Consider the following 54,538-nt stretch of genomic DNA (forward strand, 5'->3'; position numbering starts at 1 on the left):
TCGTGGGCGGCCTGCAGCACATTCTCGACCTCGCGCAACACGCTCAGCACCGTCGGGTTGAGCCGGCCGCGCACCGCCTCGAGCAACGAGGCGAACCGCGCGTCGTCCCACGCGGGGCCGCCCGCCTCGGCGACGAGCTTGTCCACGGCACAGTCCACACAGTCCTCCAGCAGTGCGGCGACGCTGCCGTGCGGGTTGCGGGTGAGGACGAGCTTGGCGGTGTTGCTCAGATTGCGGTTGAGGTACTTCACCGGCGACGGGACGTTGAGCCGCACGAGCCTGCGCGTGCCCTCCCACATCGCCTTGCGTTGCTGGCCGGGCGTGTCGAGCATCCGGACGGCCACGCTGTCGCCCTCGTCCACCAGCGCCGGGTACGCCTTGACGTCGTGGCCGCGCCGTGTCGCCTGGAACACCTTCGGTAGCTCGCCGAACGACGGTGTCCGCAGGCCGGTGCGCTCGACGTCGTCGGCGGCCGCGGAGATGGTCTCGCGGAGCCGGTCGCCCAGCCGCTCGCGCAAGGGCTCGAGGTCCTTGCTCTCGGCGAGTGTGCGGCGCTTCTCGTCGACGACCCGGAACGTCATGCGCAAGTGGTCCGGAACGGACTCCAGCCGCCACGCATCGGGCGGCACGGCCACCCCGCGAAGCCGTTCCAGCTCGCGGGCGAGCACGTCCAGCAGCGGACCGTCGGCCGGGCCCGCCGCGGACAGCACCGCGCGGGCCGTGTCGGGTGCGGGCACGAAGTTGCGCCGCAGCGCCTTGGGCAGGGACTTGATGAGCGCGGTCACGAGTTCCTCGCGCAGCCCCGGTACCTGCCAGTCGAAGCCGTCCTGACTCACCTGGTTCAGCACGGGCAGTGGAATGTGGACGGTGACGCCGTCGGCATCGGTGCCCGGCTCGAACTGGTACGTCAGCGCCAACCGCAGCTCGCCCTGCTGCCACGTGTCCGGGTAGTCGGCCTCGCTGACCTGCTCCGCGGAGGCGTTGATGAGCATCGCCTTCTCGAAGGTGAGCAGGTCCGGCTGCTTCTGCCGTGTCTTCTTCCACCACGTGTCGAAGTGCCGTGCCGAGACGACGTCGGCCGGGATCCGCTCGTCGTAGAAGGCGAACAGCGTCTCGTCGTCGACAAGGATGTCGCGTCGCCGGGCTCGGTTCTCGAGGTCCTCGACCTCCTCCAGCAGCGCCCGGTTCTCGTGGAAGAAGCTGTGCCGCGTGTCCCAGTCGCCCTCGACCAGCGCGTGCCGGATGAACAGCTCCCGCGACATCTCCGGGTCGATGCGGCCGTAGTTCACCTTGCGCCCGGCCACCAGCGGCACGCCGTAGAGGGTGACGCGCTCGTTCGCCATCACCGCGCCTTGCTTGCGTTCCCAGTGCGGCTCGGAGTACGTGCGCTTGACGAGATGCTGCGCGAGCGGCTCCACCCACTCCGGCTCGACCCGGGCGTTGACGCGCGCCCACAGCCGGGAGGTCTCCACCAGCTCGGCCGAGGCGATCCACCGTGGCTGCTTCTTGAACAGCGCCGAGCCGGGGAACACCGAGAACCGCGTGCCGCGGGCGCCCAGGTAGTCACCCTTCGCGGGATCCTTGAGGCCCACGTGCGAGAGCAGCCCGGCGAGCAGGCTCGTGTGGATGCGCTGCGGGTCGCCGGGGACGTCGTTCAGCGTGATGCCGAGCGGCTTGGCGAGCTGGCGCAGCTGGCTGTAGATGTCCTGCCACTCGCGCACGCGCAGGTAGTTGAGGTACTCGGCGCGGCAGAGCTTGCGGAACTGGTTGCCGGACAACGACTTCTGCTGCTCACGCAGGTAGTTCCACAGGTTCAGGTAGGCCAGGAAGTCCGAGTTCGGATCGCGGAACCGCGCGTGCAACTGACCGGCCGCCTCCTGTTTGTCCGCGGGCCGCTCTCGCGGGTCCTGAATGGACAGAGCGGCGGCGATGATCATCACCTCGCGGACGCAGCCGTTGCGGGCGCCCTCGATGATCATCCGGCCGAGCCTGGGGTCCACGGGAAGCTGGGCGAGCTGCCTGCCGATGTCGGTGAGCTTGCCGGGCGTGCGCTCGAGCGCTCCGAGTTCGTGCAGCAGCTGGACGCCGGCCGTGATCTGCCTGCGGTCGGGCGGCTCCACGAACGGGAACGCGCCGATGTCTCCCAGCCCCAGCGACGTCATCTGCAGGATCACCGACGCCAGGTTGGTGCGCAGGATCTCCGGGTCGGTGAACTCGGGCCGCGACTCGAAGTCCGCTTCGGAGTACAGCCGGATGCAGATGCCGTCGGAGGTGCGGCCACACCGGCCCTTGCGCTGGTTGGCCGAGGCCTGCGAGATCGGCTCGATCGGCAGCCGCTGCACCTTGGTGCGGTGGCTGTACCGCGAGATGCGGGCCGTGCCGGGGTCGATGACGTACTTGATGCCGGGCACGGTGAGCGAGGTCTCGGCGACGTTGGTCGCGAGCACGATGCGCCTGCCCCGGTGACGCTGGAACACCCGGTGCTGGTCGGCGGCCGACAGCCGCGCGTACAGCGGCAGGATCTCGGTGTTCGGCAGCTCGAGCGCGGCGAGGGCGTCGTTGGCGTCCCGGATCTCGCGCTCGCCGGAGAGGAACACCAGGATGTCGCCCGGCCCCTCGGCGATGAGCTCGCGCACGGCATCGGTGATCGCCTGCACCTGGTCGCGGTCGTCGTCCGCGTCCGGGTCGTCGGGGTCGACGATCGGCCGGTACCGCACCTCCACCGGATAGGTCCGGCCCGAGACCTCGACGATCGGCGCGTCGTCGAAGTGCCGGGAGAAGCGCTCCGGGTCGATGGTGGCCGAGGTGATGATGACCTTGAGGTCGGGCCTGCGCGGCAGCAACTGCTTGAGGTAGCCGAGCAGGAAGTCGATGTTGAGGCTGCGCTCGTGGGCCTCGTCGATGATGAGCGTGTCGTACTGGCGCAGCATCCGGTCGTGCTGGATCTCGGCGAGCAGAATGCCGTCCGTCATCAGCTTGACGAGCGTGTCGTCGCCAGAGGTGTCGGTGAAGCGCACCTTGTAGCCGACGGTGGAACCGAGTTCGGTGCCCAGCTCGCTCGCGATGCGCTCGGCGACGGTCCGCGCGGCGATCCGGCGGGGCTGGGTATGCCCGATCTGCCCGCGCACACCCAGGCCGAGCTCGAGGCAGATCTTCGGCAGCTGGGTGGTCTTGCCCGAGCCGGTCTCGCCCGCGACGATCACGACCTGGTGCTCGCGGATCACCTCGGCGAGGTCGTCCTTGTACTGGCTGACCGGCAGCTCCGGCGGGTACTCGACCGTCGGCACCGCCTCGCGGCGGCGCCGCACCCGCCGCTCGGCGGCCTCGATGTCGGCGGCGATCTTGGCCGCGACGGCCTGCTTGTCGCGGACCTTGCGCGCGCCGTCGATGCGGCGGCGCAACCGGTGCGCGTCACGCAGGGTGAGTTCGGGCAGCCGGGAGCGCAGCTCGTCGAGGGGGGAACGTGTGGACATACCGGCTCCCAGCTTAGCTGGCCGCCGGAGGGAAGCCGCCGAGTTACGGCGTCCGCCGGAGCACGGCGGGAGTGAGCTCGGCGGGCGTGCGGTGCCCGGAGAGCCCCATGGTGAGGTCGAGATCGGCGAGCACGCTGCGCAGCACGTGCCGCACGCCGTCCTCGCCGCCGTGCGCGAGCCCGTAGACGTACGGCCGGCCCAGCAGTACCGCGCGAGCGCCGAGCGCGAGGGCCTTGACGATGTCGGCGCCGGTGCGGATGCCGGAGTCGAACAGCACCTCGATGCGGTCGCCGACCGCGCCGGCGATCTCGGGCAGCGCGTCCAGCGCCGCGAGCGCCCCGTCCACCTGCCTGCCACCGTGGTTGGACACCACGATGCCGTCCATGCCCGCGTCCACCGCACGGCGCGCGTCGTCGACGTGCTGGATGCCCTTGAGCACGATCGGCCCGTCCCAGCGTTCGCGCAGGAACGGCAGCGCGTCCCAACCGCGGTCGGTGCCCGTGATCATGGAGATCCAGCGCAGGACCGCCATCGGCGTGTCCTCCTCCGGCGGCTTCTCCAGTCGCGAGCGGAACACCGGGTCGCTGAACGGCACCGCCATCCCGTCGCCGTGCAGGAACGGCAGGTAGCCGCTGTCGAGGTCGCACGGCCGCCAGGCGAGGCTCCACGTGTCGAGGGTCACGACGAGCACCGAGTACCCGGCCTGCCGGGCGCGGTGCAGGATGCTGGCGCACACCTCCGGGTCGTTCGGCCAGTACAGCTGGAACCAGCGCGGGCCGTCACCCACCGCGTCGGCGACGTCCTCGATGCTCGTCGACGACGCCGTCGAGAGCACCGTGGGCAGCCCGAGCGCGGACGCCGCCCGCGCGCTCGCCCGCTCGCCGTCGGAGTGCACGATCGACTGCACACCCACCGGGGCGAGCAGCACGGGGGCGGACATCGGCGTACCCAGCACGGTGGTGGACAGGTCGCGCTCGGTGGCGTCGGTGAGCATGCGCGGCACGATCTTCCAGTGGTCGAACGCCGCGCGGTTGGCACGCGCCGTCGCACCGGAGCCCGCCGCACCCGCGACGTAGTGGAACGCCTCCGGGCCGAGCAGCGTCCGGGCCGCGTCCTCCAGCCGGGTGGCATCGGTCGTCAACGCGGGCCGTGTACCGCCGTAGCCCTGCAGGTAGATCTCGTTCTGGTAGTACCCGAACTTCTCGGCCACGTTCGCACTCCCCGGTCCTCACCGCACACCGTCGTGTCGGCGGCATCCTAGGTGACCTCGGCGACGTTGACCTTCGAGCCGGTCGAACGCCCAGAATCGCCGCATGGACAGCAGCCGGATGGACAGCATCAGCGCCTTCGCGCGCCGCGTCGGGCTGACCCCGAGTGCCCTGCGCTTCTACGACGACTGTGCGATCCTGCGGCCGGCCCGGGTGGACCCGCAGACCGGCTATCGCTACTACAGCGAGAGCCAGGTGGAGCGCGCCCGGCTGCTGCGGGAGTTGCGTACGGCGGGGATGCCGCTCGCCGAGGTCACGGTGGTGCTCGACGGCTCGCCGTCCGACGCCCGGGCGGCGCTGCGGGCACACGCGGCCCGGATCCGGCACGAGGCCGACACCGCACACGCGGTGATCGGTGAGCTGCTGCGCACCCTCCCTGGTGCGGGACCCGCCCGCGTGCGGGTCGGCGGGCCGGAGCTGGCTGCCGCGATCCGGCAGGTGGCGCCTGCAGCCGCCACGGACGGGGAGCACGAGGCCCTGCGCTGTGTGCTCCTCGAGTGCGCCGACACCGAGGTCCGGCTCGTCGCGACGGATCGGTACCGGCTGTCGGTGCGTGAGCTCACGCCGCTCGCCGTCGACGGCGACCCCGGCGCGGCGTTGGTGCCCGTGGAGGCCCTGACCGGCGTCGCGGCCTGGGCAACCCGCGCCACCGACGTGACACTGACCGTGGACGGGACATCCGCGCGACTCGAGGCGAGCTCCGGCAGCCGGGACCTTCCGCTGGTCGACGCCGTGTTCCCCGCCTACCGGGAGGTGCTGGCCGCGCTCGGCCCGCCCGCACACCGGGTGGTCGTGGCGCGCTCCGTGCTGCTGGACGCGCTCGCCGCCACCGAATGTCCCGCGTTCGTGGAGCTCTCCGGCGAGACGGCGGCGCTCGACGGCACGCCGCTGCCGGCGGTGTGCTCGGGCCGGCTGAGCGTGGCGTTCGATCCGGCGACCCTCGGTGCCGCGGTCGAGGCCGGCGTGGGGCCCGAGGTCCTGCTGGAGCTGACCGCCGCCGACCGGCCGGTCGTCGTCCGGTCGGCCGACCAGGGCAGTTTCACCACCGTGGTCATGCCGGTCGCCGGGTGAACCGCCCGGACCGCCGGCGCTCACTCCGCGGGACTCTGGCTCGACAGCAGCACGAGGAACGCGATGATGCCGAGCAGGAACCACCACGCGTCCGACAGGGCGATGGCCCCGACGATGCCGAGCGCGATCGCGGAGAAGGCAAGGGCTCGCGAATGCTCCATCGGGACTCCTTGGGCCGCCTCGTGGGCGCGGCCTCGCGGGCGCGTCACCACCAGTGTCCCCCACTTTCCGGTCCGCCGTCCGCGCTCGGCCACGATCCCCTGCCGATGACGCATCCGCCGCGCGGAATCGGTCGCTCGCGTCGGTCGGCGGCGCCGGGCAGAGCTCCGTTAGGCTGCGGCGTGACGGGTCGGCGCGACGTGAGAACGGGAGGCGGCACGACGGTGAGGAGACTCCTGCCGGGACTCTTCGTGGTGCTCGTCCTGCTCGGCGCGTGCGGCAGCCCGGCACCCGCCGAGCCGCCCGCCGGGCCGGTGACGGCGACCGCGGAGATCATGCTCTACCCGTTCACGGAGACGGGTGAGCCCGCGCCCGGCATCACCGTGGTCGACGAAGCGGAAGCCACCTGCTCGGCCTCCACCCTCGACCTGGGCAACCCCGCGGCGCGCCGGTGCGTCACCACGGCCGGGCTGATCCTGCACGACCCCTGTTTCGTGCGGGCCGCTCCGGCACCCGACGTGGCGCTGTGCGTGCAGAACCCCGCCACCGGACAGGCCGTGCGCATGACCATCGCCCAGGACCTGGGCCCCCGGCCGCAACCGGAACTGGTGCACGCGCCGTGGTTCCTCGAACTCGAGGACGGCCGGTGGTGCGTGCCCACGGCCGGGATCGGCCCCGAACTCGACGGCGAGAAGCCCAGCTTCGCCTGCGGCGGCCAGGACTTCCTCTACGGCGTCCCCGACAACCGCGCCCCGGTGTGGACGATCGCGCACCGCGACGACGGCGCCGAGACCACCCAGCCGGTGCGGATCCGCACCGCGTGGTACTGACGCCGCGCGCCAGTACCACGCGGCGGCCGGCTACAGCCCCAGCTCGCCGAGTCGCACGCTGATGCGCGGATCGGTCGACACGACCGGTGCCTCCGCCCGCACCCACGGATCCCCGCCGAAGTAGTGCTGGAAGATCTTCTCCGCCGTGCGGGTGGCCAGTGCCTGCGTCGTCAGCGTCGGGTTCGGCCCGCCGAGCGAGTTGGCCAGCGCGGAGTTGTCCGCGATGAACAGACCCTTCACCGCGCGGGTCTCGCCGTTGGCGTCGAGCACCGAGTCGTGCTCGGACTCCCCCATCCGCATCGACGACTGGACGTGCAGGATCAGCGGGGCCCAGTCGATCCGGTAGACCGACTTCGCACCCGCGCCCCGGAGCACCTCTGCCGCCTTGCGGGCCATGAACTCCCGGTTGCGCCGCGTGCGGGCGGAGCGCTGCCGGTGCCGGAACGTGACCTTGGGGATCGGGCCGTTCTCGTCCGCGGGCAAGGCCGACGGGACCACCCGGTTGTCCGGCTCCACATCGTCGTCGGTGATGACCAGGATCGACAGCGTGTGGTCGAGCCCGCCGGAGAGGAACTCCTTCATCTGCGGCCCCATCAGCCGGCCGGCGGGTCCGTCCCAGGGACCGGTCATGCCGCGCCCGTTGGTGTACTCCCCGCGGATGCCGCTGTCGGACAACGTCGTGGCGAAGGCGTTGAGCGCGGGCGGGACGCCGACGTTCTCCATGCCGCCGTAGGGCGGGAAGTCGAGCCGCGCCGACGAGCCGACACCCTTCGGGTTGCCGGTGTAGCGGTCGAAGGAGCCGATCACCCAGTCGAAGAAGTGGTCGGTGTAGCCGCGGCCGACCCAGCCGTTGGGGTTGGGCAGGCCGCTGTTGAACCACAACCGCGGGTTCTCCGTGCAGCCGCCCGCCATCACGACGACCCGGGCGTCCTCGCGGTGCACCTCGCCGGAGGCGTTGTCCCGCCACGTCACCCCGGTCGCCCGTAGCACTCCGGCTCGGGACTCCGTGTGCACGCGGGTGACGAAGGCGTCCGTGACGAGCTCGACCGGCCGGCCGCCCGGTGCCCACACCTCCGCCGTCAGCGCCATGGGAACGTAGCTGTTGTCCGTCGAGCGCTTGGCGTACTGGTTGCGCGGCGCGCCGACCGGCCGCATACAGCCCTGGAAGCAGTAGCCGCAGAACGTGCAGCCGGTGGCCTGCGGGTAGGCAAGCAGGTTGGTGTCGGTGGTGCGTCCGGCGTTGCCGCCCGGCTGCAGGATCGCGTTCTCCTGCGGGCGGTAGGAGGGCCCGTGCGTGGTCTTGGTCGTCTGCACCGGCAGGCCGAGCGTCTCGCAACCGCGGAAGAACGTCTCCTCCTTGGTTCCCATGGCCGCGGTCATGACCGGCGCCGTGGCCTCGACCCACTCGTAGTAGGGCACCAGTTCGGCGTAGGAGAACGGGAACCGGTGCTTGACGTCGTACTCGTTGCGGTCCGGCTTGTCGTAGTCGTTGAACACGCCCGGGAACGCGCGCGGATAGTTGCCGTAGAAGTGCTGCGTGGTGCCGCCGACACCGGAGAGCTGCCAGACGAACGAGTTCTGGCTCCACTCGCGGAACCAGGCGGGTTTGGAGCGGTCGGCCTGGCCCCACCGGAGGTACCCGGTGAGCGGGTTGTTGGCGTCGTTCTCGAAACTCGACCACTGCTCACGCGGCTTGTCGTGCCGTGGCCCGGCCTCGAGCATGAGGACGTCCAGGCCTTTCGCGGCGAGTTCCTTGGCGACGACAGGACCGCCGCCACCGGCACCGATGATGATGACGTCGCGCATCAGTCGTGCACCTCCGTGCGTCCCTGGTAGTAGCCGATGAACTCGTCCCAGCCCTCGACGGGCCCGTCCGGCTGGTAGCCGGTGAGCTGCCAGCCGACCGGCTGCCCGGTGAGCTGTCCGGTCTCCGGGTCGTACACGGCGTACTCGGTGTAGGAGCCGAAGGTGGCGAACTCGATGAGCGCGCCGCCGACGAACTTGAGCAGGCCCGAGACCGACGCCTTCAGCGGCTCCGGCAGGTGCACGTCGAGCAGCGCGACGAGGTCGGAGTCCGCGCCCTCGAGCAGCGCGAACGCGCGGGCCTTCTCGGCGTAGGTGAGCCGGGCGAACGGCGAGAGGAACGGACCGTTCACGGCAGCGGGATTGACCTGGGTGGCAAGCAGGTTCAGCAACGCCGCGATGGGCAGCGACAACGGCAGCGCGGCGTCGTTGCGCAGGAGGGCCGACAGCGCCTTGTCCAGCGTCGCCACCTCGGTGGGCAGCAGGTCGAGGCCGGGCAGCGAGACGCCGCTGTCGGCGAGGCCGGTGGCGAGTGCCGTGGCGACCGGCCTCGCCAGCTCGTCCGGGAAGGGGACGAAGTTGTCGAGCGCGTCGATGAGGAAGTCGGTGGTCCTGGCCTCCAGGGCACCGGGGGTGTCGCTCGGCGTGCCCTGCGCGGCCGAGTAGGGGTCCGGACCAGGCAGGGTGAACACCGACAGTCCGTTGAGGGTGTCGCGGGCGAGTTCGGCGAGGACGGGCCGGAGCAGGCCGACGAGCCCCGACAGGGGATCGCCCGGGGCGGCGGCCGCGGCAGGCGGGGCGAGTACGTCGCGGGTCAGCAGCCCGCCCGCACCCACGGCGCCGAGCAGCCCCAGCCGGGCCAGGAACGCCCGCCTGCCCAGGGTGACGGTGGAGTTCGACATTGAACCTCCGCACGTGGTGGGAGCCTTTTCGACTATGGCCTCTCGTGTTTAGCAGCCGAACGGCGTAATCGCATTGGTCTGTTTGCCCAACATGGACGGTTCAGCGCTGTGCCGGCGTCCCAGTGCGGTCGGCGTCGTAGGCGAGCAGAGCCAGCGACAACGCCAGCCCGGCCTTGTAGTCGTACAGCGAGCGGCCGAGCAGGCTTTCCAGCCGTCGCAAGCGGTTCAACACGGTGTTGCGGTGGCAGTACAGCCTCGTGGCGGTGGCCGCGGCGGACCGGTTGGTCTCGAGCCACGCCGCCAGGGTCGGCAGCAGCACGTCGCGTTCGGCCTCGGGCAGCCGCAGCAGCGGGCCGAGCACGCCGTCGAGCAGGCGGCCCGCCAGTTCCGGCGACCGGGCGACGAGCGCCTCCGGGAGCCGCTCGTCGAGTACGGCGAATCCGCTGCCGCCTGCGGGGAGAGTCCGCAGCGCCAGCAGGGCGAGATCGTGCCCGGTGCCGACCTCGGAGAGACCGGGCACGGCGGGGCTCACGCCCACCCGCGCGCGAGCGCCCGCCCGCAGCACGTCCAGCACGGCCCGCAGCGGGCGGTGCTCCAGCGCGACCAGCCCGACCGTGGTCTGGTCCCTCGGCTGCCACACCGAGCGGACGCCGTAGCCGGCGAGGACGTCCTGCGGCATGGCGAGTCCGGGCGTTCCGTCGGCGGCGAGTTCGGCGACGAACACCACGTAGTCGCCGTCGGCGGGTACCCCGAGCTCATCGGCGGCCTGCCGGGCGAACCCCGTCTCGCGGCCGCGGCCCCGCAGGAGGTCGCCGACGAGCGCGTGCCTGCGGTGGTCGTCGAGCCGGTGCAGCTGGAGCTCGGTCGTGCGGTACGCCTCGGCGACGTGTGAGGAGGCGTCGTCGACGACGGTCCACACGGCGGTGGCGACGTCGAGCAGCAGGTCCCGGTCGAGGGAGTCGTCCTCCTTGGCCGCGCGGACCACACCGCGCCACAGCAGCCTGCCGCCGAGGCGGAACGACCGGAGCACCGAGTCCAGCGGCACCCGCTGCTCGGCGCGGCGGGACCCGGTGGTCCTGGCGGCGTCGTACGGGTCGTCGCCGCGCGGCACCGTGTCCCCGAGGATCTGCAGTACCCGCTCGATGTTGTCCCGGCACGAGCGCCGGAGGTCGGCGAGCGAGACCAGCGCGGCCTCGTGGTAGCCGGGGTTCTCGGCGAGGATGTCGGCCACGAGCTCGTCGGCGAGCGGGTCCAGTCGCGTGATGAGGACACGCGCCAGGTCCTCGGCGAGATCGGCCAACCCTGTCTCCTCGTCCACGTCCCGTCGGACTCCCGACGATAAGCCACCGGCCTCGCCCGGCCGAGCCGGTGGGAATAGTGAGCATGGCTACGCACTTGACGTGTGGGGACAACTCACCTCGGCAGGAGACGACGTGACTGCACAGACCGGCACCGGCCGCAACGCGACGCACCCGGCCGCGGGCTCGCCCAGCGGGTTACGGCGCCTGCGGTTCGCGGTGATCCTCGGCGGGCTCACCGCGTTCGGCCCGCTGTCCATCGACATGTACCTGCCCGCGCTGCCCGCGATGACCGACGATCTCGGCGCCGGCAACGCGCTGGTGCAGGTGACTCTCGCCGCGTTCGTGGTCGGGCTCGGCGTTGGCCAGCTCGTGGCGAGCCCGCTCTCCGACGCGTTCGGCAGGCGCCGGCCGCTGCTCGTCGGCGTGACGATCTACACCCTGGCCAGCGTGCTGTGCGCGGTGAGCCCGACGATCGAGATGCTCATTGCGGCCAGGACGGTGCAGGCGCTCGGCGCGGCCACCGGGGTCGTGATCGCCCGCGCGGCCGTGCGGGACCTCTTCTCCGGGGTCGCGATGGCACGGTTCTTCTCGGCGCTGATGCTCGTCTCCGGGCTCGCCCCGATCCTCGCGCCCGTGATCGGCGGGCAGCTGCTCACCCTCACCTCCTGGCGGGGCATCTTCCTCACGCTGACCGTGCTCGGCGGCCTGGTGCTGCTCGTCACGGCGGCCGCCCTGCCGGAGACCCTGCCCGCCGCGTCACGCCGCCCGGCACGGGCGGGGCACATCGTGCGCACCTATGGCGAGCTGCTGCGCCACCGCTTCTTCCTCGGCTGCGCCCTCACGGTCGGCCTCGGCTTCGCCATGATGTTCACCTACATCTCGGGCTCGTCGTTCGTGTTCCAGGACGTCTACGGCCTCAGCCCGCAGGGCTACAGCCTCGTGTTCGGCGCGGGTGCCGTCTGCCTGGTGCTGGCGACGCAGGTCAACGCGCGGATCGTCGGCCGGTTCTCCCAGCGCGGCCTGCTGCTGACGGCCCTGATCGCCTCCGCCGCCGGCGCCGTCGTAGCCACCGCGGCCACCGCGCTCGGACTGGGTCTGGCGGCCGTGCTGCCCGCGCTCTACGTCGCGCTCGCCGGGTACGGCATGGTGATGCCGAACGCCACCGCGCTCGCTCTCTCCGATCACCCCGACAAGGCCGGCTCGGCGTCGGCGCTGCTCGGGGTGTTGCAGTTCGCGATCGGCGGGGCCGCCTCTCCGGTGGTGGGCCTGTTCGGGGAGAGCTCGGCGGTGCCGATGGCGGCGATGATGGCCACCTTCGCGCTGCTCGCGCTGGTGAGCTTCATGACGGTCGCCCGGCGGGGCAGGCTCGCGGCCGGCTGAGCGGCTGCGCGCCCGAACGCACACTAGACCATGTGTGTGACCACCTGCGATTGCCGCAAACCGGTCGGCGACGTGTCGGATAGGGTGACCGCCGAGTTACCGAAAGCAGTGGGCGAACCGTTACCGACGCGCGGGCCGGCGCTGCCGGGCGGGGGGTGTACAGAAGGTGGCTGAACCAGCCAAGCCGGGCGGATGGCTCAGCGACGTGACGTTCTGGATCGATGGAACGGCATCGACGGCGGGAGCAGCCGGTAGCGGCTTCAGCTTGAGCCGGGAAGAGGCTGAAGTCGCGCTGCGGGAGAATCTATGACGACCTGCTCGCGATACGCGCCCGCGCCGAGGACCTATCGCAGATCCGCCAACCGGCAGACGATCCCGTGACGGTCAAGCACAACAGTGTCCTCCGCACAACGTTCCAAGCGGGCTCCGTCAGCGTCGACGCCGAAGTGCACTATGTCGGCGAACTTGTGACGCGCCTGGAAAAAGCCCTGGGCTACTACCAAGAGAGCGACGAGCAAGCCGAGGCCGACATGGGCGCCGCCGGCGACGCGCCGGCTGACAGCAAGGGATACGGAGAGGGATGAAGCGCGTGTGTGGTGCGCTGGCCATTGCCGGCGCATTCCTGGTGTCCGGTTGTTCGGAATCGTCGCCCGGTGAGGCAGCGCCGACACCGCAGACCGCAACAACGCAGCCGCCGACCAGCGCAGCGAGGCAGGTCGCGCTGCCGCACTCTGGGGCACCGTCCGTTTCGAATCCACTGCCGGAGTCAGTGTTGGCAGGCGATCCGTGCAACGCACTCACCCGTGCCCAGGTCGAAGACGCGTTGGGCTCTGACGCGCCCGCCGGAGAGCCGGGTACCGGCGCAACGGGGCGGAGCTGCCGGTGGCAAGACACGGAGAGCGGCGCGGGTTTCACCGTGTTTTACGGCAACGTTGTTCGCCAGGGATTGAGTTCGTACTACCAGAACACGCAGCCGCAAGCGTCGAGGTGGGAGCCGCTGTCCCCGATCGAGGGGCATCCGGCAGTGGCATTCCAGATGGCGACCGATGACCTTACGTGTCAAGTAGTGGTCGGGCTTTCCGACAAGCTCACGGCGGCCGTGAACTTCGCCGTCGGCCGGTCGGCCGTCGGAAAAGTCGATCCATGCGAAGCCGCGCGCCTCACAGCGCAGGCCATGCTGACGAACTTCGTACAGAGCGCCGGCAACTGACACCTATCTCGTCCGCGCGGCTGCGCAACCCCGCCCGCGACGTCCTGCCTCGTCAGGCGAGCGAGGCCAGGTCGGCGCCGCGCAGTTGCGCGGCCGAGACGGTCACCTGCCCGTCGACGAGCGCCTGCAGCGCCTCGCCGTAGTCCCATTCGTTGACGTTCATCGCCGCCCGCACGCGCCCGTCCCGCAGCCAGAACGCGACGAACACGCGACCGGCCAGGTCACCACGCACGACGAGCTCGTCGACGGCCGGGTCGGCGAGGCCGCGGTACTCACACCCGAGGTCGTACTGGTCGCTTAATGACCGAAATTGGGCGTAGTGTGCTCATGTGACCATTGATGTGACGAGAGAGGCGCCGACAGACGTCATCGCCGGCGCCTACCTGCGCGTTTCTCAAGACCCGTCCCGCGGCGGGCGCTCGATCGGCGGCCAGTGGTCGGACGCGCAGCGCGTGGCTCGCGGCCTCGGCTGGTCGCTTGAGTACCGCTACGAGGACACGGGCTCCGCCTCGATCTTCGGCCGCCGGCGCGGGGTCGAGCGCGGTGACTGGACGGCACTCCTCGAGGACGTCCGCAGGGGTCGCATCGGTGGCGTCATCCTCGCCGAGCTGAGTCGGGGCACGCGCGATCTCGGCGTCTATGCGGAGCTCGCCGAAGCGGCCAGCGAGAAGGGCGTCCTGATCGCCGCAGGCGGTCGGGTCTTCGACCTCCGCGACTCCTCGGATTTCATGATGGCCGCGATCGAGATCGTGTTCGCCGACGGTGAGGCCCGCCGTATATCAAAGCGGGTCCAGCGTGGCGTGCGTGCGTCCGTCCTCGAGGGGCGACCGCCGCAGGGTCGTACACCCTTCGGCTACACGCGACCGCCGCGCCCCGTCGGCGAGCGGGTGAAGCAGGAGCCTCACCCGCGACACCGCCACGTGTGGAACGCGACCGCGCGCTACGTACTCCTCGGCGGCTCGATCGCGAACGCCGCGCGCTACTGGCAGCGTGTCGCGCCCGTCCGCGACAACGGCCGACCAGCCCGCTGGAATGCCAGCCAAGTGCGGAAGGCCCTTCTTAATCCGGCGGTCCTCGGCCTCCGCGTCTACAACGGCGAGGTTCAGGGTCCCGGTACGTGGCCGCCGATCACGACGCCCGACCTCTATTACCGCGTCTACGACCTCCTCACGTCGCCCGGTCGCCGCGCCGTCGAGTCGGCGGAGCCGACGACGCTCCTCTCAGGTACGGCCCGATGCGGTACGTGTGGCGTCGGCCTGTACCGGAGGAACGACGGGGGCCGCGCCTACTACCGATGCCAGGCCGGTCACGCCATGCGTCAGATGGAGTGGCTCGACGGCCTCGCGAGCGACCTCGCGGTCCTCTGCCTGGCCGCCACGATCCGGGACGCGGTCGAGGGCACCCTCGGCGACGAGGAGCGCGTCGCCGACGCCGATCTCGAAGCGGCACACGCGGCCGTCGAGGAGGCCCGGACGGCACTGAAAGAGCTCCTCGAGGCTCTCCCGTCCATGCGGCTGAAGCCCGCGGACGCGGCGGCGATGGTCGCCGGCTACCGCGCGGCCGTCGAGTCGGCCGAGAAGCACGTCGGCGAGCTCGCCAGCCAACAGCGCCGATCGCACGACGTGACGACGGCCCGTCTCCGTCGCGCTGTGTCGGCCTTCGGGGACGTGTCCGCGTTCGTCGGCGCGTCCATGACGTCGACCTTCGAGGAGGTCGCCTCGGAGCTGTGGGACGCCGCGGATCTCCGCACGCGGCGCAAGTGGTGTCGCGAAGTGCTCCTCGTCGAGACGGTCAAGGCCACGCGGCCGAAGAGCCTCGACGGCATCCGGCTCGAACCTCGACAGGGTTGGGAGTGGCTCGGCGACTTCCAGCCCTGGTGGCGGCAGTCGGACTGGCCTACCCCGGCGTGATGGCCTCTGACCTGCGCAGATTCCGCCGAGCTGAACAGGGTGAACAGCTAGTGCGGTTATCCCCTAAGAGACCGGAGAGGGTCGAAGTGCCTCTTTTAGGGTGGAATCGCCCTAGCTGTTCACCCTGTTCAGGTTTTCGACGTTTTCGCAGGTCGCGGAGCACTTCGGGGTGTCGGCGGCGGGGCGTCGTGGCCACTCGGCGAGCGCGACTGACCGTCGGAACGCTCCTCGAGGTGGTCGGGCGGGCTCCGGGTGCGGCGATATGCGCTCCGCGTCGATGGCCCCTTGTGCCACGGGGCGGCCCGCTCACGGGCGATCAGCCCTGGCGCGGGCAGAGACACCTGATACCGCGTGTCGGGCGTTCTCAGGGACAATCTCCACGTAGGTACACCCGCTGCTGCGTGTGGCGACACCTCCGCCTCCCAAACGCAGAAACGCCCCGCTCGAGGACCGGGAGCAGGGCCTCGAACGGGGCTGATGTGTGGGCTACGGGGAAAGGCGAACCTCGCGGTCATCGTGAGTGCGTGACCAGTGTCCGCGGGCCTCGATCACGCCCTCCCGGGTCATCCTCGCAATGACCTTGCCGACCACGGTGTCCGAGAGCGTCCACGCGGCCAAGTAGCCAGCGGCAAGCGCTTCGCCGCGGTGTCGCCAGGCACCATCGGCGAGGAGCTCGAGCACGGCGCGGCGGACGGCGGATTCCTCGGGGTTCACGTCAAGGCCTCTCGATCGTTGCGGGCGGCGTTCGTCTCGAAGGTGTCGAGCCAGTCGGCCTCGCGGCGCAGCGCGGCGGCGCTGGCGTCGGCCAGGCCGTCGAAGCGGTCTGCGAGCGCCCGGAGTTCGTCGGGGTCCCCAGGCGCGACCGGGCGACGCGGCTCCGGCCACACGCGAACGAGGCCGGGTGTCGGCGGCTCCGGCCACGGCATCGCGAGGAACACGTCGTCGAAGTCGACGTCGTCGACGTCCATTCAGCGACGTCCCGTTCCGGAGCGGCGGCGCTGGCGTGACGTGGCCCGGACGGCGTCTCGCCGCCAGCGGGTGTCGATGGTGGCGAGGTGAGCCTCTACGACGGCCTCGAGCTCGTCGCGGTAGAAGTACCTCACGCCCGCGATGTTGCCGACGGGGTGCACGGACCCGGCGCGCTCGGCTGCCGCGATGAGCGCCTCGACGGGCACGACATGGCCGCGGCGGGTCGACGGGATGTCGGCGACGGTTGCGAGTTCACGGGTTGACAAGCGCGTTCCTCTCAGTGTTTCGGTGAGGCTGGACTACACGAGGCCGAGGCGGCGGAGCTCGGCAACGTGCGGCGTCCGGGTACCGGGAATGAAGACCTCGGCGTCCGCGGCGAAGCCACGGGCGGCGGCCTGCCGGCGATTCCCCGGTGAGCCGTGCTGTGGTCCGGCGAGCCGGTCGCGGGCCGGCGGCGTCCAGCCGCGGGCAACCATGTACGCGACGAACTCGGCCTTCGGTGCGGTCCAGATCGGGGCGTCGGGGTCGCGAAGCTCGGCGGGCACGGGGACGCCGTTGATGTGTTCGCCCGTCGGGGCGCGACTAGCGCGGCGGGCGGCCCTCCGCGCGCTCATTCGGCGATCCGCCAGCCGAGCGCGTGCATCGCCTTCGGTGTCAGGCCGAGCGACTCGGCCGCGTAGCGTGCTTCTTGAGCCTGCCAGGCGCTCGCGGAGCCGTCGAAAATCGCCGTTTCGTACGCGATGAGCGCCGCTACCGTGCCGCGCGCGGAGTCGTCCCACTGCGTCGCCTGCGGCGACTTCCACAGCTCGCGCCAGCGTGCCCGCTCGTCGCGCGACCACTTGCGCCCGGGCGGCATCCGCGGAATCGGCAGGTCGCAGCCTTCGGCGGGCAACAACTTGATGTCACGACCGCCAGCGCCGCGGCGGCCGTTGTAGCGGCTGTGCGGCGCCGCGGGGTCACGCTTCGCGGGCATCGCGGTACCTCCGTTGAGGTTCATTGGTTGACCGATCCCCCGTAGGCCTCCCCGGCGGTCGCGGCCGGCGGGCGGGTAGGGGTGTACCCCCGGGGGTCACGGACAGTGACGGCGGCGAAGGCCGGCCGGTCCTCCTGCGCTGCGCTCCCGTCTCCGGCTCGACAGGCCTCGAGGTGGGCGGCGCGAGCGAGAGGAGCGACTCAAGGTCGCAGCCGTCGAAGCCTTGAGGACACTTCCGCCTTCGTCGGCGTCGGAGTCGCGGCCGGACTCGACGGTGTGAACGACGACGGCGACACGGACGCGGGCAGCGAGCGGGCCGGGCCGGGTGTGCGCCTCGACGCGGTCCGGCGTCGCAACGGAGTCGCGTCGTGTTCGCTTCGTTCGATGTGCTCGAAGGCCACGGCGGCGCGCTGGCCGGCGGCGCACGCTGGCGCGGGGCGTCGCGGTCGAGGTGAGGTCACGGTCGAGCGGAGACGAACCGCGGCCCGCCCTGGCCAGCGAGGCGAGGACGGGCCGCGGGGGCGGGTCAGCCGGCCGCCGGGGCGGCACCCTGGAACACGACCACGGCCTCCGGCCGGAGCACGGCGTGCCCGGAGACGTGCAGGCCGCGGACGACGTCGGCGAAGGCGTTGTGCGCCCGCACGGCCTCCGTCTCGTTGATCTGGCTGACGAACGCGGCGGCCGAGGAGTGCAGGCCGATCGCGGCCTGGCGACCGGGGGACAGGATCGCGGTCTCGACCACGGTGAAGCCGGCGAGCTGGCCGATGGTCGCCTGCCGGAGTCCGGCCGCGTCGCCGGCCGCGTCGACGCTCGTCAGCTTCGAGTCGGCGCCGAGCAGCATCCGCGAGAACTCCGGGTTCACGATCAGGAACCGCTCGCCGAGCGGCGCCTTCGCCTGCGACAGCGCCTGCCGGAGGTCCATTACGACGTCGAAGGCGGCGTCGCCGTCGGCCGCGTCGGTGCCCGAGCCGTCGAGCGCGGTGCCGCCAGTCAGCAGCATCTCGGCGAGGCGGGTCTCGTACTTCTCAACGAGCGCGCCGGAAGCGGCCCGCATCACGGGTTCGAAGGAACCGGCGGCCTGCGCGCGGTCGACGTCGTCGATCTTGACGGCGAAGGCGTCCTCGTGATCGACCGGGACGTCGACCGTGGTCACGGTCGCCTCCTCGGCGTTGATCGTGCGGCCCGCGGCGGCGTAATCGACGACAGACGGGGTCGCCGCGAAGGGCACGCGGACGACGTTGCCGCGGACGGCCTCGCCCTCAAACTCACGCGTCAGGGTCGAAGCGATGACCTCGCGCTCCTGAAACGCGGTTTGAAGAAAGGCGGACCAAATCTGCGGGATGAAAGCGGTTACTGCCATGTCGAGCAATCTCCTTACGTGTCAACGAAATCGGGAGGGACCGGTGAGCAATGTGGACGGACGCGTTGCGCGCCGCTCCCCGTCCGTTGCGGACACGAGGTATGCCGGTCATGGGGGTGGGGTGGGTGCCGACCGCGGGGGCGCGCACGCATTGCGCGAGCGCGTCCGGGCGGAGGCGCGCGAGGGCCGAGCTAGTGCTCGGCCGTGGCCGCCGCGACGAGCGCGGCGAGGTGGTCGTCGAGCACACGCTCGACGAGCTCGGCGCCCTCGAGGTGCGCGACGCCCTCGACCTCGGCCGCCTTCGCAAGGTCGGCCGTCGAGGAAAGCAGGGCAACCGCCCACGACAGGACTGCCGTGAACGTCTCGTACGGCGACGACTCCGGGTCGTCATGATCGCTGGCCATCACGGCGAAGTACCGCTCGGCGTCGTTCGCGAGCACGGCGTCGAGCAGGCCGCGAGCACGGATCAGGGCTGTTGGCGACGGGGCAGGAAGCATGGGGCGGCTCCTCGGCGGGACGGTCGGCGGGACGGGGTTTAATCGCGCGAGTCCCGAGCCGTCCCACACGGGACCCGCGCGAAGTTGCCCCTCGAGCGCTCAACCGCCCGGCGGGAGCGGCTCGAGGGTCGAGCGCGACGTCTGCGCACGCCGCGCCCATCGCGGACCCGGCGGAGAGGAAGACGCCGGAGTCCACGAAGATTCGGAGGTTCGGCGGGGCGGAGCACCCATCGAAGCCCCGGCCGGCGGAGACCGGAACCTCGATGGGTGGCTCAACCGCCCGCAGCGGTTCACGCCCGAAGGCGCGCTCGACCGCGTCGGTGAACCGACCCGACGCGGGAGTCATCGCGCGACGCGCGCGGGAGTCGGTGGCCGCCGTCCGATCGCGGGAAGCCATCCGCAGACGGCGGCCGGGCGCCCGGGTGCCCAAGCCCGGGCTAGGCGTCAGATGGGCGCACGCCGCCGTGGACAGGGAAACCGTCGACGCCGTGATCGAGCCGGGCTAGGTGGCCCGGCGGTGCCGCTCGAGCTCGGCCTCGAGCTCGGCCACGCGGAGGCGTAGCGCCTCGAGCTCGGCGGCGTCCCGGGCGCGTCGGCGCGCGTGGGCGCGGGTCGAGGCGGCGTTGCGGCACTTGCGGCACACGCGGGCGCCGTTCGGCCGGCGGTAGACGTTGGTCGGCGACAGCGGGTGCCCACAGGTGGGGAAAACAGTCTCGTACACGTCGCCTCCCGGCGATGTTTGTGACAGGGACATCGACCCCTTATCCAGGTAGTAAGACGTCCTGTAACCGTCGCGTGCGTGTTCCGCCTGGTGGCCAGAAAAGCCGTGGCGGAGATCACGCCCAACGCGCACGCGCAAGGACCGCGCGTGCCTCGTCGCCCTCGACGGCGGTCTCCCAGAGCTGGTCGGCGATGCGGCCGTAGAGTGCGACGTCGTCGGCGATCGTGGTCGACGCGTCCTGATGGAGCGTCTCGACGAGGACGTAGTCGTCGAGGATGCAGAACCCATGCAGGAACGGGACGGGGAGCGGGACGTCTAGCGGGATGATGCGCAACCGCACCGCGGGAAGGCCGTCGAGCGCGCGGAGCCGGTCGAGCTGAGCGGCCATGATCGCGCGGTCGCCGACGGGCTGACGTAGAGCGAACTCGGTCGTCAGCAGCTCGATTGCCTTGCTCGAGTCATAGAGCACGCTCTGTCGTTGGAGCCGAGCGCGGACGGCCTCGTCGGTGTCGGGTGGAGTCCGGCGGATGCGGGCCAGCGAGGCGAACAGGGCGCGCGCGTAGTCGGCGGTCTGGACGAGGCCGGGGACGAGCGCAAGGTCAACGCTCCGGATTCGGTGCGCGCGGTGCTCGAGTGCGCTCATGTCTTCCTGAAGCGCGCGGTGTCCGGCGGCTGCCTGGCGGGACCAGCGCGCGGCCTCAGCGCGGATCGAGCGGAGCTCGTCGCGGAGGCGCTCGGCGTCCGCGGGCGGCGCGTCGGTCGCGGCGCACCACGTGATGAGGTCGTCGTCGGAGACTGCTTGCTTGCCCGTGAGGATGCGGGAGACCTTGCTCGGCTGCCAGCCCGCCGCCGCGGCGAGTCGACGGCCGGACATGCCGGCGCGGCGCATGAGGACGGCGAGCTCGTCGGCGAGCGCAAGGCGACGTTGGTCGAGGTCGGTCACCGGGTGACGTACTCCTGATGTGGGATCGCGTGCGGCCAGATCGAATCACGCCACGCGCGGTGTCGGTCGACTACCTCGACGTCGCGGCACACGCGCACGCCACCGAGGAGGCCCTCGTCGGTGAAGACCAGCACGGCGACGCACGCGTCGTCGATGAGGTAGTAGTCGTAGCGCGGCATGTCAAGCGCACGGGCCGTCGCCTCCGTCACCCACCGAATGTCCTCGCCGGCTTGCTCGACGTTCATATACGTCATGTCGAGCTGGCAACGCAGGTACTCCGTCGGCGGGTCAGTCACCATGCGCGCGCGCTGAAACGGGATGCCGCGGGCGCGGAGCCCTCGCACATAGTCGATCCACCCACGGTCCGCCTCGGGGTCCCGGCCGAGCCCGGCCCGCCAACGGCGCATGAGCTCGCCGTCGATCGCCGAGTAGTCGCCCTGCGCCTCCCACCGCCACGAGGACACCGCGACGGCGTCGAGCAACTCCGGCAACTTCTCGGGACCGTGCTCGGCCCAACTCACCCGCGCGCCTCCGGGAAGTACTGCACCAGCGCAGCGGGGATTTCCACCACGGTCTCGTGATCGGGCAGACCGCGGGCGCGCAAGGCCTCGAGGGCTTCCGGGTCGGTCACCTTCTCGCCTTGTACGACGTAGGTCCCACGGTCGGTGACGTAGACGTTCGGGCACGAGCCCTTGTCGGAGGTCGTGCCGAGGAAAGTCAGCTTCAAGGTTCCTTCTCCTGCCGTCGGTCGAGCCGTAACGGTCGCATCGTGTCGGCAATCCTCGCAACGGCCTACCGGCATTCGTGTGACGTTCACACGCACCGTCCTACCGCCGTTCGAGTGAACAAACCTAGTGTTGCTTGAACGTTGCGATAGTTGCTCGGATGATGAGTGTCACAGTCGACCGAGGGGAAGCGGGCATGTATTGGCTAGTCCTCCCGGACGGGACGTGGCTCCTCGTGGGGGCCGATGGGTGGCCGATCGAGGACGAGGAGTGATCGCCCGGGACCGCGAGCTCCTCGTCCGGCTGAGCCAGACGAACCGTCGCCTCGGCGAGGCGGTCGTCGAATTGATGTCGAGGCAGGACGGGGGCGAGCTGCCAGCCGAGGGGCTCCGGGCGCTCGCCGACGTGCTCGGCGGTCTTTCGGCAGACCTGTACGCCCGCGCGAGCGAGCTCGATGGGCACGTCCTCGCAAGTCCTCAGCACCTCGTTATCAACCCGGATCAACCGCACGACTAGCTAGCGCTCCGTTACGCGCGGAGCAACGCGAGAGACCCCCGGCGATCGGCCGGGGGTCTCTCCTATTTGGGGTGAGGCGCTCGACTACCGCAAGCAGCCGAGGGCAGACGGCCACGGACGGGGCGAGCTGCCCCGCGGGACACGGGTCGGCCGGCCGAACGGGACCTCGACCGTCGCAACGGTCGGCGCGAGCACGGCAGCCGCCTTCATGTCCGCCTCGGCGCGGGCGCGAATCGCGCGGGCGCGGGCGAGGATGCGGACCGCGGCGGCGGCGTGAAGGCCGAGGCGCACCGCGGCGAGCTCGACCGGCTCGACGGAGTCGACGCGGGCGAGGACGGCCGCCTCGGTGGGGGTGAGGGTGGTGCGTGCGCTGAGCATGGAGCCTCCATCTGCCGTAAATGAGACATTCTGAGGCAATCGTACGCCATTAGCCGTGAACGACGGAAGCGAGACTTCTCGGTAGAAACGGAGGCGTTCAAACGCGAGGGTGGACACGTGACCTCATCCGACCGCCTCGTACCGACCGCCGACGCCGCGAAGGCAATCGGCGTCGACCGGCGCACCCTCTCCCGCTGGGTTGTCGACGGTGTCGTCGAGCCCGACCTCGTCACGCCCGGCGGGCACTACCGCTGGAACATCGAACGCTTGAAGCGAGCGCTAGAGCGTCCGCGCCGCTAGCTAACGCGGTCACCCGAGGCTGTTCAGGTCCTCGCCCTTCAAGGCGTCCTCATTGAGCGTCGCTTGCGCGTCGACTATCCGATCGAGCGCCTCGCCGTAGTCCCACACGTTCACGTTCATGGCCGCTCGGACGCGGCCGTTGCGGAGCCAGAACGCGACGAACTCGAGGGCGTCGAGGTCGCCGCGGACGACGAGCTTGTCCGCGACCGGATCGGCGAGGCCCCGGTACTCGCATCCGATCGCCCTATCACCGTCATATTGGTCGGTGAAGAAGTACGGGGAGCGCAGGAACGGTTCGTCGGCCCCGAGCAGGTTCCCGGCGACGTGGGCTCCCTGATCCTTCGCGTTGGCCCAGTGCTCGACGCGCACCCGGTGGCCGTAGCGCGGATGGAAGTGCGACGCGATGTCGCCGACGGCGTAGATGTCCGGCACCGAGGTGCGCAGCATGGCGTCCACGACGATCCCGCCGTCGTCGGCCGGGTCCAGGCTCGCGGTATGGGCCAGGTCCACGCGCGGTTCGACCCCGACGGCGACCACCACGACGTCGGCGGGCAACTCGGTACCGTCCTCGAGCCGGACGGCGCGCACCCGGTCGGTGCCGGTGATCTCGGCGACGCGCGTGCCGAGCCGCCACCGCACACCGTGCTCGGTGTGCAGGTCACGGAACACCGCCGCGACCTCGTCGCCGAGCACGCCCTGCAACGGCAGGCGCACCAGATCGACGACGGTCACGTCGGCGCCGTGCTTGCGCGCGGCGGCGGCCACCTCGGTGCCGATCCAGCCCGCGCCGACGATCACCACCCGCTCGGCGTCGCGCAGCGCCGTCCGCAGAGCGAGCGCGTCATCAAGCGTCCGCAGGGTGTGCACGCCCGGCAGCTTTCCGCCCGGCACGTGCAGTTGCCGGGGCCGGGACCCGGTCGCGAGCAGCAGCCGGTCGTAGCGGTGGGATCCGGCGTGATCGTCGTGCACCCTCCGCGCTCCGGGTTCGAGGCGGGTGACGGTGCGGCCGCCGTACAGCTGGATGTCGTGGTCGGCGTAGAACCCCGCGTCGCGGACCCAGGCCGGTTCGTCCCGGTCGCCCAGCAGCAGGGCCTTCGACAGCGCGGGCAGCTCGTAGGGCGGATGCCGGTCGGAGCCGAGCATGACGACCTCGCCCGCGTATCCCCGCTCCCGCAGAGTGGCCGCCGCGGTGGCTCCCGCCAGACCGGCACCGACGATCACGATCCGTTGTGGTTCGGGCATGGCCCCTCCCAGCGAAGGCCTGTGACCTGCATCTCGACGGTACACGCACGAGGGCGCCCGCGAACCCCGTCATGTCGGGCCTGTCCGCGCGTCCCACCACCGCGCACGGAGCTACACGGAGCGACGAGAGGTGGTCGGCGTGACGGTGCGAGACGAGTGGGCGGTGCCCTGCCGGGATCTGGCGGGCCGGAAGCGGCGGCTGACGGTGTTCGCCGGTGAGGAGCACGTGGTGGTCGTCGCACCGCCGGGTGAGGCGGCGGTCCTCTCGCCGCTGGACGTCGGCAGGTTGCGCGCGGCGCTGCGCGACGCGGTGGTGCATCTCGCCCGCCCTCGCGACGCGGACGAGGTGGGCTGACCACGTTCCTGCCCTAGGCTCACGGCATGGATCAGCAGACCTGGGATGCCGTCGACCAGTACCTGAGCAGTCACCTCGTCGCGCCGGACGAGGCGCTCGACGCGACCCTGCGGGCCAGTGACGCGGCGGGCCTGCCCGCCATCGCCGTGACGCCCAACCAGGGCAAGCTGCTGTACCTGCTGGCGCGCATGGCGCGCGCCCGCGCGATCCTGGAAATCGGCACGCTCGGCGGGTACAGCACCATCTGGCTCGGCCGGGCGCTGCCGTCGAACGGAAAGCTCATCAGCCTCGAGGCGGACGCCGGGCACGCCGCGGTCGCGAAGGAGAACGTCGCGGGCGCCGGGCTGGCGGACATCGTCGACATCCGGGTCGGCCGTGCGCTCGACATCCTGCCGCAGTTGCGCACCGACGCGCCGTTCGACCTCGTGTTCGTCGACGCCGACAAGCAGAGCAACCCGGACTACTTCACGTGGGCGCTGGAGCTCAGCAGGCCGGGCACGGTGATCGTGGTGGACAACGTCGTACGCGGTGGCGCGATCGCCGAACGCGACAGCAACGACCCGTCGGTGCGCGGCACCCAGTACATGTTCGACCTCATGGCGGCGGAACCACGCGTGGAGGCCACCGCGCTGCAGACCGTGGGCGGCAAGGGCTACGACGGTCTCGCCATCGCGCTCGTCACCGGCTGATCCGCTTCACACCCGGCGATGCCGCTCGACCGGACCGCCCTCAGGCGCCGCGGTGCCCGGCGACACCGGCCAGGAAGGGCTGGGCGAGGCGACGCCGGGCGTCGCCTCGCCGCACCGGGACCGCCTACGACCGGCCTGCGTACAGCGGGTGCTTCCCGGCGAGCAGCTCGACGCGCGAGCGCAGCTCCCGCTCGGTGGCCTCGTCGAAGTCCGGCTGCAGAGCCCGGGCGATGATGTCGGCGACCTCCGTGAAGTCCTCCGCGCCGAACCCACGCGTGGCCAGTGCGGGCGTCCCGATACGCAGCCCCGAGGTGACCATCGGCGGCCTGGGGTCGAACGGCACGGCGTTGCGGTTGACGGTGATGCCCACCGAGTGCAGCCGATCCTCCGCCTGCTTTCCGTCCAAACTGGAGTTGACGAGGTCGACGAGCACGAGGTGGACGTCCGTTCCGCCCGTCAGCACCCGCACGCCGGCGTCGGCACAGTCCTGTTCGGACAACCGATCGGCGAGAATCCTCGCACCCTCCAGCACCCGCTGCTGCCGCTCGCGGAACTCCTCGCTCGCGGCGATCTTCAGCGCCACCGCCTTGCCGGCGATGACGTGCTCGAGCGGACCGCCCTGCTGGCCCGGGAACACCGCCGAGTTGACCTTCTTCGCGTACTCCTCCCGGCACAGCACGATGCCGCCGCGCGGGCCGCCGAGCGTCTTGTGGGTCGTGGTGGTGACGATGTCGGCGTACGGCACCGGGTTGGGGTGCAGCCCGGCCGCCACCAGTCCGGCGAAGTGTGCCATGTCCACCATCAGCTTCGCCTCAACCGCATCGGCGATCCGGCGGAACTCGGCGAAGTCGAGCTGGCGCGGGTAGGCCGACCAGCCGGCGATGATGAGCTTCGGCTTGTGCTCGACTGCCAGCCGCTCCACCTCGGCCATGTCGATCCGGCCGGTGTCCGCGTCCACGTGGTAGGCCACGACGTTGTAGAGCTTGCCGGAGAAGTTGAGCTTCATGCCGTGCGTCAGGTGGCCGCCGTGGGCGAGGTCGAGCCCGAGGATCGTGTCGCCGGGCTGCAGCAGCGAGACCATCGCGGCGGCGTTGGCCTGCGCACCGGAGTGCGGCTGGACGTTGGCATGGTCGGCGCCGAAAAGCGACTTGGCCCGCTCGATCGCGAGGTTCTCGATGACGTCGACGTGCTCGCAGCCACCGTAGTAGCGCTTGCCGGGATAGCCCTCGGCATACTTGTTCGTCAGCACCGAGCCCTGCGCCTCGAGGACGGCGGCGGGCGCGAAGTTCTCGGAGGCGATCATCTCCAGCGTCGCCTGCTGGCGGTGCAGCTCGGCTCCGACGGCGGCCGCGACATCCGGGTCCACAGTAGACAGATCGGCATCGAACGAACTCATGTCAGCCCTCCTGGGTCAGCGCGGCGTAGGCGGTGGCGTCCAGCAGTTCGGGCAGGCTGTCCACGCGCACCCGGAACAGCCAGCCCGCCTCGTACGGGTCGGAGTTGACGATCTCAGGACTGTCGACAACGGACTGATTGATCTCGGTGATCTCGCCGTCGACCGGGGAGTAGATCTCGCTCACCGACTTGGTGGACTCGATCTCCCCGCACGGGGTGCCCGCGCGCACCGTGGAACCGGCCTCCGGCAGCTCGACGAACACGACGTCGCCGAGCGACTCGGCCGCGAATGCGGTGATGCCGACGGTCACGGTGTCGCCATCGCCCTCGGCGATCCGAACCCACTCGTGTTCCTTGGTGTAGCGCAGGTCGTGGGGAACGCTCATGTGTGAAAGCCTCTCAGGAACGCTGGTAGAAGGGCAGGGCGACCACCTCGACGGGCTCGTGGCGGCCGCGGATGTCGGCGGCGAGCGTGGTGCCGGGCTCGGCGAGCTCCCGGGGGACGTAGGCCATGGCGATCGGGTATCCGAGGGTGGGCGACAGCGCGCCGCTGGTCACCTCGCCGACCTCGTCCTCGCCGGAGAGGATGCGGTACCCGTGGCGCGGCGCACGCCGGCCGCTGCCCTTCAGACCCACGAGCACCTTCGCCGGCTCCTGCCGCTTCTCCAATGCGGCCCGGCCGACGAAGTCGCCCGGCTTGTCGAACTTCACCACCCGGCCCAAGTTGGCGGCGAACGGAGTGACCACGGTGCTCAGCTCGTTGCCGTACAGGGGCATCCCGGCCTCCAGCCGCAGCGTGTCCCGGCACGCGAGTCCGGCGGGCGTCAGCCCGTCCCCCTCCCCCGCCTCGCTGAGCACCCGCCACACGGCCGCCGCCCGCTCGGCGGGCACGAACAGCTCGAAGCCGTCCTCGCCGGTGTAGCCTGTGCGCGCCAGCAGCACTTCCTGGCCGCCGACCACCGCGGCCGTGCTCGCGTAGTACTTGAGCCCGTCCAGGTCGGCGTCGCTGACCCTGCCGACGATGGCCGCGGCACGCGGGCCCTGCACCGCGATGAGCGCGGTCCCGGCCGAGCGGTCGGTGACCTCGGTGTCGAACCCGTCGGCGCGGGCGGCCAGCTCCGCCGAGACCACGGCGGCGTTGCCCGCGTTGGCGACCACGAGGTAGCGCTCGTCGCCGAGGCGGTACACCACCAGGTCGTCCAGCACACCGCCCTCGGCGTCGCACATCATCGTGTACCGCGCACGCCCGACCTTGACGGCGGAGAGCTTGCCGACCAGCGCGTAGTCGAGTGCGTCGGCCGCCTGCGGCCCGCTGAGCTCGATCTCGCCCATGTGGGACAGGTCGAACAGCCCGGCGGCCTCGCGTACGGCCCGGTGCTCGGCGAGGTCGCTGGAGTACCGCACCGGCATCGACCAGCCCGCGAAGTCGGTGAACGACGCACCGAGTCCGGTGTGGACGTCGTGCAATGGAGTCTTCATGTCCTCAGCCCTCGTAGGAGGTGACGGGCGGGCACGAGCAGACGAGGTTGCGGTCCCCGTACGCCCCTTCGATGCGCCGCACCGGTGACCAGTACTTGCCCTTGGCCCGGGTCCCGCCCGGGTACACCGCGAGTGCCCGATCGTAGGGCAGGTCCCACTCGCCGGTGAGCTGCTCGGCCGTGTGCGGAGCGCCGCGCAACGGGCTGCGTTCCACCGGCCAGCGCCCGGCCGCCACCTCGTCGATCTCCCGGCGGATGGAGATCATCGCGTCGCAGAAGCGGTCGAGTTCGGCGAGGTTCTCGCTCTCGGTGGGCTCGACCATCAGCGTGCCCGCCACGGGGAAGGACATCGTCGGCGCGTGGAAGCCGTAGTCGATGAGCCGCTTGGCGACATCGTCGACGGTGACGCCGGTCTGCTTGGTGAGCGGGCGCAGGTCCAGGATGCACTCGTGGGCAACGAGCCCGTTCTGTCCCGTGTAGAGCACCGGGTAGTGCGGGCCGAGCCGGGAGGCGACGTAGTTGGCGGCCAGCACGGCGACCTGCGTCGCGCGGGTCAGGCCGCCGGCACCCATCATGCGCACGTACGCCCACGAGATCGGCAGGATCGACGCCGAGCCGTACGGCGCCCCGGCGATCGGTCCGACCCCGCCGGCCGGCCCTGCCTGCGGCAACACCGGGTGGTTCGGCAGGTAGGGCGCGAGGTGCTCGCGCACCGCGACGGGACCGACGCCCGGTCCGCCGCCGCCGTGCGGGATGCAGAACGTCTTGTGCAGGTTGAGGTGCGAGACGTCGCCGCCGAACTCGCCGGGCTTGGCGAGGCCGAGCAGCGCGTTGAGGTTCGCCCCGTCGACGTAGACCTGGCCGCCCGCGTCGTGCACGATGCGGGCGAGCTCGGCGATCCCGGCCTCGTAGACGCCGTGCGTGGACGGGTAGGTGACCATGATCGCGGCGAGCGTGCCCCGGTGTTCGTCCACTTTGGCCCGCAGGTCGGCGAGGTCGACGTCGCCGTCGCTCGTGCACGCCACCACCACGACGCGCATTCCGGCCAGCACCGCCGACGCGGCGTTGGTGCCGTGCGCCGAGGACGGGATCAGGCACACGTCCCGCTCCGGCTGCCCGTTGGCGCGGTGGTAGGCGCGGATCGCGAGCAGCCCCGCCAGCTCGCCCTGGCTGCCGGCGTTGGGCTGCAGCGACACGGTGTGGTATCCGGTGACCTCGGCGAGCCAGGTGGTGAGCTGCTCGACGAGCTCGTGGTAGCCGGCGGCGTCCTCGGCGGGCGCGAACGGATGCAGCCCGGCGAACTCGGGCCAGCTGACCGGCTCCATCTCGGTGGTCGCGTTGAGCTTCATCGTGCACGAGCCGAGCGGGATCATGCCGCGGTCGAGCGCGTAGTCCAGGTCGGCGAGGTGGCGCAGGTACCGCAGCATCGCCGTCTCGGAGCGGTGAGTGTGGAACACCTCGTGCGTCAGGTACTCGCTGGTGCGCTCGAGACCGGCCGGCAGGGCGGACGCTCCGGCACCGTCAGCCGGCGGCCCGGGGACGCCGAAGGCCCGCAGCACCGCGTCCACGATCTCCGGAGTGGTCACCTCGTCGCACGCCACGCGCACGTGGTCGGGACCGTCGAGGCCGAGGTTGATGCCCGCCTCCCGGGCCGCGGCCACCACCGAACCCGCCCCGCCGGGCACGCGGGCGAGCACCGTGTCGAAGAACGTCTCGTGCACCACCTCGACGCCGCCCGCGCGCAACGCCGCCGCCAGCCTGGCCGCGTGCCCGTGGACCCGCTCGGCGATGCGCCGCAGCCCGTCCGGTCCGTGGTAGACGGCGTACATCGACGCCATGACGGCGAGCAGCACCTGGGCGGTGCAGATGTTGCTGGTGGCCTTCTCCCGGCGAATGTGCTGCTCTCGGGTCTGCAGTGCCAGCCGGTACGCGGGCGCGCCCGCTGCGTCGATGGACACGCCCACCAGGCGTCCCGGCAGCGAACGCTCGAGCCCCTTGCGCACGGCGAGATACCCGGCGTGCGGGCCGCCGTAACCCATCGGGACGCCGAAGCGCTGGGTGCTGCCGGCCGCGACGTCGGCGCCGAACTCGCCGGGCGCCTTCACCAGCGTCAGTGCCAGCAGGTCGCCCGCGACGCAGTAGAGCGCCTTCGCCTCCGCGGCGGCTTCTGCGATGCGCGGGTAGAACTCCGGCTCGCGCAGCACGCCGGAGGCGCCGGGGTACTGGACGACGACGCCGAAGAACTCCTCCGGCATGCCCTGCGCCAGGTCGCGCACGTCGATGTCGATGCCCACCGCCTCGGCCCGCGTGCGGAGCACGGCCACGGTCTGCGGCAGGCACTCGGCGTCCACCACGAGCGTGCCGGACTTCGACTTCGCCGCCCGGCGCATGAGCATCATGGCCTCGGCGACCGCGGTGGGTTCGTCGAGCATCGAGGCGTTCGCGGTGGTCAGCCCGGTGAGGTCGGCGACCATGGTCTGGAAGTTGAGCAGTGCCTCCAGCCGGCCCTGCGAGATCTCCGGCTGGTACGGCGTGTAGGCCGTGTACCAGGCGGGGTTCTCCAACACGTTGCGCCGGATGACGGCGGGAGTGACGGTGTCGTGGTAGCCGAGGCCGATCATCTGCGTCATCGGCCGGTTCTTCGCGGCGATCCTGCGCAGCTCGGCGATGGCCTCCTGCTCGGAGGCGGGGGGCGGCAGGGTCAGTTCGTCCGCACTGCGGATGGCCTGCGGCACGGCGGCCGCGACGAGCGCGTCCAGACTGCCGTAACCGCATTCGGCCAGCATCTTGGCCTGCTCGGCCTCACCGGGTCCGAGATGTCGCGGGACGAACGATGCGGGCGGCTCTGACACGGGCATCGAGGAGCTCCTTTCACGTGCACGACGGGGATACCCGCCGGGCTGGGAACTCCCCCTCTGTCATGGGCACCTGAGAGTTTCACCGTGCGCGAGCACGGCTTTCACCTTGGGTGAGGCTCCGGTGAGCCTGCTTTCCAGAGTGGCCTTACCACGGGCGGTAGCGGTACCTGAGAGATTGTGGGGTGTTTGCTCCTTCGGTGCCCCCTGTCGCCACGAGTGGCGCACGGGGTCTCTCCCGCCCTGGTTCGAACAGCCGCGGTATTCGGTTATAGAGGAGTAACCTACGCGGGGCGTTGCCAGACGTCCACAGGCAACGGCGAGGCAGTGACGAACACCGCGCCGCGAATGGTCCGTTCCCGCCGGCGTTTGGCGTGGTAGGCCCCAGGGAAATCGTCGGCAATGGCAGCCGAGATGTTCACCGTGCACACCCTGCGCGAGCTCACCGAGCTGGTCGAGATGGGGGTCGCCCCGTATCTGCGCTACTCTCCCGGCCCCGAATCCGACGCCTCCCATCCCAGCACCGACCACGAGAGCGGCCTGCTCATGCCCGGCGTGTCGGTGAACCCGCTGGCGGCTCCGGGCTGGTGGACGCTGCCGCTGGAGGACTGGCTCGCCCGGCGCGTGTGCCAGTACCTGCGGGAACTCGACGAGGGCGCGCGGCCCTGGCTGCTGTCGGGCCGGCAGGTCGACTTCGGGCCCGACAACGAACCGCTGCTCGTCGACCTCAACCCGGTCGCGTGGATGAGCACCGATCTGCTGGACGAGGCGCGCGAGCACTACCACGCACGCCTGAACGCGGGCACCGCCACGCACAACGACCACTGAAGGACCACTGAGGGACCACTGACGCTCACCCCAGGGTCGCCAGCAGCTCCCGGACGGCGCTGCGACCGGCGCGGGCAGCCCCGACCGTGCTCGCGGACGGCCCGTACCCCACGAGGTGCAGCCGCGGCTCGGCGGCGACACGCAGGCCGCCCACCCGCGGCGTGCCGGCGGCCTGCGGCGCGATCCGGATGCCACCCCCGGGTTCGCGCAACCGCAGCGGGCGCAGGTGGTCGAGTGCGGCGCGGAACCCGGTGGCCCACAGGATGACGTCGGCGCGTTGCTCGGCCCCGTCGGCCCAGCGCACGCCGTGCGGGGTGATGCGGTCGAACATGGGCCTGCGGTCGAGGACACCGGTCTCGAGGCCGCGCCGGACCTCCGGGGTCAGCCACAACCCGGTCCCACTCACCACGCTGCGCGGCGGCTTGCCCTCGCGGACCCTCGCGTCGACCTCGGCCACCACCCGGCGGCCGTGCTCGGGAGTGAACTCACCCTCGTGGAACACCGGCGGTGTGCGCGTGACCCACGTCGTTCCCGCGGCGAGGGGTGCGATCTCCAGCAGCAACTGCACGGCCGACGTCCCGCCCCCGACCACCACGACGTGCCGGCCGGCGAACTCGCCGGGACCTCGGTAGTCGGCCGTGTGCAGTTGCCGCCCGGTGAACGTCTCGCGCCCCGAGTAGTACGGCCAGAACGGCCGGTCCCACGTACCCGTGGCGTTGATGATTCCGCGCGCCGACCAGGTCTCGGCGCCACCGTCGACCAGGAACCGCCGGTCCGGGCCGCTGCCGTCGGCGGTCACGGACCGGACGTCGACCGGGCGGTGCACCGGCAGGTCGAAGGTCTCCTCGTAACGGGCGAAGTAGTCCGACACGACGTCCGCTGCGGGCCTGGTGCTGTCGGCGGCGCCGAGCGGGAGTCCGGGGAGGTCGTGCAGGCCGTGCACCCGGCCGAGCCGGAGCGACGGCCAACGGTACTGCCACGCACCACCCGCGCGTTTGCCGTGGTCGAGCACCACGAACCCCGACTCGTTGGCGAGCCCGGCCCGGCGGAGGAAATAGGCGGCGGACAGTCCCGCCTGTCCCGCGCCGATGACGACGACGTCGGTCTCGTGGTCAGCCCGCATACCTCGTGCAACGGATCTCCGCGCCGAGACCTTCCCAAAGCCCATGCAGCAGGCCGGGCAGCGATCCGGCCCCTGCCTGGTGCGGCCGCCTTCCCGAGTGGTGCGGCGGCCCACGCTCAAAGCCGCCGCACCGGGGACGACACGGGCCGGCGGGTCCTCAGCGGCGACGGAGCAGCCGGACGATCGTCACGATGCCGAGCACCGCGGCGACCCCGGCGATCACCGGAGCGAGCCGCTTGGCCACGGAAGCGCCCGCGTAGTCGAAGAGGTCGATGGCCTCGGCTTCCTTGGCCGGCTTCACCGACTCCAGCTGGGGCTTCTCCGGTTGCGCGGGAGGGGCCGCCGCAGCGGCGCCGGTGGCGATCTTCGACTCGTCGCCGCGCCCCGGCGTGGTGTCGGTGCCCGGGCCGGGTGCCGGTGCCTGCGTCGCAGGCGTACCCGACGAGGACAGTTCCTCGGAGAGGTTACCCGCGAACGTGTCGAGGATCTTGCCGCCCACCTCGGAGATCATCCCGCGCCCGAACTGAGCGGGCCGGCCGGTGACGTTCAGGTCGGTCTCGACGGCGCCCTTGGTGGTGTCGCCCTCGGCGGACAGCGTCACGGTGACGGTGGCCGACGCCGTGCCCGCACCGCGCGCGTCCTTGCCGGACGCCTTGATCTTGATCTGCCGGGACTGCTCGTTCTTCTCCAGGAACTCGCCGGTTCCCTTGTACAGCAACGAGACCGGCCCCAGCTTGACCTTCACCGTGCCCTTGAACGTGTCGCCTTCCACCGACGTCAGCGTGGCGCCGGGCATGCAGGGCGCCACCCGTTCCGGGTCGATGACGGCCTTCCACACCTCGTCGATGGGCGCCGGAACGGCGAATTCGTGGTCGAGCCGCACGGGCCGACCTCCTTCCTCGATGTCCAGGTCTTGACTAGCCGCTGAGCCCGAGGGCACCGCGGACCCGGCGGGACCGCGGTGCCCTCGGGGACTGTTCTCAGCCTGCCACGGCGGCTTCGATCGCGCGGCCGGTGAGGACACGGGCGAGGTGCTGCCGGTACTCGACGTCGGCGTTGCCGTCGACGGTCGGGTTGGTGCCCTCGGCCGCGTGCTCGGCGGCGGCGCGGATCGCGTCGGCGGTGGCCGGCTGGCCGACCAGCGCCTCCTCGACCGCGCGGGCCCGCACCGGCACCGACGACATGTTCGTCAGCCCGATCCTGGCCTCGGCGATCGTGCCGCCCTCGGCGCGGACCGTGGCCGCCACCGCGACCATCGACCACGCCTGCGCGACCCGGTTGAACTTCTCGTAGTGCGCGGGCCAGCCCGTGTGCTTGGGCACGCGGACCTCGACGAGGATCTCCTCCGGCGCCAGCGAGGTCGTGAAGAAGTCCTCGAAGAACTCCGCCGCGGGCACCGTCCGCTGGCCGTCCATCCCGCGGATCACCATCTCTGCGTCCAGCGCGAGCGCTGGCGCGAGCAGGTCACCGGCCGGGTCGGCGTGCGCGAGCGAGCCACCGAACGTGCCCCGGTGGCGCACCTGCGGGTCGGCCACGGTGGCGGTCGCCTTGGCGAGCAACACGGCATGGTCGTGGATCAGCGGGTCCCGCTGCACGTCGTAGTGCGTGGTCATCGACCCGATCACGATGGCGTCGCCGTCGTCTCGCACACCACGCAGTTCCGCGATCTTGCCGAGGTCGACCACCGTGGTGGGCGCGGCCAGCCGCATGCGCAGCACCGGCAGCAGGCTCTGCCCGCCCGCGAGGACCTTCGCGTCCTCGCCCGCCTCGGACAGCGCTCGAACCGCCTCGTCCACAGTGGATGGAGCGACGTAGTCGAACGGAGCGGGAATCACTGCGCACCTCCGTGTTCCGGGTCGATCGAACCGAGACCGCCACCGGCCTCGGCACCGGGGCCACCCGCCGCCTTGTCGCCCGCGTGGATGGCCCGCCACACGCGCATCGGGGTCAGCGGCATCTCGATGTCGTTGACGCCGTAGTGGCGCACGGCGTCGATCACCGCGTTCACCACGGCCGGGGTCGAGGCGATCGTGCCCGCCTCGCCGACGCCCTTGACGCCCAGCGGGTTCGTGGTCGACGGCGTCTCGGTGCGGTCGGTCGTGAACGACGGCAGGTCCATCGCCGAGGGCAGCAGGTAGTCCGCGAAGGTGCCGGACGTCAGCGTGCCCGACTCGTCGTAAACGGCCTCCTCGTACAGCGCCTGGGCGATGCCCTGGGCCAGCCCACCGTGCATCTGGCCGTCGACGATCAGCGGGTTGATCACCTTGCCGACGTCGTCGACGCAGACGTACGAGCGCAGCGACACCCGTCCGGTCTCGGTGTCCACTTCGGCCGCGCACAGGTGCGTGCCGTGCGGGAAGGAGAAGTTCTCCGGGTCGTAGACCGCCTCGGAGTCCAGCGTGGGCTCGACACCCTCGGGCAGGTCGTGTGCCGCGAACACCGCGAGCGCCACGTCCTGGATGGCCGTGGACCGGTCCGTCCCGCGGACCGTGAACTTGCCGTTGGCGAACTCGAGGTCGTCCTCGGAGGCCTCCATCATGTGCGCGGCGACCTTGCGAGCCTTGGCGATGACCTTCTCCGCGGCCTTGACGACGGCGATGCCGCCGACGGCCAGCGACCGCGAGCCGTAGGTGTCGAGGCCCTTGTGCGACGACTGCGTGTCGCCGTGCAGCACCTCGACGTCCTCGAACGCCACGCCCAGCTGGTCGGCCACGATCTGGCTCCACGCCGTCTCGTGTCCCTGCCCGTGCGGGGACGCACCGGTGACCACCTCGACCTTGCCGGTGGGCAGCATGCGGATGGCCGCGTGCTCCCAGCCGCCCGCGCCGTAGTCGAGCGACCCGAGCACCCGCGACGGCGCCAACCCGCACATCTCCGTGAACGTCGAGATGCCGATGCCCAGCTGCACCGTGTCACCGCGCTCCCGGCGCTCCCGCTGCTCGCGACGTAGTCCGTCGTAGTCGAACAGCTGCATGGCCTTCTCGGTGGCGGCCTCGTAGTTGCCCGAGTCGTAGGTGAGCGTGGAGACCGTGGTGTACGGGAACTCGTCGTGCTTGATCCAGTTCTTCTCGCGCAGCTGCATCGGGTCCATGCCGAGCTCCGCGGCGAGCTCGTCCATGATCCGCTCGATCGCGAACGTCGCCTCCGGCCTGCCCGCGCCGCGGTAGGCGTCGGTGAGCGTGGTGTTGGTGAACACCGTCGTGCACGAGAACTTGTAGGCCGGGATCTTGTAGATCGCGTTGAACATGAACGCGCCGAGCACCGGCACGCCGCCGCCGACGATGCCGAGGTAGGCGCCCATGTCGGCGAGCAGATCGACTTTGAGCCCGGTGACCGTGCCGTCGCGCGTGGCCGAGATGGTGATGTCCTGGATCTGGTCCCGGCCGTGATGGGCGGCGACCATCGTCTCGGACCGGGACTCGGTCCACTTCACCGGCTTACCGAGCTTCTGCGCCACGAGCAGTGTCGCGAACTCCTCGGGCGTGACGGCCAGCTTGCCGCCGAAGCCGCCGCCGACGTCGGGGGCGACCACGCGGATGCGGTGCTCGGGCAGGCCGAGCGTCAGTGCCGCCATGGTCTTGAGGATGTGCGGCACCTGGGTCGCCGACCACATCGTCAGCTGCGGCGCCGTCGGGTCGACCACGACCGCACGCGGCTCCATGAACGCGGGCACGAGCCGCTGCTGGCGGAACCGTCGCTTCACGACGACCTCGGAGTCCGCGATCGCCTGCTCGACGTCGCCGCCCGAACCCGCCTCGGCCGAGTCGAACACCCACAGGGCACTGCGGTTGGTGCCGAGCTCCTCGTGCACGAGCGGGGCGTTCTCGGCGATCGCGTTCTCGAGGCCGAGGACGACGGGGAGGTCCTCGTACTCGACGTCGATCTCGGCGAGCGCGTCCTCGGCCTCGGCCGCGCTGCGCGCGACGACTGCGGCCACGGCCTCGCCCGCGAAGTTCACGGTGCCCTGCGCGAGCACCGGCCGGCGCGCGGCCTTCTGATCCGGGGTGATCGGCCAGGCGTTGGGCATGCCGATCTTCTGTTCGGGGTCGAGGTCGTCACCGGTGAACACGGCGATGACACCCGGCATCTCCTTGGCCGCCGAGGTGTCGATGCTGACGATCTTGGCGTGGGCCGACGTGCTGCGCAGGAAGGCCATGTGGACCATGCCGGGCAGCGTGATGTTGTCGGTCCAGCGGGTGCGGCCGGTGATGAGCCGTTCGTCCTCCTTGCGGACGCGAGCCCGGCCGACCTCCGGTTCCACGGTGGCGGTCATCATTCACCTCCGCCCACGCTCGAGGCGGCCTGGCGTGCCTGGGCCTCGGAGACCTGCTCGGCCTCGGGGCCCGCGCCAGGCTTCATGTGGCTCGCCGCATCGCGCACGGCGCGGACGATGTTCTGGTAGCCGGTGCACCGGCAGAGGTTGCCCTCGAGCCCCTCGCGCACGGCGTGCTCGTCGGGATCGGGGTTGTCGGCCAGCAGGTCGATGGACTGCATGATCATGCCCGGGGTGCAGAACCCGCACTGCAGCGCATGGTTGTCCCGGAACGCCTGCTGCACGGGATGGAGCTTGCCGTCGCGGGCGAGCCCCTCGATCGTGGTCACCTCACAGCCGTCGGCCTGGACGGCGAGCACCGAACAGGACTTGACGCTGTGGCCGTCCAGGTGCACGGTGCAGGCTCCGCAGTTACTGGTGTCGCACCCGACCACGGTGCCGACCTTGCCGAGCCGCTCTCGCAGGTAGTGCACGAGAAGTGTGCGTGGTTCGACGTCATCGGTGTAGCGGGTCCCGTCTACGGTGACGGTGATGCGCATTGGGCCTCCTGTGGTGGCTCGGCCCGTCCAGGACGGGCCGCGTGGGAACGGCCGTAACCGACCACCGCACCGGTGATCGGCTTCACAAGGCGAGCCTGCTACGTTCGCCCCGCCGGGACAACCCCCGTTCTGGCGAGTGCGCGCACCTCGATCCGCAACTGCGGACGTGACGACGGGATCAGCTCCGCACGTGCGGACGGGTCCCCCGATCGATATCGCGTCCGGCGTCGCGACGGCCCCGCTCGCGTCACCGCTCCAACTCGCTGTGGATCCGGCCGTCGAGATCCGACAGGCGGCGCCCGCCTCCGCCCCACTTCAGCGCGATGATCTCCGCCGCGATGGAGACCGCGGTCTCCTCCGGGGTCCGGGCGCCCAGGTCGAGCCCGATCGGCGAGGCGAGGCGCTTGAGCTCCGCGTCGGTGATGCCCACCTCGCGCAGCCGCGCGAGCCGGTCGTCGTGAGTCCGGCGCGAGCCCATGGCACCGATGTAGCCGACGTCCAGACGCAGCGCGACCTCCAGCAGCGGCACGTCGAACTTGGGGTCGTGGGTGAGCACGGCGATGACGGTGCGGCCGTCGATGCGGCCCGCGTCCGCCTCGGCCTTGAGGTAGCGGTGCGGCCAGTCCACGACCACCTGGTGCGCGTCCGGGAACCGTGTCTTCGTGGCGAACACCGGGCGCGCGTCGCACACGGTGACCTCGTAGCCGAGGTAGGCGCCCATCCGCGCCATCGCGGCGGCGAAGTCGATGGCGCCGAACACCAGCATCCGCGGCGGCGGCTCGAAGGTGTTGACGAAGACCGCCATGCCCTCGCCGCGACGCTGGCCGTCCGGCCCGTAGTGCAGCGTGCCGGACCGCCCGCCCGCGAGCAGGCCACGGGCGTCGTCGAGCACGGCGTCGTCGATGCGCTCCGACCCCAGGCTGCCGCGCGCCTGCTCGGGCCACACGAGCAGGCGCCTGCCGAGCATCGCCGGGTCGGGGTGTTCGATGGTCGTCACCACCGCGACCGGCCTGCCGTCGCGCACCGACGACACGAGCTCGCCCAGCTCGGGCATCGACTCCCGGTCGACCGGCTCCACGAAGATGTCGATGATGCCGCCGCACGTCAGGCCGACGGCGAACGCATCGTCGTCGCTGACGCCGTAGCGCTGCAGCACCGGCACCCGGTCGGCCACCACCTGCTGCGCGAGTTCGTACACCGCGCCCTCGACGCAGCCGCCCGAGACGCTGCCGACCGCCTCGCCGTCCGCGCCCACCAGCATCGCCGCGCCCGGTGCCCGCGGCGCGGACGAGAACGTCGCGACCACGGTGCCCACGCCCACGGTCTCCCCGGCTTCCCAGCGCCGGTGGAGTTCGTCCAGCACGTCATGCATCTCGGATCTCCTGGAGAAGTCGTTCCAACGTGGCCAGGCTGTGCCCGGCCAGCAACCGGTCCACGTGCGGGAGCGCGGCGGCGATGCCGGACTGCACCGGCGTGTAGCCTTCGTGGCCCGCGTGGGGGTTGACCCAGAGGACGGCGTGGGCGAGCCGGCGCAGCCGCGCCATCTGCTCGCCGAGGAGCGTCACGTCTCCGCGCTCCCAGCCGTCGGAGAACACCACGACGACGGCTCGCCGGGCAAGACCGCGCTGCCCCCAGCGGTCGAGGAACGCCTGCACGGTCTCACCCAGCCGGGTACCGCCGGCGAAATCGGCGACCGCCTCCGCGGCGGTCAGCATCGCACGTTCCGGATCGCGCTGGCGCAACGCGCGGGACACGCGCGTGAGCCGGGTGCCGAGGGTGAACACCTCGACGTCGGCCGGGGCCCCGCGCACCACCACGTGCGCGAATCGCAGCAGCGAGTCGGCATAGGGCTTCATCGAGCCCGAGACGTCCACGAGCAGCACCACCTTGCGCGCCCGCGTGCGGTGCCGGGAGTACGCGAGCCGCCCGGTCTCCCCGCCGTCGGCGAGCATCGCGCGCAGCGTCCGGCCGGGGTCGAGCTTGCCGCGCCGCGCGGGCCGGTACCGCGACGACGACCGGGTGGGCGGCACGGGACGCAACGCCTGGAACAGCTCCCGCAGATGCCTGCGCTCGGCGGCGGTGAGCTCCCCGAGGTCGCGATCGCGCAGCACCTCCACGTCGCTGGCGGCGACGCTCAGCTGTTCGGTGGCCGAGTCGGATCCCTCGCCGGACCCGTCGTCCTGCGGTGCCAGCGACGCGATGCGCGGCCGTTGCTGCCGCTGGACCGGGCTGCGCCGCAACGGCGGCGGCTCGGCGCTGAACCACGAGGCGAACGCCTGGTCGTATCGGGGCAGGTCGTCGGGGTCGGCGCACAGGGTCAGCCTGCCCGCCCAGTACAGCTGCTCCGCGTCGCCGATGTCGACGCGTTCCACGGCGTCGAGGTAGGCCTGCACGCGGTGACCGTCGCAGGGCAGTCCCGCCTCGCGCAGCACGGCTGTGAACCCGACGAGGCCGGGCAGCGGGTCGGCCGTGACATGCGCGTCCATACGGTCATTGTGCCCCGCTCGGGCGCGAGACGGCGCCGCCGAAGCACTGGCCGCCGGCCGCCGGGTCACGCCAGCAGGGAATCGAGGCGGTCCCGCACGCGGTCGAGGTCCTCGCTGAACTTGAGCACGGCACCGAGCGTGGTGGCCGCCGAGGCGGTGTCGAGCTCGTCGCGATCCAGCGCGAGCAGCGCGTTCGCCCAGTCCAGCGCCTCGGCCACGCCGGGCGGCTTGAGCAGCTCCATCGTGCGCAGCCGCTGCACCGCCTCGGCGACCTGCTGGGCGAGCCGCTCCCCGATGCCCGGGACCCGGCTGCGCAGGATCGCCACCTCACGCGAGAGGTCGGGGTGCTCGAGCCAGTGGTAGAGGCAGCGGCGCTTGAGCGCGTCGTGCACCTCGCGCGTGCGGTTGGAGGTCAGGATGACCAACGGTGGCACCTCGGCCCGGACCTCGCCGTACTCGGGGATGGTCACCGTGTTCTCGTCGAGCAGCTGCAGCAGGAACGCCTCGAACTCGTCGTCGGCGCGGTCGATCTCGTCGACCAGCAGCACGCACGGCGCCGACTGCAGGGCACGCAGCAGCGGGCGCGCGAGCAGGAACCGTTCCGTGTAGAGCGACTGCTCGGCCACGTCCACGTCGAGCCGCCCGCCCTCGGCGGCCTCGAGGGCACGCAGGTGCAGCAACTGCCGCGGGAAGTCCCATTCGTAGAGGGCCTGTCCGGCATCGATGCCCTCGTGGCACTGGAGCCGGATGAGCGGCATCGACAGGGCCTGGGCCAGCGACATCGCCAGCGATGTCTTCCCCGTCCCCGGCTCGCCCTCGCAGAACAACGGCTTGCGCATGCGCAGCGCGAGGAACGCCGCGGTCGCCACGCCGTCGTCGGCGAGGTAGCCGGTTTCCTCCAGCAGTGCCGCCAGCTTCGCGGGCGAGCCGACGGGGTCGGTGATGTCGCGCGTCACAACTCCAGCCTAGGCGGTCCGCGGGGTGGGCTGGGCCTGGCGGGGACATCCTCGACCCGCAGCCACCCGATCGGCTCGGCGCCACCACAACCGTCAGGTGGTGGCGCGACGGGCGAATGCGACGCCAACGGCAGACACGGCGACGCCAACGGCGGACACGGCGACGGGACCCGCTACCGGGCCGGCCACCGGCGCCGCTACGGCTCGAGTTCGGCCGGGGTGTCGGCGTCGGCGCCGCTGCCGAGGTCGGCGCACTCGATGAGCCGCACGTCGCCGCGTCCGGCGAGCCAGCCGCGGGCGCCGCGGTCGCCGGTGACGTCGTCGGCGATCTCTCGCCACCAGCGCCGGCCGAAGAGCACCGGGTGCCCGGGCGTCCCGTCGTAGGCCGCCCGCGCGAGCGCCTCCGGCCCGCCGTGAGCCAGCACCCGCGCGACGACGCCGGCGCCCACCCCGGGCAGGTCGACCAGGTGCACCAGCGCGGCCTCCGGCACCGGATCGAGCGACGGCAACGCACGTAGCCCCGCGCGCAGCGACGCGCCCATGCCCTCGGCCCAGTCCGCCGCCTCGACGGTCACCGCCGCGGCCGGCACCAGCGGCCGGACCTCGTCCGCCCGCGCGCCCAACACCACGACCACGGGCGCGCATCCACCCTCGGCCAGCACCCGGACAGCGCGTGCCACCAGCGACTCGCCCCGCAACGTCGCCAGCGCCTTCGGCTTGCCGAACCGCCTGCCCGCACCGGCGGCCAGCACCAGACCCGCCGTGCTCACGCCGGCCCCGGCCGCCGGGACGGCGAGACGACGGCCAGGTCCGCCTCGATGCGCTTGGCCGCGGCGAGCAGCGGCGGCAGCAGCTCCTCCCGCACCGACTCGGGCGTGTTCCGGCTCGCGTGGGTCGAGAGGTTGATCGCCGCGACCACCGCGCCGTCGGCACCGTGGATGGGCGCCGCGACCGACCGCAGGCCCTCCTCGAGCTCCTGGTCGACGAGCGCGTACCCCTGCGCGCGGACCGTCTCCAGCTCCGCGCGCAGGGCCTCCGCGGAGCCGATGGTGTGAGCGGTGTACCGCTCGAACGATGCCTGCCGCAGGTAGTCCTCGAACGCGCCGGCGTCGAGCCCGGCGAGCAGCACGTGGCCCATCGACGTCGCGTGGGCCGGGAACCGCGTGCCGACGCTGATGGTCACCGCCATGATCCGCGAGACCGCCACGCGCGCGACGTAGACGATGTCCGTGCCCTCCAGCACCGACACCGAGCTCGACTCGTGTACCTCGGCCGAGAGCCGTTCGAGGTGCGGCTGCGCCACCTCGGGCAGCGACAGCCCGGAGAGGAATGCGTACCCGAGTTCGAGGACCTTCGCCGTGAGGGAGAAGTACTTGCCGTCGGTGCGCACGTACCCGAGGTCGGCCAGCGTGAGCAGGAAGCGCCGCGCCGCCGCGCGCGTGAGGCCGGTGATCTTCGCGACCTCGCTCAGCGTCAGCCGCGGTGCCCCCGCGTCGAACGCCTTGATGACGGCCAGCCCGCGTTCCAGCGACTGCACATGGTGCGCGCCGCGTTCGGTGCCCGCCGCGTCGTCCCGGCCTGCGTGGCCCTCGTCCATGCGATCCAACCTATCGGTCGAGCTCGCCCAGCTCGGAGAGTGTGCGGGCGGCGATCACGAAGGCCTTGTCGGCCGCGGGCACACCCGCGTGGAGCACTGCGGCGATCTCGTCCGGGGTGCGGCCGACGTGCTCGTCGGTCATCGCGCGGTCGCCGCGAGGTGGCCCAGGATGAGCTCGGTGAACCGCGCGGGCTGCTCGACGTTGCCGAGATGGGCCGCGTGCTCGACGACCTCGTGCCGAGCGCCGGGGACCTCGGCGGCAATGAGCTTGCCGTGCTGCTCGGGCGGGGTCGCCGGATCGTCGGCACCGGAGATCACCAGCGTGGGAGCGGACACCCTCGGCAGGTCGCCGAGCACGTCCATCGACCCGATGGCCGCGCAGCACGCCGCGTAGCCCTCGGCCGGGGTCGCCGCGGTCATGTGGTGGTACTCGCGCGCCTCCTGCGGGTTGGCCGAACGCCAGTCCTCGGTGAACCAGCGCTGGATGCTGCTGTCGGCGATGGTGGTCATGCCCTGGGTGCGGGCGGCGCGGGCACGGTCCTCCCAGGACTCCTTCGTGCCGAGCTTCGGCGACGTGCAGCACAGCACGAGGCTCGCGATGCGCTCCGGCCGGTGGATGCCGAGCCACATGCCGGTCATGCCACCGAGTGAGAGCCCGACGAAGTGCGCGCGCTCGACGCCCAGCTCGTCGAGCAGCTCCACCACGTCGCCGCCCAGGTCGGCCAGCGTGCACGGGGACTCGGGTACCGGCGTCCGGCCGTGCCCCCGCTGGTCGTACCGCACGACGCGGTAGCCGGCCTCGGTGAGCGGGCCCACCTGCGGGTTCCACATGTTGAGGTTGCTGCCGATGGACCCGGACAGCACCACGACCTCGCCGTTGTCCGGCCCCTCGACGACATGGTGAACCTTCACTGTTTCTCCTCTCGCTTGCGGTGCGCGGTCAGGGCGTGGTCGAGGTGGGCGCGCGTCCGCGCGGGGTCCGGGGGGAGCCGCGCAACACCGTCGGAAACCCGTCCTCACCGGTGTCGTCGGCCGGGCCGCGAGCGGACCACCGGAAACCGGACGCCGCGCCATGCGGATCGAACCGGTAATCCGAGTGGGCCTGCCAGATCTCGCCCACACTCGGGCAACGACCCTCTCACCTCGATCCCCCGATGCGACGGCAACACCGGCGGATGCGTCCGGGCGGGATCACGCGGCAGCCCGGCAGCACCAGTCCCGGCTGCGATGAGGACGCGGGCGTCTCCACCGATCCTCCTCGGTCAGGCCTCCAGCACCACGGCCAGCCCCTGGCCGACCCCGATGCAGATCGCGGCCAGACCGTACCCGCCGCCACGCCTGCGCAGCTCGTAGGCCAGCGCACCGAGGATGCGCCCACCGGACGCGCCCAGCGGGTGGCCCAGCGCGATCGCGCCACCGTTGACGTTGACGATCTCCGGGTCGAGCTTCGGCCAGTCGGCGAGGCACGCGAGCGACTGGGCGGCGAAGGCCTCGTTCAGCTCGACGGCCTTGAGGTCCTCCCAGCCGATGCCCGCGCGCTCGAGCGCGACCTCGGCGGCGCGCACCGGACCGATGCCGAACACGTGCGGGTCGACCCCGGCGGCGCCGCGGCCCGCGATCCGCGCGAGCGGCGTGGCGCCGAGCCGGTCGGCGCCAGCCTGGTCGGCCAGCAGCACGGCCGAGGCGCCGTCGTTGAGCGGCGAGGAGTTGCCCGCCGTGACCGTCCCTTCCGGACGGAACACGGGCTTGAGCTTGGCCAGCTTCTCCAGGCTGGAATCAGGCCGGATCCCCTCGTCGCGCGCCAGCTCGGTGCCGGGAACCGCGACGACGTGGTCGTCGTAGAACCCCTCGTCCCACGCACGGGCGGCGTTGAGATGACTGCGCAACGCGAACTCGTCCTGCTGCTCGCGGCCGATTCCGTAGCGTTCGGCGAGAATCTCGGTGCTCTCGCCGAGGGAGACGGTCCACTGCTCCGGCATCCTCGGGTTCACCATGCGCCAGCCGAGCGTGGTCGAGTACATCGTCTCGTGGCCGTTGGGGAACGCCTTGGCCGGCTTGGGCAGCACCCACGGCGCGCGGCTCATCGACTCCACGCCCCCGGCGACCACCACCGACGCGTCACCGGTCGCGATCAGCCTGCTGCCCTGCATCGCGGCGTCCAAACCGGACCCGCAGAGCCGGTTCACCGTGGTTCCCGGCACGCTCGTCGGCCAGCCCGCGAGCAGCGCCGCCATCCGCGCCACGTTGCGGTTGTCCTCGCCCGCGCCGTTCGCGTCACCGAGGACGACCTCGTCGACCCCGGCGGGATCCAGGTCGTTGCGCTGCGCGAGGGCCGACAGCACGTGCGCTGCCAGGTCGTCGGGCCGCACCCCGGAGAGCGCGCCGCCGTACCGGCCGAACGGCGTCCGGACCGCGTCCAGGACGAAGACGTCACTCACTTCGAGGCCTCCTTCAGCGCACGCAGGGTCGCCAGCTCCTGCTCGGTCGGAGGCTCCGTGCGCGACAGTTCCGGCGACACCTTGAGGTCCCAGCCGGTGGCCTCGCGTACCTGCTCCACCTCCACACCGGGGTGCAACTGGCTCAGCACGAGTTCGTGGGTGTCGGGGTCGGGCCGCAGGATGCCGAGGTCGGTGACGACGAGCGTCGGGCCGGCACCGGGCAGGCCGAGCCGCTCCCGGTCGCCCTTGCCGGAACCGTGCCCCACCGACGTGACGAAGTCGACCTTCTCCACGAAGCTGCGCTTGCTCTGCCGCACCACCACGAACACCTCGTGGCAGGACGCCGCGATCTCCGGCGCGCCCCCGGCGCCCGGCAGCCGCACCTTCGGGTCGGCGTAGTCGTCGCCGATGACCGTGGTGTTGATGTTGCCGAACTTGTCCAGCTGCGCCGCCCCGAGAAAGCCGATGTCGATGCGGCCGGGTTGCAGCCAGTAGTTGAAGACCTCCGGCACGCTGATCACCGCGTCGGCGGTCTCCGCCAGGACCCCGTCGCCGATCGAGGCGGGCAGCCGGTCTGGCTTGGAACCCAGGGTGCCCGACTCGTAGATGAGCACGAGGTCGGGAGCGTGCGTACGGCGCGCGACGTTCGCCGCCGTCGAGGGCAGGCCGATGCCGACGAAGCACCGCTTGCCGTTGCCGAGGGCCCTGGCCGCGGCGATCGACATCATCTCGTCGGAGGTGTACTCCTGCTGCCCGGTCGGCGCCGTCTGCGTTGTCTGCGTCGTCATCGCACACCCTCCATGGCGAACACCTTCTCGGCGTAGCCACGTCTCGAACGTTTCCCGATCCCGCCCGATGGCATCCCACTGCTGGTAGTAGGCGTTGTCCCGCTCGTAGTAGCCCTGCGCGTACGACGGGTGCGCTCCCCCGGGCACCTCGGCGACGCACGTGACGGCCCAGCTCGGCAGGATCATCTGGCCGGGCACGGGCTCCAGCTCGTCCACGATCTCCTCGACCGTGACGAGGCTGCGCGTGGCGGCCAGCACGGCCTCCTTCTGAACGCCCACCAGGCCCCAGATCTGCACGTTGCCCGCCCGGTCGGCGCGCTGGGCGTGGATGATCGACACGTCCGGGTTCAGCGCAGGCACGGCGGCCAGCTCCTCCCCGGTGAACGGGCAGGTGATCCACTTGATCGTCTCGGTGTGCCGGGGCAGGTCGGTGCCGCGGTAGCCACGCAGCACCGCGAACGGCAGCCCCGAGGCGCCGGCCACGTAGCGGTTGGCCATCCCGGCGTGACTGTGTTCCTCGATCTCCAGCGGTACCGGCCAGGAGTTCTGCACCGCGTCGCGGAACCGGTGCAGCGAGCCGACTCCGGGGTTGCCGCCCCACGAGAACACCAGCTTGCGCGCGCAGCCCGCGCCGATGAGCTGGTCGTACACGATGTCGGGCGTCATGCGGACCAGCGTCAGGTCCTTCCGCCGCTGCCGGATGATCTCCTGCCCCGCCGCGTGCGGGATCAGGTGCGTGAACCCTTCCAGCGCGACCATGTCGCCGTCGTGCACGAGCCTGCCGACCCCGTCGGCCAGCGAAACGATCTCCGCCACGATGCCACCTCGTTCGCATTACGCACACTCGTTCTGCATCTGAACATAGCCGGGAGCGTGCAGGGACGTCAATCCGCTCCCGCCGCGGCTAAGGTGCCCTCGGGAGACGTCTCGAGCAGCGCGAGGAGCGTGAATGACGGACACACGGCCGCGGATCGTGGTCACCCGGTGGATCCCCGAGCAGGCCATGGACGTGCTGCGCGACGTCGGTGACGTGTGGGCACCCGACCCCGACCGGGCACTGCCGGCCGAGGAGCTGCACCGGGTGCTCGCCGGTGCCGACGCCGCGGTGGTCACGCTGAGCGAACGCGTCGACGCGGCGTTCGCCGACGCCGCCGGAGCGCGACTGAAGATCGTGGCCAACGTGGCCGTCGGCTACGACAACGCCGACGTGCCGGCCCTGCTCGACCGCGGGATCGTCTTCACCAACACCCCCGGCGTGCTCACCGACGCGACCGCCGATCTCGCGTTCGGCCTGCTGCTCGCCGTCACCCGCAGGCTCGGCGAGGGCGAACGGCTGCTGCGCTCGCGGACGCCGTGGTCGTTCCACCTCGGCTTCATGCTCGGCACCGGCCTGCAGGGCAAGACCCTCGGCATCGTGGGGCTCGGCCAGATCGGCCGCGCGATGGCCAGGCGGGCGCTCGCCTTCGGCATGGACATCGTCTACACCGGACGGCGACGCGCGCCCGTCGATGTCGAGGAGTCCCTGCGCGCCCGCTACCTCCCCCACGACGAGCTGCTGCGCACGGCCGACGTCGTGTCGCTGCACTGCCCGCTCACCCCGCAGACCCGCCATCTCATCGACGCGGACGCGCTCGCCGCCATGAAGCCCTCGGCGTTTCTGATCAACACCACGCGCGGGCCCGTCGTCGACGAGGCCGCGCTCGCCCGAGCCCTGCGCGACGGCGTGATCGCCGGCGCCGGGCTCGACGTCTTCGAGCGTGAACCCGAGGTCCACCCCGGGCTGCTGGAGCTGGACAACGTCGCCCTCGCCCCCCATCTGGGCTCGGCGACCGTCGAGACGCGCACGGCGATGGCCGTGCTCGCCGCCCGGAACGTCGCCGCCGTGCTCCGGGGCGGCGAGCCGCTGACCCCGGTCAAGGAGTGAGCACGATGCGCGTGGTCGTCGCACCCGACAAGTTCAAGGGCAGCCTGACCGCCGTTCAGGCCGCCGAGGCCATCGGCGACGGCGTCCGCGACGCCGTACCCGACGCCGGCGTGGCGCTGTGCCCGGTCGCCGACGGCGGCGAGGGCACTCTGGACGTCCTGCTCGCCGCAGGCGGCAAGCGCGTCGAGCAGCGCGTGCGCGGGCCGCTGGACGAGCCCGTCGACGCCTGGTACGTCGTGCTCGACGGCACCGCCTACATCGAGTCGGCGCGCGCGTGCGGCATCGAGCACGTGACACCGTCGCCAGAGGTCGCGCTCGCCGCTCACACCTACGGCGTCGGCGAGCTCATCGCGCACGCGCTCGCGGGCGGCGCGCACCGGATCGTGCTCACCGTGGGCGGCACCGCCAGCACCGACGGCGGGTGCGGGATGCTGCAGGCGCTCGGGGCGCGCGTGCTCGACGCGTCCGGCTCCACCGTCGGGCTCGGTGGCGGTGCGCTGACCGAGGTCGCGAGTGTGGATCTCACCGAGGTGCACCGCCGGCTGGGCCGGGCGGGCGTGCGCGTCGCCACGGACGTCACCAACCCGCTGCTGGGCCCGGACGGCGCGGCACCGGTGTTCGGTCCGCAGAAAGGCGCGGGAGCGCGGGAGGTCGAGCTGCTCCGACACGGGCTGAGCCGATGGGCGGACGCACTCGAACGCGCCGGTGCCCCGGCGCTGGCGGACGTGCCCAGCGCCGGAGCAGGCGGCGGTATCTCCGGAGGCGCGATGGCAGCGCTGGGCGCCCGTGCCGAGTCGGGGTTCGACCTGGTCGTCGAGCTGACCGGGGTGGAGGACGCCGTGCGGGCGGCGAACCTCGTCATCACCGGCGAGGGCTCGCTCGACCGGCAGAGTCTCGCGGGCAAGGCACCCGCGGGCATCGCGGCGATGGCCGGCCGCCACGGCGTGCCGGTACTCGCCGTGGCCGGCCGCATCGCCCTCACCGGCGACGAGCTCGCCCGAGCGGGTATCGCGGGTGGCCTCGCCCTCGTCGACCACGCCTCCTCGATCGAGGACGCGCAGCGCAACGCGGCGGCGCTGCTGCGCGAGCACACCGCCGCGCTCGTCCGATCCTGGCGGGACGGTGATCGGCCCCCTACGGCTGCAACACGATCTTGATGGCCCCGTCGCGCTTCTTCTGGAAGATCTCGTAGCCGTGCGGCGCCTCGTCGAGCGGAATCCGGTGCGTGGTGAGGTCACCGACGCCCAGCGGGTCGCCGTCGCCGGTGAGCAACGGCAGAATGTCGTCGGTCCACGCGCGGACGTTGGCCTGCCCCATCCGTAGCTGGATCTGCTTGTCGAACAACGTCATCAGCGGCATCGGGTCCACCATCCCGCCGTATACGCCGGACAGCGAGATCGTGCCACCGCGCCGCACGACGTCGATGGCGAGATGAAGCGCGCTCAGCCGGTCGATCCCGGCCTTCTCGATCATCTTCTCCGCCACCGGCCCCGGCAGGAGCGTGGCGAGCTGCTGCGCCATCGCGCTCACCGGGGCGCCGTGGGCCTCCATCCCGACCGCATCGATGACGGCGTCGGTGCCCCGGCCGTCGGTGCGATCCCGCACTGCATCGCCGACCTTCTTCGTGGTGCGCAGGTCGATGGTCTCGACGCCGTGCCTGCGCGCCATCTCCAGCCGTTCGTCGACGAGGTCGACGCCGATCACGGTGGACGCACCGCGGTGCTTGGCGATGCGCGCCGACATCTGCCCGATCGGGCCCAGGCCGAGCACGGTCACGCTGCCACCGTCGGGAATGGACGCGTACTCGACGGCCTGCCACGCGGTGGGGAGCACATCGGACAGGAACAGGAAGCGTTCGTCCGGCGGCCCCTCGGGCACCTTGATCGGCCCGAAGTGCGCCTGCGGAACCCGGAGCATCTCCGCCTGGCCGCCGGGAACCTGACCGTAGAGTTTGGTGTAGCCGAACAGCGCTGCGCCCTTGTCCTGCTCGCGGACCTGCGTGGTCTCGCACTGGGTGTAGAGCTTCTGGTCGCAGAACCAGCACTGTCCACACGCGATATTGAACGGCACGACGACGCGGTCGCCGGGCTTGAGGTTGGGCACCGCGCTGCCCACCTCCTCGACCACTCCCATCGGCTCGTGGCCGAGGATGTCGCCGGGAGTCATGAACGCACCGAGTACTTCGTACAGGTGCAGGTCCGAACCGCAGACGGCGGACGAGGTCACCTTGATGACCGCGTCCGTCGGCTCCTGGATCCGCGGATCGGGCACCTCCTGCACGCGCACGTCGCGCTTGCCCTGCCAGGTCACTGCCTTCATCGGGGCTCTCCTTCCGCCTCACCGGGTCGCTGGGCGGATACCCCGAAGCAGTCAGCCCGACTCCTCCGTGATCGTGTGCGAGGCACCCACCGGTTTCGACTCCGGTGACCCACGCTGCCGGAGATAGACGCTGAGGATCGCCATCGAGCCGATGGCCAGGAATTCCGATTGCCAGTTCTGCAGCGAGCGGCTCCAGAAATCCGCCGAGGTGATGTACTCCGGCCACGGCAACGGGTCGGCGAAGTCACCCAGCTGTTCGGCGTTGAACGCGCTCATCCCGACCACGGACTGGGCAAGCCACGACGCCAGGAACAGCGCGCCCATCACCAGGCCGAGGGAGCGCGAGAACAGCGCCGTGCGCCAGCCGCCCGCCTGGACCCACGGTGGTGAGGCGTCGTGGGCATGGCGGCCGACCTGCTGGTCCTCGTCGGTTTCCGGGCCGATGCGCCCCACCGGCTTGGACTCCGGTGAGCCGCGCTGCACAAGCCACACGGTGGCCATGATGTAGAGGAAGAACTGCAGGTACTCGGACTGCCAGTTCTCGGCGACGTCCACGGCGAAGTCGGCCGACGTGACGTACTGGCCGAAGCTGATGGGCTCGCCACCCTGGGCGAGCTGGCGGTTGATGAAGTCGGCGTGCCCGGCCAACGCCTGGCCCACCAAGCTGCCGAGGAAGAGCAGTCCGAACACGATCGAAAGGCCGTTGTCGCGCAGGATCCGCCGCACACCCACCACCTCCACGGCTCACCGGTGCAACAGCCCGATGACAACGAAGTACGCGCAGCCGAGCAGGACCACGGCGAGATAGAGCCAGAACATCACCCGCACACTCATGGCCCACCCACCTCACAGTCGTAGGGGGCGTCGCCGCCCTGGGGTGTGCACCCGGCTCCGGTGACCCGCCAGCCGTCGCCGTACTCGTGCAGGAAGACCGTGTCGGCGGGCGTGCGCGCCTGTGCCTCCGACCCCCACAGCTCGATCGCCGTCACCGGATCCACGGGAAGGCCCACGCTGAGCAGCGCGTCGGCACACGGCCGGCTCGCGGCCGACTCGAGGTCTCCACGAGCCTGCTCGCTGAGCAACGCGCAGGCGGCCTGCGCTCGCCCCTCGCCCAGGGCGCGCAGGAACTCGCCGACGGCCGACCGGGCCTGTTGCTCGGATGCCGAACCGCAGGCGACGGCCAGCAGCAGCGTGCCGATCGTCGCCGGCACGCCGGCTCTCCGCATGCTCCGGCGCACGAGCGGAGAGTCTACCTCGACTGTCCACTAGGGACTAATCGAAACGCCGGTGGCCCGCTCGCGGCGGACCACCGGCGTTCCGCGAGTCTGCGACAGGTCACGCTTCCGGCTGCTGCATCACCGCGAAGTTGAGCTGGCCCTGCTCGTCCTGCTGGACGTCGAGCACCTTGTCGTCGAGGAACGACGACGCCTTCGGCTCGAGGAACACCCGGGCACCGCCTTCGGTACCGAGCACCTCGTCGCCCTCTTCCGGCGCTGGAGCGATCGAGAGCGCGAGCTGCGCACCGGCCTCGGTCTCCTCGCGCACGGCGAAGCGGAGCCCGGCAGCCTGCTGGCCGTCCTGGGAGGTCAGAGCGCTGATCGCCTCGACGGCAGCGTCAGTCATCGCAAGCATGGTCGGTTTTTCCCTTCGGTTTGCTTGAAGCTGCCATTCCCACCGTAGGGGTCCGCGAGCCTGAGCGCTTCCCGGGCACGCGGATCGGCTCAGAGAACTTTGGCCACGACACGCAGATCGGCGACGAGTTCCGAATACGCACGGTCACGTTCGTCGGCGGGCGCACGTAATACGGCCGAGGGATGCACGGTCGCCACGGCCTTCATCGCCACGGCCTTCACCCCGTCCGCGACCTCGGCGGGCAGCTCGACGAGTTCACCACGTCGCTTGCTGACCCGGAAGTCCGCGCCCAGCAACGACTGCGCCGCAGTCGCGCCGAGACAGACCACGACCTCGGGCCGCACGGCATGCAGCTCGGCCACCAGCCACGGACGGCACGCGACGATCTGTGACCGCGAGGGCTTCTTGTGAATTCGGCGTTTCCCTCGCTCGTCGGGAACGAAACGGAAATGTTTCACCGCGTTGGTGACGTAAACGGTGCCGCGGTCGATCCCGGACTCCTCGAGTGCCTTGTCGAGCAACCCGCCCGCCGGACCGACGAACGGCTCGCCGGTCGTGTCCTCCCGGTCACCGGGGACCTCGCCGACGAACACCACCTTCGCGCGCTCGGGTCCGGCGCCGAACACCGTCTGGGTGGCATCGCGATACAGGTCGCAGCCACGACAACTGCGGGCCGCCTCCCGCAGCTCCGGAAGAGCCGTGCGCTCCGGGAGGTACTTGCCGGCACCCTCGTGGCTGACCATCGTCAGTCCTGCCCGCAGCCCAGCGCGTTCGCCCACAACAACGCGTGGACCACGGCGTCGAGCCGGGCGAGCGGGTCGGGATCCTCGGTGACCAGGCCGATCTGGAAGCGGACGTCGCCGGCGTTCGCGTTGAGGCCGGCGAGCACGGCGCGCAGTACCGCCCGCAGCGCGGGCTGCACCTCGTCGATGTCGACGGGTTCGTCATCCACATCGAGCACGTCCACGTAGTACAGGTCGTCCTCGCCGCCGTCTGTTGGCCTGCTCGCCCGTGAGCGCAGCGTGGCGACGACGGTGGAGACGAGCTCCAGCAGCACCGGCTCGAACAACTGGCGCCGCGGGGCGTCACTGCCGATCAGGGTCGCGAGCTGGGCGGCGAGGCCGTCGAGATCACCGACGCGGGCCACGGACAGCAGCCGGTCGGTCAGACCGCGCACGCGCAGCTCGCCCGCACTCACTCGGCGCCACCCTCGGGCACACGGATGCCGTCGGCGACGGAACCGCCCGCCTGGTCGGCGTTCTGCCCGCGCCGGATCGCCGGCGTGCTCGGCTCGGCGGCGTCGTCCTCCGGCACGACGGGTTCGACATCCTCGGTGACGTGGTCGACCGACTCGTCCAGTTCGGTCGCGGGCGTCGCCGCCACCGGCCGCTCCGGTACGTCGGCGGGCCCCACGTCCGGGCGTTCCTCGGCGAGCCGCTGCTCGTGGGTCTCGCCCTGCCGCTGCTCGGCGGGCGTCATCCCGTACCGGTCGGCCTCGCTCCAGTGCTCGGGCGGGTCCATGCCCTCCTCGAGCGGATCGACGCGGAGCCGGTCCTCGTCCAGGTCCTCCGCACTGTTCAGCGCGGCGGGGTCGGTCTCCGCGCTGTCCGGTGCTCCGGTGTCCTGGGGAGGCGTCACGGGATCAGTACCGTCGCTCATGGCACTCCTTTCCGAAGCAACTGGAGGCTCGCGCTGAGCCGGTCAGCGTGTACGGGGGCGTACGGTGGAATTAGCGCTGTACCCCTGCGTCAGTGCGAACAAACGCGTGCGGGAGTGTGCGAAGGTCCACAGCCCCCAGCGCAGACCGAGGTTGCGGAACAAGCGGGAGGCTTCCTACGGTTGGAAAGACGGTTGAGTACACAGCCGACACGGGGACGGCCACTCGCGCGCCACAGCCGAGCCAGGTCGGCGCTCCGATCTCATTCCGCGGACCTGGTCTACTCCCTGTCCGAACCCTACGGAGGGATACCACAGTGCGAAGCACCGACACGAACGAACTGGCGGCACAGTCGTCGGCAGGCACGGACTCCGCGGTACAGGAGGCACACGGCATGCGCATCGACGCTGAACGCCGGTCGGACGAGGTGGTGCTGGCACGCGTCACCGGCGAGGTGGACCTCCTGTCCGCTCCCGACCTGCGCAAGTGGGTCCGGGAAGAGGTGGCCACACCCACGAAGCTCGTCCTCGACCTCGACGGTGTCGACTTTCTCGGCTCGGCCGGCCTGTCCGTGCTGGCGGAACTGGCGGAGAAGTCCGCGCACAACCACCTGAACTGGGCCGTCGTCGCCAGCAACCGCGTGGTGCTCCGTCCACTGGAGGCCACCGGCCTCGCGAACCAGATGCCGGTGTATTCGAGCGTCGACGAGGCGATCAAGGGCCTCACCAAGGACTCCTGAGTCCGGGTCCGCGAACGCCGGTTTGCCGACCCACCTTGCGCGACTAACCTGCAGGTCATGACACCTGTGCCGCCGCGCGTCGGCACCGCGTGGACCACCGTTCTCCCGGAGCGCTACCGGGAGTTCGCCAGGCACGCGGTGCTGTATCTCGCGGCGGGCGGCGCGAGCACGGTCCTGCAGGCTCTGCTCTTTCTCGCGGTGCGCACGGTCACCGGGCCACTGACGGCGAATCTGGTGGCCATCGGCGCCACGACGCTGCTCAACACCGAGTTCCACCGGCTCGTCACGTTCGCGGGCACGTCGGGGCCGCGGGCGCGCAGGCACATCCAGACGCTCGGCACGTTCGCTTTCTACGCCGGCGCCGGTTCGGTGGCGTTGTTCGTGCTGCACACGCTCGCCGAGGCGCCGTCGCCGCTGCTCGAGACGGCGGTGCTCGTGGCCACGAGCGTGCTCGGCGGCATCTGCCGCTTCCTGCTGCTCCGTTCGTGGGTCTTCGGTCGACGCCCGGAGACGGCACGGTGACCGAGCGCGACGAC

General features: G+C 71.3%; 61 protein-coding genes, 2 pseudogenes and 1 riboswitch (2 of these 64 running past the window's edge). Of the genes and pseudogenes, 17 read left to right on the top strand and 46 right to left on the bottom strand.

The features are described 5' to 3' along the window. Both hrpA and ACFSZT_RS22340 read right to left on the bottom strand, forming a co-directional pair. On the bottom strand, positions 1 to 3,473 hold the 5' portion of the coding sequence (gene hrpA / locus ACFSZT_RS22335; protein ID WP_377386478.1) for an ATP-dependent RNA helicase HrpA. It extends 409 nt beyond the left edge of the window; the window shows 3,473 of its 3,882 coding nt (coding positions 1-3,473); it begins with the start codon at positions 3,471 to 3,473; its stop codon lies off the left edge, out of view. A gap of 43 nt (positions 3,474 to 3,516) precedes the next feature. Next, the gene (locus ACFSZT_RS22340) at positions 3,517 to 4,683 is read right to left on the bottom strand and encodes a lactate 2-monooxygenase (RefSeq protein WP_377386481.1); all 1,167 of its coding nucleotides are present in this window, start codon (positions 4,681 to 4,683) and stop codon (positions 3,517 to 3,519) included. Between the two features lie 103 nt (positions 4,684 to 4,786). Here ACFSZT_RS22340 and ACFSZT_RS22345 point away from each other — a divergent pair, with 103 nt between their 5' ends. Then, a complete protein-coding gene (locus tag ACFSZT_RS22345) occupies positions 4,787 to 5,812 on the top strand; it encodes a DNA polymerase III subunit beta family protein (RefSeq protein WP_377386484.1) in 1,026 nt (341 codons plus the stop codon). Positions 5,813 to 5,832: 20 nt separating this feature from the next. On the opposite strand, the gene ACFSZT_RS22350 is transcribed toward ACFSZT_RS22345, so the two are convergent. Next, entirely contained in the window at positions 5,833 to 5,973 is a 141-nt protein-coding gene (locus ACFSZT_RS22350; RefSeq protein WP_377386487.1) for a hypothetical protein, read from the bottom strand. A 222-nt stretch (positions 5,974 to 6,195) separates the two neighbouring features. Between ACFSZT_RS22350 and ACFSZT_RS22355 the strand changes: the two genes are divergently transcribed. Beyond that, on the top strand, positions 6,196 to 6,801 hold the full coding sequence (locus tag ACFSZT_RS22355) for a hypothetical protein (protein ID WP_377386490.1): 606 nt from the start codon (positions 6,196 to 6,198) through the stop codon (positions 6,799 to 6,801). 30 nt (positions 6,802 to 6,831) lie between these two features. Here ACFSZT_RS22355 and ACFSZT_RS22360 read toward each other — a convergent pair whose 3' ends face one another. The 3 genes from ACFSZT_RS22360 to ACFSZT_RS22370 form a co-directional block, all read right to left on the bottom strand. Continuing rightward, a complete protein-coding gene (locus tag ACFSZT_RS22360) occupies positions 6,832 to 8,607 on the bottom strand; it encodes a GMC family oxidoreductase N-terminal domain-containing protein (protein WP_377386493.1) in 1,776 nt (591 codons plus the stop codon). Next, positions 8,607 to 9,506 carry a hypothetical protein gene (locus tag ACFSZT_RS22365; protein WP_377386496.1) on the bottom strand — a complete coding sequence of 300 codons (900 nt, stop codon included), beginning with the start codon at positions 9,504 to 9,506 and terminating at the stop codon, positions 8,607 to 8,609. The genes ACFSZT_RS22360 and ACFSZT_RS22365 overlap by 1 nt, the downstream gene beginning before the upstream one ends. 100 nt (positions 9,507 to 9,606) lie before the next feature. Continuing rightward, a complete protein-coding gene (locus ACFSZT_RS22370; RefSeq protein WP_377386499.1) occupies positions 9,607 to 10,824 on the bottom strand; it encodes a PucR family transcriptional regulator in 1,218 nt (405 codons plus the stop codon). A gap of 115 nt (positions 10,825 to 10,939) precedes the next feature. Here ACFSZT_RS22370 and ACFSZT_RS22375 point away from each other — a divergent pair, with 115 nt between their 5' ends. From ACFSZT_RS22375 to ACFSZT_RS22390, 4 genes are all read left to right on the top strand, one after another. Then, on the top strand, positions 10,940 to 12,187 hold the full coding sequence (locus ACFSZT_RS22375) for a multidrug effflux MFS transporter (protein ID WP_377386502.1): 1,248 nt from the start codon (positions 10,940 to 10,942) through the stop codon (positions 12,185 to 12,187). 166 nt (positions 12,188 to 12,353) lie between these two features. Then, positions 12,354 to 12,497 (top strand): hypothetical protein, encoded by a 144-nt coding sequence (locus tag ACFSZT_RS22380; protein WP_377478333.1) that lies wholly within the window; start codon positions 12,354 to 12,356, stop codon positions 12,495 to 12,497. Between the two features lie 67 nt (positions 12,498 to 12,564). Beyond that, positions 12,565 to 12,771: a hypothetical protein gene (locus ACFSZT_RS22385; protein ID WP_377386505.1), complete on the top strand. Its 207-nt coding sequence runs from the start codon at positions 12,565 to 12,567 to the stop codon at positions 12,769 to 12,771. Next, positions 12,768 to 13,397: a DUF3558 domain-containing protein gene (locus ACFSZT_RS22390; RefSeq protein WP_377386508.1), complete on the top strand. Its 630-nt coding sequence runs from the start codon at positions 12,768 to 12,770 to the stop codon at positions 13,395 to 13,397. The genes ACFSZT_RS22385 and ACFSZT_RS22390 overlap by 4 nt, the downstream gene beginning before the upstream one ends. A gap of 52 nt (positions 13,398 to 13,449) precedes the next feature. On the opposite strand, the pseudogene ACFSZT_RS22395 reads toward ACFSZT_RS22390, so the two are convergent. Then, positions 13,450 to 13,695 (bottom strand): annotated as a pseudogene (locus ACFSZT_RS22395) (oxidoreductase C-terminal domain-containing protein); the annotation flags it as partial. A gap of 31 nt (positions 13,696 to 13,726) precedes the next feature. On the opposite strand from ACFSZT_RS22395, the gene ACFSZT_RS22400 reads away from it, so the two are divergent. Continuing rightward, positions 13,727 to 15,307 (top strand): recombinase family protein, encoded by a 1,581-nt coding sequence (locus ACFSZT_RS22400; protein WP_377386511.1) that lies wholly within the window; start codon positions 13,727 to 13,729, stop codon positions 15,305 to 15,307. Positions 15,308 to 15,793: 486 nt separating this feature from the next. Here the strand turns inward: ACFSZT_RS22400 and ACFSZT_RS22405 are convergent, their stop codons facing one another. From ACFSZT_RS22405 to ACFSZT_RS22455, 11 genes are all read right to left on the bottom strand, one after another. Further along, on the bottom strand, positions 15,794 to 16,021 hold the full coding sequence (locus tag ACFSZT_RS22405) for a hypothetical protein (protein WP_377386514.1): 228 nt from the start codon (positions 16,019 to 16,021) through the stop codon (positions 15,794 to 15,796). Then, a complete protein-coding gene (locus ACFSZT_RS22410; RefSeq protein ID WP_377386517.1) occupies positions 16,018 to 16,275 on the bottom strand; it encodes a hypothetical protein in 258 nt (85 codons plus the stop codon). The genes ACFSZT_RS22405 and ACFSZT_RS22410 overlap by 4 nt, the downstream gene beginning before the upstream one ends. Next, positions 16,276 to 16,542 (bottom strand): hypothetical protein, encoded by a 267-nt coding sequence (locus ACFSZT_RS22415; protein WP_377386520.1) that lies wholly within the window; start codon positions 16,540 to 16,542, stop codon positions 16,276 to 16,278. It lies immediately after the preceding gene. A gap of 33 nt (positions 16,543 to 16,575) precedes the next feature. Further along, the gene (locus ACFSZT_RS22420) at positions 16,576 to 16,890 is read right to left on the bottom strand and encodes a hypothetical protein (RefSeq protein ID WP_377386523.1); all 315 of its coding nucleotides are present in this window, start codon (positions 16,888 to 16,890) and stop codon (positions 16,576 to 16,578) included. Then, positions 16,887 to 17,249 carry a hypothetical protein gene (locus ACFSZT_RS22425; protein WP_377386525.1) on the bottom strand — a complete coding sequence of 121 codons (363 nt, stop codon included), beginning with the start codon at positions 17,247 to 17,249 and terminating at the stop codon, positions 16,887 to 16,889. The genes ACFSZT_RS22420 and ACFSZT_RS22425 overlap by 4 nt, the downstream gene beginning before the upstream one ends. A 526-nt stretch (positions 17,250 to 17,775) precedes the next feature. Further along, positions 17,776 to 18,609, bottom strand: coding sequence for a P22 phage major capsid protein family protein (locus ACFSZT_RS22430; protein ID WP_377386528.1), 834 nt, complete (start codon positions 18,607 to 18,609; stop codon positions 17,776 to 17,778). 191 nt (positions 18,610 to 18,800) lie between these two features. Beyond that, positions 18,801 to 19,106 (bottom strand): hypothetical protein, encoded by a 306-nt coding sequence (locus ACFSZT_RS22435; protein WP_377386531.1) that lies wholly within the window; start codon positions 19,104 to 19,106, stop codon positions 18,801 to 18,803. A gap of 502 nt (positions 19,107 to 19,608) precedes the next feature. Then, complete coding sequence (locus tag ACFSZT_RS22440; RefSeq protein WP_377386534.1) at positions 19,609 to 19,827, bottom strand: hypothetical protein; 219 nt, start codon at positions 19,825 to 19,827, stop codon at positions 19,609 to 19,611. 115 nt (positions 19,828 to 19,942) lie between these two features. After that, a complete protein-coding gene (locus tag ACFSZT_RS22445) occupies positions 19,943 to 20,770 on the bottom strand; it encodes a helix-turn-helix domain-containing protein (protein ID WP_377386536.1) in 828 nt (275 codons plus the stop codon). Next, entirely contained in the window at positions 20,767 to 21,291 is a 525-nt protein-coding gene (locus ACFSZT_RS22450) for a DUF6879 family protein (protein ID WP_377386539.1), read from the bottom strand. The genes ACFSZT_RS22445 and ACFSZT_RS22450 overlap by 4 nt, the downstream gene beginning before the upstream one ends. Then, positions 21,288 to 21,497 (bottom strand): hypothetical protein, encoded by a 210-nt coding sequence (locus ACFSZT_RS22455; protein WP_377386542.1) that lies wholly within the window; start codon positions 21,495 to 21,497, stop codon positions 21,288 to 21,290. The genes ACFSZT_RS22450 and ACFSZT_RS22455 overlap by 4 nt, the downstream gene beginning before the upstream one ends. Before the next feature lie 268 nt (positions 21,498 to 21,765). On the opposite strand from ACFSZT_RS22455, the gene ACFSZT_RS22460 reads away from it, so the two are divergent. Further along, positions 21,766 to 22,011, top strand: a complete 246-nt coding sequence (locus ACFSZT_RS22460) for a hypothetical protein (RefSeq protein WP_377386545.1) — start codon at positions 21,766 to 21,768, stop codon at positions 22,009 to 22,011. Between the two features lie 84 nt (positions 22,012 to 22,095). Here the strand turns inward: ACFSZT_RS22460 and ACFSZT_RS22465 are convergent, their stop codons facing one another. Further along, positions 22,096 to 22,389, bottom strand: coding sequence for a hypothetical protein (locus ACFSZT_RS22465; protein WP_377386548.1), 294 nt, complete (start codon positions 22,387 to 22,389; stop codon positions 22,096 to 22,098). Between the two features lie 117 nt (positions 22,390 to 22,506). On the opposite strand from ACFSZT_RS22465, the gene ACFSZT_RS22470 reads away from it, so the two are divergent. Then, entirely contained in the window at positions 22,507 to 22,689 is a 183-nt protein-coding gene (locus ACFSZT_RS22470; RefSeq protein WP_377386551.1) for a MerR family transcriptional regulator, read from the top strand. 9 nt (positions 22,690 to 22,698) lie between these two features. Here ACFSZT_RS22470 and ACFSZT_RS22475 read toward each other — a convergent pair whose 3' ends face one another. Then, positions 22,699 to 23,931: an NAD(P)/FAD-dependent oxidoreductase gene (locus ACFSZT_RS22475; protein WP_377386554.1), complete on the bottom strand. Its 1,233-nt coding sequence runs from the start codon at positions 23,929 to 23,931 to the stop codon at positions 22,699 to 22,701. Between the two features lie 139 nt (positions 23,932 to 24,070). Here ACFSZT_RS22475 and ACFSZT_RS22480 point away from each other — a divergent pair, with 139 nt between their 5' ends. Both ACFSZT_RS22480 and ACFSZT_RS22485 read left to right on the top strand, forming a co-directional pair. After that, positions 24,071 to 24,286: a hypothetical protein gene (locus tag ACFSZT_RS22480; RefSeq protein WP_377386557.1), complete on the top strand. Its 216-nt coding sequence runs from the start codon at positions 24,071 to 24,073 to the stop codon at positions 24,284 to 24,286. Positions 24,287 to 24,312: 26 nt separating this feature from the next. Further along, a complete protein-coding gene (locus ACFSZT_RS22485; RefSeq protein ID WP_377386560.1) occupies positions 24,313 to 24,975 on the top strand; it encodes an O-methyltransferase in 663 nt (220 codons plus the stop codon). 124 nt (positions 24,976 to 25,099) lie between these two features. Here the strand turns inward: ACFSZT_RS22485 and glyA are convergent, their stop codons facing one another. The 4 genes from glyA to gcvP are packed head-to-tail and all read right to left on the bottom strand — an operon-like array spanning position 25,100 to position 30,706. Further along, positions 25,100 to 26,371: a serine hydroxymethyltransferase gene (gene glyA / locus ACFSZT_RS22490; RefSeq protein ID WP_377386563.1), complete on the bottom strand. Its 1,272-nt coding sequence runs from the start codon at positions 26,369 to 26,371 to the stop codon at positions 25,100 to 25,102. 1 nt (position 26,372) lies between these two features. Further along, positions 26,373 to 26,756 carry a glycine cleavage system protein GcvH gene (gene gcvH, locus ACFSZT_RS22495; RefSeq protein WP_377386566.1) on the bottom strand — a complete coding sequence of 128 codons (384 nt, stop codon included), beginning with the start codon at positions 26,754 to 26,756 and terminating at the stop codon, positions 26,373 to 26,375. Between the two features lie 13 nt (positions 26,757 to 26,769). Further along, a complete protein-coding gene (gene gcvT / locus ACFSZT_RS22500; RefSeq protein WP_377386569.1) occupies positions 26,770 to 27,849 on the bottom strand; it encodes a glycine cleavage system aminomethyltransferase GcvT in 1,080 nt (359 codons plus the stop codon). 4 nt (positions 27,850 to 27,853) lie between these two features. Continuing rightward, the gene (gene gcvP / locus ACFSZT_RS22505) at positions 27,854 to 30,706 is read right to left on the bottom strand and encodes an aminomethyl-transferring glycine dehydrogenase (protein ID WP_377386572.1); all 2,853 of its coding nucleotides are present in this window, start codon (positions 30,704 to 30,706) and stop codon (positions 27,854 to 27,856) included. Positions 30,707 to 30,851: 145 nt separating this feature from the next. Further along, positions 30,852 to 30,954, bottom strand: a riboswitch (glycine riboswitch). A 151-nt stretch (positions 30,955 to 31,105) separates the two neighbouring features. On the opposite strand from gcvP, the gene ACFSZT_RS22510 reads away from it, so the two are divergent. Beyond that, positions 31,106 to 31,531, top strand: coding sequence for a DUF6098 family protein (locus ACFSZT_RS22510; RefSeq protein WP_377386575.1), 426 nt, complete (start codon positions 31,106 to 31,108; stop codon positions 31,529 to 31,531). A 25-nt stretch (positions 31,532 to 31,556) separates the two neighbouring features. Here the strand turns inward: ACFSZT_RS22510 and ACFSZT_RS22515 are convergent, their stop codons facing one another. From ACFSZT_RS22515 to ACFSZT_RS22585, 15 genes and pseudogenes are all read right to left on the bottom strand, one after another. Further along, complete coding sequence (locus tag ACFSZT_RS22515) at positions 31,557 to 32,654, bottom strand: NAD(P)-binding domain-containing protein (protein ID WP_377386578.1); 1,098 nt, start codon at positions 32,652 to 32,654, stop codon at positions 31,557 to 31,559. A gap of 157 nt (positions 32,655 to 32,811) precedes the next feature. Continuing rightward, on the bottom strand, positions 32,812 to 33,537 hold the full coding sequence (locus tag ACFSZT_RS22520) for an SRPBCC family protein (RefSeq protein WP_377386581.1): 726 nt from the start codon (positions 33,535 to 33,537) through the stop codon (positions 32,812 to 32,814). 97 nt (positions 33,538 to 33,634) lie between these two features. Continuing rightward, complete coding sequence (locus ACFSZT_RS22525; RefSeq protein ID WP_377386584.1) at positions 33,635 to 34,489, bottom strand: FAD binding domain-containing protein; 855 nt, start codon at positions 34,487 to 34,489, stop codon at positions 33,635 to 33,637. Further along, the gene (locus ACFSZT_RS22530) at positions 34,486 to 36,927 is read right to left on the bottom strand and encodes a xanthine dehydrogenase family protein molybdopterin-binding subunit (RefSeq protein WP_377386586.1); all 2,442 of its coding nucleotides are present in this window, start codon (positions 36,925 to 36,927) and stop codon (positions 34,486 to 34,488) included. The genes ACFSZT_RS22525 and ACFSZT_RS22530 overlap by 4 nt, the downstream gene beginning before the upstream one ends. Next, positions 36,927 to 37,466, bottom strand: coding sequence for a (2Fe-2S)-binding protein (locus ACFSZT_RS22535; RefSeq protein WP_377386588.1), 540 nt, complete (start codon positions 37,464 to 37,466; stop codon positions 36,927 to 36,929). Before ACFSZT_RS22535 ends, ACFSZT_RS22530 begins: the two co-directional genes overlap by 1 nt. A gap of 247 nt (positions 37,467 to 37,713) precedes the next feature. Further along, entirely contained in the window at positions 37,714 to 38,838 is a 1,125-nt protein-coding gene (locus ACFSZT_RS22540) for an XdhC family protein (RefSeq protein WP_377386591.1), read from the bottom strand. Next, complete coding sequence (locus ACFSZT_RS22545; protein ID WP_377386594.1) at positions 38,831 to 39,952, bottom strand: vWA domain-containing protein; 1,122 nt, start codon at positions 39,950 to 39,952, stop codon at positions 38,831 to 38,833. Before ACFSZT_RS22545 ends, ACFSZT_RS22540 begins: the two co-directional genes overlap by 8 nt. Positions 39,953 to 40,017: 65 nt before the next feature. Beyond that, entirely contained in the window at positions 40,018 to 40,896 is an 879-nt protein-coding gene (locus tag ACFSZT_RS22550; RefSeq protein WP_377386885.1) for an AAA family ATPase, read from the bottom strand. Between the two features lie 209 nt (positions 40,897 to 41,105). Further along, positions 41,106 to 41,678, bottom strand: coding sequence for a nucleotidyltransferase family protein (locus ACFSZT_RS22555; RefSeq protein WP_377386597.1), 573 nt, complete (start codon positions 41,676 to 41,678; stop codon positions 41,106 to 41,108). After that, entirely contained in the window at positions 41,675 to 42,505 is an 831-nt protein-coding gene (locus ACFSZT_RS22560) for an IclR family transcriptional regulator domain-containing protein (protein WP_377386600.1), read from the bottom strand. Before ACFSZT_RS22560 ends, ACFSZT_RS22555 begins: the two co-directional genes overlap by 4 nt. A gap of 10 nt (positions 42,506 to 42,515) precedes the next feature. Continuing rightward, the gene (locus tag ACFSZT_RS22565; protein ID WP_377386603.1) at positions 42,516 to 42,647 is read right to left on the bottom strand and encodes a hypothetical protein; all 132 of its coding nucleotides are present in this window, start codon (positions 42,645 to 42,647) and stop codon (positions 42,516 to 42,518) included. Beyond that, complete coding sequence (gene pcaD, locus ACFSZT_RS22570; protein ID WP_377386606.1) at positions 42,644 to 43,417, bottom strand: 3-oxoadipate enol-lactonase; 774 nt, start codon at positions 43,415 to 43,417, stop codon at positions 42,644 to 42,646. Before pcaD ends, ACFSZT_RS22565 begins: the two co-directional genes overlap by 4 nt. A 350-nt stretch (positions 43,418 to 43,767) precedes the next feature. After that, complete coding sequence (locus ACFSZT_RS22575; RefSeq protein ID WP_377386609.1) at positions 43,768 to 44,943, bottom strand: thiolase family protein; 1,176 nt, start codon at positions 44,941 to 44,943, stop codon at positions 43,768 to 43,770. Further along, positions 44,940 to 45,731, bottom strand: a complete 792-nt coding sequence (locus ACFSZT_RS22580) for a CoA-transferase subunit beta (protein ID WP_377386888.1) — start codon at positions 45,729 to 45,731, stop codon at positions 44,940 to 44,942. Before ACFSZT_RS22580 ends, ACFSZT_RS22575 begins: the two co-directional genes overlap by 4 nt. A gap of 30 nt (positions 45,732 to 45,761) precedes the next feature. Beyond that, positions 45,762 to 46,547: pseudogene (locus ACFSZT_RS22585) on the bottom strand (CoA transferase subunit A); the annotation flags it as partial. A 133-nt stretch (positions 46,548 to 46,680) separates the two neighbouring features. Between ACFSZT_RS22585 and ACFSZT_RS22590 the strand changes: the two are divergent. Then, positions 46,681 to 47,655 (top strand): 2-hydroxyacid dehydrogenase, encoded by a 975-nt coding sequence (locus ACFSZT_RS22590; RefSeq protein ID WP_377386612.1) that lies wholly within the window; start codon positions 46,681 to 46,683, stop codon positions 47,653 to 47,655. A gap of 5 nt (positions 47,656 to 47,660) precedes the next feature. Then, positions 47,661 to 48,812 (top strand): glycerate kinase, encoded by a 1,152-nt coding sequence (locus ACFSZT_RS22595; RefSeq protein WP_377386615.1) that lies wholly within the window; start codon positions 47,661 to 47,663, stop codon positions 48,810 to 48,812. On the opposite strand, the gene ACFSZT_RS22600 is transcribed toward ACFSZT_RS22595, so the two are convergent. The 7 genes from ACFSZT_RS22600 to ACFSZT_RS22630 all read right to left on the bottom strand — a co-directional run bounded on the left by ACFSZT_RS22600 (position 48,790) and on the right by ACFSZT_RS22630 (position 53,265). After that, the gene (locus ACFSZT_RS22600; protein WP_377386617.1) at positions 48,790 to 49,974 is read right to left on the bottom strand and encodes a zinc-dependent alcohol dehydrogenase; all 1,185 of its coding nucleotides are present in this window, start codon (positions 49,972 to 49,974) and stop codon (positions 48,790 to 48,792) included. The genes ACFSZT_RS22595 and ACFSZT_RS22600 overlap by 23 nt on opposite strands. 51 nt (positions 49,975 to 50,025) lie before the next feature. After that, a complete protein-coding gene (locus tag ACFSZT_RS22605; RefSeq protein WP_377386620.1) occupies positions 50,026 to 50,700 on the bottom strand; it encodes a DUF6766 family protein in 675 nt (224 codons plus the stop codon). 104 nt (positions 50,701 to 50,804) lie between these two features. After that, positions 50,805 to 51,185, bottom strand: a complete 381-nt coding sequence (locus ACFSZT_RS22610; RefSeq protein WP_377386624.1) for a hypothetical protein — start codon at positions 51,183 to 51,185, stop codon at positions 50,805 to 50,807. Positions 51,186 to 51,309: 124 nt separating this feature from the next. After that, positions 51,310 to 51,606 (bottom strand): HesB/IscA family protein, encoded by a 297-nt coding sequence (locus tag ACFSZT_RS22615; RefSeq protein ID WP_377386627.1) that lies wholly within the window; start codon positions 51,604 to 51,606, stop codon positions 51,310 to 51,312. 89 nt (positions 51,607 to 51,695) lie between these two features. After that, complete coding sequence (locus ACFSZT_RS22620) at positions 51,696 to 52,349, bottom strand: UdgX family uracil-DNA binding protein (RefSeq protein WP_377386630.1); 654 nt, start codon at positions 52,347 to 52,349, stop codon at positions 51,696 to 51,698. Positions 52,350 to 52,351: 2 nt separating this feature from the next. Further along, positions 52,352 to 52,804, bottom strand: coding sequence for a hypothetical protein (locus ACFSZT_RS22625; RefSeq protein ID WP_377386633.1), 453 nt, complete (start codon positions 52,802 to 52,804; stop codon positions 52,352 to 52,354). After that, complete coding sequence (locus ACFSZT_RS22630; RefSeq protein WP_377386636.1) at positions 52,801 to 53,265, bottom strand: hypothetical protein; 465 nt, start codon at positions 53,263 to 53,265, stop codon at positions 52,801 to 52,803. Before ACFSZT_RS22630 ends, ACFSZT_RS22625 begins: the two co-directional genes overlap by 4 nt. 314 nt (positions 53,266 to 53,579) lie before the next feature. Between ACFSZT_RS22630 and ACFSZT_RS22635 the strand changes: the two genes are divergently transcribed. The 3 genes in view from ACFSZT_RS22635 to ACFSZT_RS22645 are tightly spaced (at most 57 nt apart) and all read left to right on the top strand, a layout consistent with a single transcriptional unit that may run on beyond the window. Then, the gene (locus ACFSZT_RS22635; protein ID WP_377386639.1) at positions 53,580 to 54,002 is read left to right on the top strand and encodes an STAS domain-containing protein; all 423 of its coding nucleotides are present in this window, start codon (positions 53,580 to 53,582) and stop codon (positions 54,000 to 54,002) included. Positions 54,003 to 54,059: 57 nt separating this feature from the next. After that, positions 54,060 to 54,524, top strand: coding sequence for a GtrA family protein (locus ACFSZT_RS22640; protein WP_377386641.1), 465 nt, complete (start codon positions 54,060 to 54,062; stop codon positions 54,522 to 54,524). Further along, on the top strand, positions 54,521 to 54,538 hold the beginning of the coding sequence (locus ACFSZT_RS22645; RefSeq protein WP_377386644.1) for a YidH family protein. 336 nt of this gene lie beyond the right edge of the window; the window shows 18 of its 354 coding nt (coding positions 1-18); its start codon is at positions 54,521 to 54,523; its stop codon lies off the right edge, out of view. The genes ACFSZT_RS22640 and ACFSZT_RS22645 overlap by 4 nt, the downstream gene beginning before the upstream one ends.

Source organism: Prauserella oleivorans, assembly GCF_042685745.1.
Classification (GTDB): Bacteria; Actinomycetota; Actinomycetes; order Mycobacteriales; family Pseudonocardiaceae; genus Prauserella_A; species Prauserella_A oleivorans.

Excerpts from the sequence above, each read along its gene's own strand:
- ACFSZT_RS22345 (WP_377386484.1), top strand. The coding sequence starts at position 4,787 with ATGGACAGCAGCCGGATGGACAGCATCAGCGCCTTCGCGCGCCGCGTC.
- ACFSZT_RS22350 (WP_377386487.1), bottom strand. The coding sequence starts at position 5,973 with ATGGAGCATTCGCGAGCCCTTGCCTTCTCCGCGATCGCGCTCGGCATC.
- ACFSZT_RS22360 (WP_377386493.1), bottom strand. The coding sequence starts at position 8,607 with ATGCGCGACGTCATCATCATCGGTGCCGGTGGCGGCGGTCCTGTCGTC.
- ACFSZT_RS22365 (WP_377386496.1), bottom strand. The coding sequence starts at position 9,506 with ATGTCGAACTCCACCGTCACCCTGGGCAGGCGGGCGTTCCTGGCCCGG.
- ACFSZT_RS22390 (WP_377386508.1), top strand. The coding sequence starts at position 12,768 with ATGAAGCGCGTGTGTGGTGCGCTGGCCATTGCCGGCGCATTCCTGGTG.
- ACFSZT_RS22410 (WP_377386517.1), bottom strand. The coding sequence starts at position 16,275 with ATGGACGTCGACGACGTCGACTTCGACGACGTGTTCCTCGCGATGCCG.
- ACFSZT_RS22420 (WP_377386523.1), bottom strand. The coding sequence starts at position 16,890 with ATGAGCGCGCGGAGGGCCGCCCGCCGCGCTAGTCGCGCCCCGACGGGC.
- ACFSZT_RS22425 (WP_377386525.1), bottom strand. The coding sequence starts at position 17,249 with ATGCCCGCGAAGCGTGACCCCGCGGCGCCGCACAGCCGCTACAACGGC.
- ACFSZT_RS22430 (WP_377386528.1), bottom strand. The coding sequence starts at position 18,609 with ATGGCAGTAACCGCTTTCATCCCGCAGATTTGGTCCGCCTTTCTTCAA.
- ACFSZT_RS22435 (WP_377386531.1), bottom strand. The coding sequence starts at position 19,106 with ATGCTTCCTGCCCCGTCGCCAACAGCCCTGATCCGTGCTCGCGGCCTG.
- ACFSZT_RS22465 (WP_377386548.1), bottom strand. The coding sequence starts at position 22,389 with ATGCTCAGCGCACGCACCACCCTCACCCCCACCGAGGCGGCCGTCCTC.
- ACFSZT_RS22475 (WP_377386554.1), bottom strand. The coding sequence starts at position 23,931 with ATGCCCGAACCACAACGGATCGTGATCGTCGGTGCCGGTCTGGCGGGA.
- ACFSZT_RS22485 (WP_377386560.1), top strand. The coding sequence starts at position 24,313 with ATGGATCAGCAGACCTGGGATGCCGTCGACCAGTACCTGAGCAGTCAC.
- glyA (WP_377386563.1), bottom strand. The coding sequence starts at position 26,371 with ATGAGTTCGTTCGATGCCGATCTGTCTACTGTGGACCCGGATGTCGCG.
- gcvH (WP_377386566.1), bottom strand. The coding sequence starts at position 26,756 with ATGAGCGTTCCCCACGACCTGCGCTACACCAAGGAACACGAGTGGGTT.
- gcvT (WP_377386569.1), bottom strand. The coding sequence starts at position 27,849 with ATGAAGACTCCATTGCACGACGTCCACACCGGACTCGGTGCGTCGTTC.
- gcvP (WP_377386572.1), bottom strand. The coding sequence starts at position 30,706 with ATGCCCGTGTCAGAGCCGCCCGCATCGTTCGTCCCGCGACATCTCGGA.
- ACFSZT_RS22510 (WP_377386575.1), top strand. The coding sequence starts at position 31,106 with ATGGCAGCCGAGATGTTCACCGTGCACACCCTGCGCGAGCTCACCGAG.
- ACFSZT_RS22515 (WP_377386578.1), bottom strand. The coding sequence starts at position 32,654 with ATGCGGGCTGACCACGAGACCGACGTCGTCGTCATCGGCGCGGGACAG.
- ACFSZT_RS22530 (WP_377386586.1), bottom strand. The coding sequence starts at position 36,927 with ATGACCGCCACCGTGGAACCGGAGGTCGGCCGGGCTCGCGTCCGCAAG.
- ACFSZT_RS22535 (WP_377386588.1), bottom strand. The coding sequence starts at position 37,466 with ATGCGCATCACCGTCACCGTAGACGGGACCCGCTACACCGATGACGTC.
- ACFSZT_RS22540 (WP_377386591.1), bottom strand. The coding sequence starts at position 38,838 with ATGCATGACGTGCTGGACGAACTCCACCGGCGCTGGGAAGCCGGGGAG.
- ACFSZT_RS22545 (WP_377386594.1), bottom strand. The coding sequence starts at position 39,952 with ATGGACGCGCATGTCACGGCCGACCCGCTGCCCGGCCTCGTCGGGTTC.
- ACFSZT_RS22560 (WP_377386600.1), bottom strand. The coding sequence starts at position 42,505 with ATGGACGAGGGCCACGCAGGCCGGGACGACGCGGCGGGCACCGAACGC.
- ACFSZT_RS22565 (WP_377386603.1), bottom strand. The coding sequence starts at position 42,647 with ATGACCGACGAGCACGTCGGCCGCACCCCGGACGAGATCGCCGCAGTG.
- ACFSZT_RS22580 (WP_377386888.1), bottom strand. The coding sequence starts at position 45,731 with ATGACGACGCAGACAACGCAGACGGCGCCGACCGGGCAGCAGGAGTAC.
- ACFSZT_RS22590 (WP_377386612.1), top strand. The coding sequence starts at position 46,681 with ATGACGGACACACGGCCGCGGATCGTGGTCACCCGGTGGATCCCCGAG.
- ACFSZT_RS22595 (WP_377386615.1), top strand. The coding sequence starts at position 47,661 with ATGCGCGTGGTCGTCGCACCCGACAAGTTCAAGGGCAGCCTGACCGCC.
- ACFSZT_RS22600 (WP_377386617.1), bottom strand. The coding sequence starts at position 49,974 with ATGAAGGCAGTGACCTGGCAGGGCAAGCGCGACGTGCGCGTGCAGGAG.
- ACFSZT_RS22615 (WP_377386627.1), bottom strand. The coding sequence starts at position 51,606 with ATGCTTGCGATGACTGACGCTGCCGTCGAGGCGATCAGCGCTCTGACC.
- ACFSZT_RS22620 (WP_377386630.1), bottom strand. The coding sequence starts at position 52,349 with ATGGTCAGCCACGAGGGTGCCGGCAAGTACCTCCCGGAGCGCACGGCT.
- ACFSZT_RS22630 (WP_377386636.1), bottom strand. The coding sequence starts at position 53,265 with ATGAGCGACGGTACTGATCCCGTGACGCCTCCCCAGGACACCGGAGCA.
- ACFSZT_RS22640 (WP_377386641.1), top strand. The coding sequence starts at position 54,060 with ATGACACCTGTGCCGCCGCGCGTCGGCACCGCGTGGACCACCGTTCTC.